This is a genomic window from Pseudomonas sp. Irchel s3b5, assembly GCF_900187435.1.
GTDB lineage: Bacteria > Pseudomonadota > Gammaproteobacteria > Pseudomonadales > Pseudomonadaceae > Aquipseudomonas.
Window position 1 is genome coordinate 55301 of record NZ_FYDY01000020.1, and the last position, 54512, is coordinate 109812.

Consider the following 54512-nt stretch of genomic DNA (forward strand, 5'->3'; position numbering starts at 1 on the left):
GAGGAAGACAATCAGGAAACACAGGATCACCACGCGCCACTGGTAGCGCGAAATGGGTTGGGCATTGATGAAGGACTGCACGTCGAGGCAGTTTCCTACAGCAGACTGAGGCTGGTTCATTATTTTTATTCCACGAATCGCAGGCGAACAGTGTCAGCAGACGCTGACGAAGCCGCGACAGTAATGAGCCAGAGGAAAGAGCGTCAATTCGATAAACGCGACTCTGTGCGTTTATCGAACATCTTAGGCAAACAGCTGAGCGCTGAGATCGCGGCTGGCACTCAACAGGCCGGGCAGAAAACGTTGCTCCAATTCGTTGCGGCTGACTCGGCCGGCATGGGTGCTGACATTGAGCGCGGCGACCACCTGACCGGAAGCGTCGTACACCGGAACGGCGATCGAACGCAGGCCCTGTTCGAGCTCCTGATCGACGATGCACCACCCTTGTTGCCGCACTTCTTGCAGGCATTCGAGCAACGCCTCGGGAGTATGGATAGTGCGGCTGGTCTTGGCTTGCAACTCGGCATGGTCGAGGTACTCACCCAAAGACGTGTCATCCAGCGCGGCCAGCAGGATCCTGCCCATCGACGTGCAATAGGCCGGTAAACGCCCGCCCACCGACAGATCAACCGAAATCAGGCGCTGAGTGGTTGCGGACCGGGCGATGTACAGAATGTCCTCGCCCTCCAGCGTGGCCATGTTGCACGCCTCGTGGAGTTGCTCGCTCATGCGGTCCAGATAAGGCTGGGCAGAAACCGCCAGCGGTGTCGAGGACACATAGGCATGACCGAGGGTCAGCACCTTGGGCAACAACGAATAAGTGCGGCCGTCGGTGGTGGCATAGCCGAGCTTGATCAAGGTGTGCAGGCAACGGCGCACGGCGGCACGGGGAATTTCCGTGCGGTGGCTGATCTGGGCGATGGTCAGGTGCCGTTTGCGCTCCTGAAACGCTTGCACCACGGCCAGGCCACGGGCCAGTGAGGTCATGAAGTCCGGGTCACCGGTCAATGCCTGGATCCGCTTGGCCGGGGACGCGACGATGGGCGGGGCGACGGAAGCGAAAGAATTGCGCAATTGATCGTTCATATAAGGTCCTTTTCCCGCACGGATCAGCGGCTATTACAAGGGGCTGGCGCTTGTCGCACAACCCCGAGCCGTCAACATCGGGCGATTATCGAACGCTCGACCGATAATCGCAATCCGTCGTTTGCCTGCCTGAACGAGCGCGGCCAAGTTTTCATGCCCACCTCGCCAACTTGAATTTACATGGTCTCGGCCCCAGATCTAATGGCCGTTCAAGTTACTGCAACTTGATTGACTTAATGACGTCAGAAACGCATCACCGCACATCGATATCGGCCATTGCGTTTACTTGGCATTAAATTTTCGAGCACAAAGATCACACACCCGGCTTCACTTTTAACTCTTCAGAGATAGTGTTCTTCAAATCGGCCGCTATAATACAATTCAGTAGCGGGCGGGTTTTTATTTGCCGTTCCTGCTACCCGGCAATGTCGAGCTCCATCGTTGCCGACCACAGCAATCGCCTGACTTCCATTGCAAGGATTTCGTCAGTGCGCTCTGTGAGAAAGGAAATTGATGCTACGTCAGCCGTTCAACTCTGGTGCCGTGGCCGCCTGCGACATGGAAGCATTGATCACACTGTTGTCAGCACGATGCCTTTAAAGGCGTTGTCCATTCGACGAGTGCGGTCAGTCGATTTGATGCAGCGCGTTTCACCAGAAATAATCTCAACTCAATCAGGTATCACTGTGACGAAAGACGAACTGCGCGCGGAACTTGAGCGCCAGGAACAACGTTACAAGGAAGTTTACGGCGGAGAAGTCACCACTTACGCCGCTCAACCGGAACCGGAGCGCAAACCCTGGCGTAAACGCGCCACCGTTCAGGATCAGGTTTTTCAGCAAGAAATTCAGAAAATGGAAAAGGAACTCAAAGCCGAAGAGCCATGACCGCTTCGGCCTGATCCTTCAAGGGCCTGCCTCTACACCTGTTAAAAGCGGGATGTATTGATGCTGCCTTCCGCGCCCGCTACGAGCGGGCGGCGGCCATCTCGATCAATGGGCACACCAAAATGCCCATATCTGACCGTCTTCTCAGATATTTCACACAAGCGCTCAAGCCCTTCGCTGTCAGGCGCCAAACCCTTGCGATTCAGGTTTTTTACAGCAATATCAATGACTTAAAAATCACAGTAAAACCCTGGGACTTAGGGTCCTGCTCAAAAAAAAATCGTTGAAGAATGTTACCGATTAGCAGCGAATGCATTGATTGTCAGTCTTTTCTGGCATAATCCCGCCCCCTTATGACCGGGTCAGAAAACCTTCATGATCGATTTATTCAGCGGACTGGATGCTTGGGTGCTTGTGAGCCTCTTGCTCGCCCTGGCCTTTGTCCTCGCCTTCGAGTTCATCAACGGCTTTCATGACACCGCTAACGCGGTGGCTACCGTTATCTATACCAAAGCCATGCCGCCTCACCTGGCAGTGTTCTTTTCCGGTGTGTTCAACTTCCTCGGCGTGTTGCTGGGCGGTGTCGGCGTGGCGTATGCCATCGTCCACCTGCTACCGGTAGAACTGCTGATCAATGTGAACACCGGTCACGGCCTGGCCATGGTGTTCTCGTTGCTCGCCGCCGCCATCACCTGGAACCTGGGCACCTGGTACTTCGGTATCCCCGCCTCCAGTTCCCATACGCTGATCGGTTCGATCCTCGGCGTGGGCCTGGCGAACGCCCTGATCAACGAAATCCCGTTGGCGGATGGCGTGAACTGGCAGAAAGCGATCGATATCGGCATGTCGCTTGTGTTCTCGCCAATGGCAGGCTTCCTGATCGCTGCACTGATCCTGATCGGTCTTAAATGGTGGCGTCCTCTGTCGAAGATGCACAAGACACCGGAAGAGCGCCGCAAGATCGACGACAAGAAGCACCCGCCGTTCTGGAACCGTCTGGTTCTGGTGATTTCAGCCATGGCTGTGAGCTTCGTGCACGGTTCCAACGACGGTCAGAAAGGTATCGGCCTGATCATGCTGGTACTGATCGGTATCGTGCCGGCGCAGTTCGTACTCGACCTGAACAGCACCACCTATCAGATCGAGCGGACCCGCGACGCCACTTTGCACCTGAGTCAGTTCTACCAGCGCAACTCTGAAACCCTGGGTGAGTTCCTGGCCTTGGGCAAAAGTGTTGAAGGCGACCTGCCGGAGAAGTTCCGTTGCAACCCGCAACAGACCGAACCGACGATCACCGCGCTGCTGGGCACCCTCAAGGGCGTAGCCGACTACCATTCGTTGTCGTCGGACAGCCGCATCGAAGTGCGTCGCTACCTGCTTTGCCTGGATGACACCGCGAAGAAAGTCAGCAAATTGCCAAGCCTGGCACCCCGTGAAAAGGCTGACCTGGACAAGCTGCGCAAAGACCTGACCACCACCACCGAATACGCGCCGTTCTGGGTGATTCTGGCGGTCGCACTGGCCCTGGGCCTTGGCACCATGGTGGGCTGGAAGCGTGTGGTACTGACCATCGGTGAGAAGATCGGCAAGCAAGGCATGACCTATTCCCAGGGCATGTCGGCCCAGATCACCACCGCCAGCCTGATCGGCCTGGCCAACATCTTCAGCCTGCCAGTGTCCACCACCCACGTCCTGTCCTCGGGCGTGGCAGGGACCATGGTCGCTAACAAAAGCGGCTTGCAGGGCGGCACCGTCAAAACGATCCTGCTGGCCTGGGTACTGACCCTGCCAGCGACCGTGGCCTTGTCGGCCGGTTTGTTCTGGCTGGCCTCGAAGGCACTGGGCAGCTGATACGCAGCCCAACGAAAAAGGCGCGCTCCGCAAGGACCGCGCCTTTTTTATGCCTCTAATCCAGCAAACACCGCTCCCACAGTGTTCTATTGGCATTTACATTCTTACAGGCAAAAAAAAAGGCAACCGAAGTTGCCTAAAATGCCTTGCGTGCTCATTACATCCGGAAGGAACTACGGTTATTTGCGCTTTTGCGAATCCTTCCAGATAAAAAGTCCGAACCCTGCAAAAAATACAAACATGAGGCTGACAGTCAGCACTCCGGCGATCACCACGTTGTCGAAAAACATGACGCGTCTCCTGTACTTGCCGTGTTGCGATGGAGCTAAGTTAACCAAACGGACAGGAGAAAATATTGACCGGGATCAATGTCGCCCAAGACTGGGCAAGCGGAAGGGAAAAGATTGACCCGCATCAATCAATGCGGGGGAGGTATCAGCGTTTCTTCGGTTTGTTCTTCGACTTTTTCTTGGCTTTGCCCAATGGCATTGCCTGCTCGAATGCCTGGCGCACTTCATTAAGTCGCTTGTCATTGAGGTCATGAACACGCTTGGCGCGTTCTGCATTGAGGTCGATCAGTTTGTCGTCTTGGCTCATGGCGTTCAGTGCATCGCTTGATATGAGGTTTCAGTCGCCGCAAGTTGGGCAGGATTGTGCCAATAATGCGGCCTGACGCCAGCGCTGACCAGTCGTGCGCTCAAATCTCGATATCGACCCACAACCCTTGGCGTGGCTGATCTTCCATCAGCGGTGCAACGGGAACCGTATTGTCGGTATTGAGCTCATCCCCCGGAATGGCCAGATAGGCCTCAGGGGCCTCATCGGCTTCGCGGCGACGGCGCTCCTGCTCCTGTTTACGGCGCTGCTCTTCACGCAGCAGCAATGCGGTCGCTTCCGGGTCGCGGTTCTGCAGGTCGATGGTGCTGTCCTTCGAACTTTCCTGCACCGGCACCACCGGTGGAATCTCCGGACGCTGGCGGATCGGGTCATGTTGCGAAGTGATCGGCACGGCACTCAAGGGGAGCATCGGTGGCAGCATAATTTTCAGTCTCCTGTCAGCAGGCTGTCGGCTGCGGGGATGGCGACTTGAGCCATCGGTCGCAAACTGTGACTCAATTGGCACTTGCAGGCGCTGCCGACGACTACGATCTTTATCGGACAACGTAGAACTCACGCGTTCCCCGAGATCAAAAGATCGCAGCCTTCGGCAGCTCATGTGCCGTAAACCTTTTGGTCTGGAGGTCCGATTCCGTTAAGATAGCCCGCTTTTTCAAGGTGGGAGTCAGGCAGCATGGCGCAGCAGTATCAACCGGGGCAACGCTGGATCAGTGACAGCGAAGCCGAGCTGGGTTTAGGCACCGTTCTGGCACAGGACGGCCGCTTGTTGACCGTGCTCTACCCGGCCACTGGCGACACTCGCCAGTACGCGCTAAGGAATGCGCCCCTCACCCGTGTGCGGTTTTCGCCGGGTGACTCCATCACTCACTTCGAAGGCTGGAAACTGACCGTCCGCGAAGTCGACGACGTCGATGGCCTGTTGGTCTATCACGGCCTCAACGCGCAGAACGAAGTGGTCACCCTGCCGGAAACCCAACTGTCGAACTTCATCCAGTTCCGTTTGGCGAGCGACCGACTGTTCGCCGGCCAGATCGATCCGCTGGCCTGGTTCTCCCTGCGTTACCACACCCTGGAACACACCAGCCGCCAGTTGCAGTCCTCGCTGTGGGGCCTGGGCGGCGTGCGTGCGCAACCGATCGCGCACCAGCTGCACATTGCCCGCGAAGTGGCTGACCGTATCGCGCCACGGGTTCTGCTGGCCGACGAAGTGGGCCTGGGCAAAACCATCGAAGCCGGTCTGGTGATCCATCGCCAACTGCTCTCGGGCCGCGCCAACCGCGTACTGATCCTGGTACCGGAAAACCTCCAGCACCAGTGGCTGGTCGAGATGCGCCGCCGCTTTAACCTGCAAGTCGCGCTGTTCGACGAAGAACGCTTCATCGAAAGCGATGCCTCCAATCCGTTCGAAGACACCCAGCTTGCGCTGGTTGCACTTGAATGGCTGGTGGACGACGAGAAAGCCCAGGACGCCCTGTTCGCGGCGGGTTGGGACTTGCTGGTGGTCGACGAGGCTCACCACTTGGTCTGGCATGAAGATCAGGTCAGCCCTCAATATTCGCTGGTCGAACAACTCGCCGAAACCATTCCCGGCGTACTGCTGTTGACCGCCACCCCGGAACAACTGGGCCAGGACAGCCACTTCGCTCGTCTGCGCCTGCTCGACCCGAACCGTTTCCACGACCTGCAAGCCTTCCGCGCCGAGAGCGAAAACTATCGCCCGGTGGCCGAAGCCGTTCAGGAACTGCTCGACAAGGGACGCCTGTCCCCTGAAGCACACAAGACCATCCACGGCTTCCTCGGCAACGAAGGTGAAGCCCTGCTGACGGCGGTCAACGATGGCGACACCGAAGCCAGCGCCCGCCTCGTGCGCGAACTGCTCGACCGCCATGGCACCGGCCGCGTGCTGTTCCGTAACACCCGCGCCGCCGTGCAGGGTTTCCCGGAACGCAAACTGCACCCGTACCCGCTGCCGTGCCCCGACGAATACCTCGAACTGCCGCTGGGCGATCACGCCGAGCTGTACCCGGAAGTCAGCTTCCAGGCCCAGCCGGACGCCAATGAAGAAGAACGCTGGTGGAAGTTCGACCCGCGTGTCGAATGGCTGATCGACCAGCTGAAAATGCTCAAGCGCACCAAAGTGCTGGTGATCTGCGCCCACGCCGAAACCGCCATGGACCTGGAAGACGCCCTGCGCGTGCGTTCCGGCATCCCGGCCACGGTGTTCCATGAGGGCATGAACATCCTCGAGCGTGACCGTGCCGCTGCCTACTTCGCCGATGAAGAGTTCGGCGCGCAAGTACTGATCTGCTCGGAAATCGGCAGTGAAGGCCGCAACTTCCAGTTCTCCCATCACTTGGTGCTGTTCGACCTGCCGTCCCATCCGGACCTGCTGGAACAACGTATCGGGCGTCTGGACCGGATCGGCCAGAAGCACATCATCGAACTGCACGTGCCGTACCTGGAAACCAGCCCGCAAGAGCGCCTGTTCCAGTGGTACCACGAAGCGCTGAACGCCTTCCTCAACACCTGCCCGACCGGCAACGCCTTGCAGCATCAGTTCGGCCCACGCCTGCTGCCGCTGCTCGAAGAAGCCGACGATGGCGAGTGGCAAGCGTTGATCGACGAAGCCCGCACCGAACGTGAGCGTCTGGAAGCCGAGCTGCACACCGGCCGCGACCGTTTGCTGGAGCTCAACTCCGGTGGTGCTGGCGAAGGTGATGCACTGGTTGAAGACATCCTTGAGCAGGACGATCAGTTCGCCCTGCCGATCTACATGGAAACCCTGTTCGACGCGTTCGGCATCGACAGTGAAGACCATTCGGAAAACGCGCTGATCCTCAAGCCGAGCGAAAAAATGCTCGACGCCAGCTTCCCGCTGGGCGACGACGAAGGCGTGACCATCACCTACGACCGTAACCAGGCGCTGTCCCGCGAGGACATGCAGTTCATCACCTGGGAGCATCCGATGGTTCAGGGCGGCATGGATCTGGTGCTGTCCGGTTCCATGGGCAACACCGCCGTGGCGCTGATCAAGAACAAGGCGCTGAAACCTGGCACCGTGTTGCTGGAACTGCTGTATGTCAGCGAAGTGGTTGCCCCGCGCTCGCTGCAACTGGGCCGTTACCTGCCGCCGGCCGCCCTGCGCTGCCTGCTCGACACCAACGGCAACGACCTGTCGGCCCGCGTGTCGTTCGAGACCTTGAACGACCAGCTGGAAAGCGTACCGCGTGCCAGCGCCAACAAGTTCATCCAGGCTCAGCGCGATCAACTGACGCCACGGATCAATGCCGGCGAAGCGAAAATCTTCCCGCGCCACGCCGAGCGTGTCGCCGAAGCGCAACGTCGCCTGGCCGCCGATACCGACGAAGAACTGGCGCGTCTGACCGCGTTGCAAGCAGTCAACCCGACCGTGCGCGACAGCGAATTGGTTGCCCTGCGCAAACAACGCGAGCAAGGCCTGGCCATGCTCGACAAGGCGGCGCTGCGACTGGAAGCGATCCGGGTGTTGGTAGCGGGTTAAGTCCCCTGCTCCACCCTGCAAAAAAGAAGGCCCGCAGCGATGCGGGCCTTTTTTTATCTGACTTTTGTGGTGATGCCGATGGCCTCATCGCTAGCAGGCTAGCTCCCACAGGGGTCGTATTCACACTGGAGATCCAATGTGGGAGCTAGCCTGCTAGCGATAGCAATTATGCAGTCGCCGCTGCAACCTCTGGCTCAACCACGGCGACCAACCCCTCCTTCATCCGCTTGGCATCGCGCACAAAACACCGCGAAGCCAACACCAGAAACACCATGGTGAAAAACAGCGCCACCGGAATCAGGTACATGGCGTCATGCAGGCCGACAGCCTTGAAAGCCTCGGTCATCTGTTCGGCACCGGCTGCCAGCATCGCCGTGTGGGCAAAGTGATCGGACAAACCGCCCACCACCACCGGCCCCAGACCACCACCCAGCAGGTACAACCCGGCAAAGAACAGCGCCATCGCCGTCGCCCGCAGGCGCGGCTCGACCACGTCCTGAATCGCTGTGTAAACGCAGGTGTAGAAGTTGTAGGCAAACAGCCAACCCAGGCTGAACACGGCTACAAAAACGCCGATCTCGATGCGACCGGCGTGCAGCGCCCAAGCGGTGCAGACGGTGGACACGATCAGACTGAATGCGGCAAACAGCAGCCGACCGTTGGCCACTCGCTGGTGAATCTTGTCTGCGATCCAGCCACCAAGGGTCAAGCCGAACAACCCGGTGACACCGACAATCACACCGGTGGCCACCGCCGCTTCCTGCAACGGCATCAGGAAATAGCGCTGCAGCATCGGCACCAGGAACGAGTTACAGGCATAGGTGGCGAAGTTGAAACACAGGCCGGCCATGACCAGCCACAGGAAGGTCGGTACCGCCAGCACTCGGCGGATCGGCCGGTCTATACGTTCCTGAGAAACCTGCACACTTTCCGCGGCACCGCGCTTGGGCTCCTTGATGAAGAACATGAAAATCGCGAGGATCAGCCCCGGCACCGCCGCGATAAAGAACGGCGCACGCCAGCTGTCGAAGGCCTTGACCATCCAGCCAATGGTGAAGAACGCCAGCAAAAGCCCCAAAGGCAAGCCGAGCATGAAGATGCCCATGGCTCGCGCACGACGGTGAGCAGGGAACAAGTCGCCGATCAGCGAGTTGGCCGCTGGCGCGTAACTGGCTTCACCGATACCGACGCCCATGCGCACGATCAGGAAACTCCAGAAACTGCCGACCATGCCGTTGACCGCCGTCAGACCGCTCCACACTGCCAGGCCCCAGCCCATCAGCTTGCTGCGCGAACCGGTGTCGGCCATGCGCCCCAGAGGCAGGCCGGCGATCGCGTAGACGATGGTGAATGCCGTACCGATGATTCCCAGTTGAAAGTCACTGAGGTGCCATTCCATGCGGATCGGTTCGATGATGATCGCCGGGATGGTGCGGTCGAAAAAGTTGAACAGGTTGGCCAGGAACAACAGGAACAGAATGCGCCAGGCATTCGCCGCTTGGGTCGAGTTCTGCATGGGTCCGTCTCTTTTATTGTTATGGGGGCGTCACTGTCCCCGGAGTCTGCAATCTAGACAGGCCTGCCTGAGCTGTCTGTCATTATTCGCACGGCTGATATCAGGCCATGACGCATGACCTGTGGGAGCGTTCGCGGGACGTGCATTTTCAGCCTGCCGGCACCCTGAAAAAATACCTGTCACACCCCCTTCCCAAGCCGCTGGCGAAGCCTAGAATAGCGGCCTTGTTTGCCCCCCCTGCGTGCCCACTCCTTTTAGATAATCGCCCATGTCCGAAGCCAGTCCGTGTCTGAATTGCGGTGCCTGCTGTTCTCATTTTCGCGTGTCGTTCTTCTGGGGTGAATGCACCTCGGCAGGGGGAACAGTGCCCGATGAGCTTGTCGATCAGATCAGTCCCAGCCGGGTAGCGATGCTCGGCACCGGTTGCAAACCCGTACGCTGCATCAGCCTGGTGGGTGATGTGGGCAGTGAGGTGCAATGCTCGATCTACGACAAACGTTCGAGCACCTGCCGGGAATTTGATTCGTCCTGGGTCGATGGCGTCGCTAACCCTGATTGCGATGCAGCCCGGGCAGCGTTCGGTTTGCCGGCCCTGGAACCTGTGTTCGAGACGCCCGAGAAGAAAATCGCCTGACGCTTAGCACCAATCGCTATTGGGCTAATGCCAAAATTATTAGCACCAATGTGCCACTATCGCTTGCTCTCCACCCACGGACTCTATACTCCTTGGCATTCACCAGCGCTCTCTTGGCGCTGGCAAAGTGACCATGATGGGGCATGCTATGGAGTGGCCGGGTCTGCATTTCATGACCGCGCAGCCAGAAAACGGGCAGGTCATACTTAACGGTGTACATGACCCTTTTCTGGTGTTGCTGGGGTACCTGGTCGCCTGTGTCGGCTGCTTTGCCACGCTGGACATGGCCGAGCGGGTGAACCATTCGGAACAGTCAGCCTCTCAGCGGCGCTGGCGCTGGGTAGGTACAGGCTGCCTGGCCGGCGGGATCTGGGCCATGCATTTCATCGGGATGCTGGCGTTCCGCGCGCCCATCGAGATTCACTACCAACTGCCCGTCACGCTGCTCTCTCTGGTCATCGCATTGATCGCGTCATGGTTGGCGATGCAGACGCTGAGCCTTCCGAAGCTGAGTTTGCAACAATGCTGCACGTCATCGATCGGCATCGGTCTGGGCATCGCCACCATGCATTACGTGGGCATGACGGCTATGCATTCACATGCCACGGGGTATTACCAACCCGTTTTATTCGCCCTTTCCATCCTGATCGCCATTGCCGCTGCCTTGGCGACATTGCTGTTGGCCAGGCACTTGCGCAACGGTGCCGGCATGCTCCACCAACTCTCCAAATACGGCGCCAGCCTGATACTCGGGGCGGGCATCCTCAGCATGCATTTCACGGCGATGGCCGCCTTCAAACTGGTGCTGCCTATCGACAGCCCCCTGACGCCGGCGAGTGACCACAGTCACGTACAACTGGCGCTGACGGTGGCGGTGATGACACTGCTGATCATCGGCAGCAGCATCAGCGCAGCACTCGCCGACAAAAAACTCCAACACAAGGACCATGACCTGCAGCGGGTCAACTCCTTGCTCAGCCAACTCGACCAGGCCCGCATGTCGTTGCAGCAGGTGGCGCACTACGATGCCCTGACCAACCTGCTCAATCGTCGGGGTTTCAATCAGATCTTCGCCGAAAAAGTCATCGAGAAGACCAACGAAGGCGGGATGCTGGCGGTCCTGTTCCTGGACATTGACCATTTCAAGCGGATCAATGACAGCCTCGGTCATGACGCCGGCGACGAACTGCTCAAGGTGCTGGCCAGCCATATCAAGAGTTCGGTCCGCAGTCACGAAGACGTGGTGGCGCGTTTCGGTGGCGACGAGTTCTGCCTGCTCATCGACCTGCGCGATCGTGAAGAGGCGCGGCAGATGGCTCAACGCATCATGTTGAAAATGAAAGAACCGGTCGAGCTGGCCGGACGGCGCATGGTCATGACCACCAGCATCGGCATCAGCCTGTTTCCGGAAGACGGCAAGACTTGCGAGGAGTTGCTGAAAAACGCCGACCTGGCGCTGTATCAATCCAAGGGCAGTGGTCGAAACGGCTTGAATTTCTTCAGCGCCAACCTCAAAGCCCGTGCCACGCTGGAGCTGCAACTGGAAGAAGAATTGCGCCACGCCCTGCGCGAAGACACCGGGCTGATGCTGTACTACCAACCGATCTATGACCTTAAAACCGGTCAGGTCAGCAAGCTTGAAGCGTTGATCCGATGGCAACACCCCGTCCACGGATTTCTCGTGCCCGACCGCTTCATCGCCATCGCCGAGGCGAACGGCCTGATTGCCGAACTGGACAACTGGGTGCTGCGCAAAGCTTGCGAGGATCTGGGCGAGCTGTCACGCCAGGGTTGCGAAGAACTCAAGATCGCCGTGAACTGCTCGCCCCTGAACCTGGCGCGTGAAGAACTGGCCGATGAAATCGAACTTGCACTGCGCACTTCCGGGGTAGAGCCCCATCGACTGGAACTGGAAGTCACCGAAAATGCCTTGATGGGCAATATCGCCAACACGCTGGTGTTGTTGCGTCAGATACGCGCCCTCGGTGTGTCGCTGTCGATCGATGACTTCGGCACTGGCTATTCATCCCTCGCCTACCTCAAACGCCTGCCGCTCAACACCCTGAAAATCGACCGCTCGTTCATTCAGGACATCCCCAAGGCCACCCAGGACATGGAAATTGTCCAGGCCATTATCGTCATGGCCCACACCCTGCACCTGCAGGTGGTCACCGAAGGGGTCGAAACCTTCGAGCAGTACCAGTTCCTCGAAGACCACGGCTGTGACTTCGTTCAAGGTTATCTACTCAGTCGGCCCGTACCGCTGACCGACCTGATTCCAGTGCTGAATGAAATCAACCAGCGCAAACACTCCTACAGCGCTACGACGTTGAGTCTGGTTCACGGTACATCTGCACTAATGTAGAAGGGTCTTTCTCGAGAAAACCCTGGCTCCCGTGCAGTCGCATCAACTGCGCAGCCAGACCGGTAATCGGTGTCGCCGAACCCTGTTCACGAGAAAACTTCACGGCCGTGTCGAGGTCCTTGAGCAAGGTCCGAACGTGCCATTTGACCGGTTCAAAACGGCTTCCGGCCATTTGCGGGGCCAGAATCTGCAACGGTTTCGAATCGGCAAAACCGCCGGCCAGCGCTTCGGCGATCAGGCTGGCATCAACGCCGGAACTTTCCGCCAGCGCCACCACTTCGGCAATCACCAACGCATTACAGGCGACGATCATCTGATTGCATGCCTTGGTCACCTGCCCTGCTCCAACGCCACCCATGTGCGTTACGCGCTGCCCCAGGCTCAACAATACGGACCGGACTCGCTCAAGGTCCCGGGCCTCGCCACCGACCATGATCGCCAGCGTTCCCGCTTCGGCGCCGACCACCCCACCGGACACCGGGGTGTCCAGCCAGCCCATGCCGGACGCGTTCATCAGCTCATTGGCCATTGCCCGCGTGGCACTGGGCTCAAGGCTGGAAAAATCCACCAGCAACTGACCGCTTTTCGCCCCTTCGGCCACACCCGTCGGGCCAAAGACCACTTCGCGCACCACCGCCGTGTCGGCCAGGCACAGCATCACCACGTCAGCGTGCTGGCACAACTCGGCCGCCGTGGCGACCTGTCGTGCGCCAGCCTCCACCAGAGGCTCGCACTTGGCCGGATTGCGATTCCACACCGTCAGCGGATAGCCCGCCGCCAGCAAACGCTGGCACATCGGCAACCCCATCAGGCCGATACCGGCAAACCCAAGCGAAGGTAGCATTGACATCATTTAGCCTCCTTTTGATTAAAGATCGCAGAATATTGGCCGATTCATCATGACTTGGGAAAGGATTCCCCGAGCCCTGCTCAGGTAAAAACCCAGGCTTGGGCTCAATACGCGCTGAAAAAAGACGCGATTCTATTCCGTGAAGGTTTGACGACAGTGAGTCGGCCAACCCACCAGCCCAGGTAGATGGCGAACAATGACTTCCAAAAACAACCCGGCCACTGCGCTATCCGATCTGACCTTGAGCCCCGCGGCCAACAGCCCGTCGTCACTGAAGCCATTGATCCCTGCTCGTCCATTGTCGACCCAGCAGTATCTGTATTTCACCGAAACCAACACCGACCGCATTCTCGATAACCTCGACGGCCTGCGCGACATGGTGTTCCCGCGTCCACCGCACCTGGAAAGCGACAGCGAACACCACAGCGACCAGGAATTCCCGTCGGTGTGCCTGATCGGCCTGGGCCGCTGCGGCTCGAACATTGCGCTGGATGTCGCGGAGCTGGTGTACAACGCGCGCAAGTTCTACCTCAACGAATTCAACAACGAAGATCGCCTGTCGCCGGACAAGCGTTTTGCCGAAAAGGGCTACAGCCCGGCCCAATGGATTCGCAACAACCTGCGCCTGGGGCCGAACAAGGCTACCAAACCGGTGTTTCTGGTCGAGCCGCTGGTGATGCTCGGTGACCTGGACAAGGACATCGCCGGGCGTATCCGCTTCTCGCGCAAGGGCGAAAAAAGCGGCTTCCTGCGCGACTACAGCAAAATGAAAATCATGGACTTGTCGGAAGTCCACGCCGGTGGCGCCGGTAACGCGCCGATCCTCGGTCAGTACCTGGCCAAGATCATCCTGAACAAGGACACCCAGCGTTTCTCCAGCCCGGACTGGAAGATGATTCACTCGTACCTGATCGACAGCTGTGGCATCAAGGCCAACCAGTCGCGCCTGTATTTCTCGATTTTCAGTGCCGGCGGCGGTACGGGTTCGGGCATGGCTTCGGAATTCGGCCTGGCCCAGCAGCATTCGTACATGAACAAGACGTTCGACACCAAGCCGATGGACGAACATGACGGCAAGAGCGGCCATTCGTTCGTGTTCGAGCCGATCTTCACCAGCGGTATCTGCGTGCTGCCGAACATTTCCGACCACCGCAGCGAAATGTCCGAAGCCCTGCACATCAACGCCGGTCGACTGTTGTGCAAATACCTGTCGGAAGAGTGGGACTTCTCATACAACTTCGCCAACGAAGACAGCAGCGAAGCCAGCGTCATGGGCCGTATCCGCCCATGGAACGCAATGATGCTGATCTCCAACGACATCATGCGTTACGCCGAAGAGAACGATGACGGCAACATCCAGAACATTGACGTCAATGCCATGGAAAAGCACGCCAACCAGTACATCTCGCAGCAGATCTTCAACATTCTGACGGCGCAGGCGGTCACGACTGACTACGACCAGAACTACTTCCGTCGCGCCGGCATCGACATCGGCGAAACCATTCGCCTGGACGCCAACGACCTGTTCATGAGCCTGGCCGGTCCGGTGGCAATTGCCTACGCCGAATCCGTGGTGCCGGAAACGCCGCAGCCGAGCAACGACAAGTTCAAAGTCTTCGAGAAAGAACCGCAGCGCCTGAACATCGACGACCTGTTCTTCCGCTCGATCGACCTGCCGCACTTCAATAAAGTCACCCAGGCCATCGAAGGCATCAGCCTGCTGCCGATCGAGTCCAAGCGCTATCGTGCGTCGCTAGAGCAATACAAGAACTCCGGCTACGACGCCGCTGCACTGCATGACCTGCATTTCTTCAAGAATTGCTCGTCGGTGGTGTCGATCGTTTCGTTGCCGAAGGACTACAAGCTGTCCTACATGGACCTGAACCGGTTGAAGACCCACCTCAACAGCCTGTTTCCCAACACCACGCTCAAGCGTTATGCGCTGGTGATCGGTGCCTCGGCCAACCTGTCGCTGACCACCCTGATCGCCAAGAGCCCGTGCCTGTCGGACGACTTCCTGACGCTGATCGTGGCGTTCATCAAGCGTTGCTTCGCGAAGAATCCGTACCGTTTCGATGACACCCTCGACAACTCGATCCTCGACTTCATCATCAACGAAGATTTCGACGAGGACCTGATCGACGATTTGCTCAACGAATTCGAGAACCCGGCGAAGATCCTCGACACCAACTGGTACGCGATCAAGCCGATGTACGAGAAGAAGTACCGCGAGCTGATCAACGACAAGGACAAGTTCGTTTCGATCAACGACATCCGCCTGTCCCGGGATTGTGTGAAGAAGGCGATCAAGTACCTGCGCGAGATCTACCGTCACCGGATTGGCAAGACCAAGGTTATTTCGCTGAATAACCATACGGGCAAGACGTTCTCGGCCTGATCCAGAACCGAGTGGCCCCAATCGCCGGCAAGCCAGCTCCCACAGGTTCGTGGCGTACACATTAATTGTGAACGCTCCGGACATTGTGGGAGCTGGCTTGCCAGCGATGAGGCCCTGAAATTCACTGAAGATTTCAGCCATTCCAACACCCGGAAACAATTAAGCAGCCCTTAGGCCGCTCTCTCAACTGTTCCCGTTACGTTTACGTCACCGTGAGGCTGTGGCCTTTCTCCACGGCAACGTGCCATCACGCTACTCGGCTACACACTTTCAGCTCGACACGAGGCGCACCAAGAGAGTGCATCGACTCAATCCTGCGCCCTTTCCTGAATCATAATCCACGGCGAAACCACGACGGCCCACAGCGGCGGATCACGTTCGAAAAGGTCCAGCGCCCGTGTTTCAGACAGCTTGGCGAGCTGGTCGGCGGCCAGCCAGGCAGCCACTTTCTCGCCATCATCGGTCGCCATGGCTTCGGCAGCGGCGATCAAATCCAGCTCGGGGTCGACCCACAATAGGGCACCCTTGGCGAAGAACGGCTCCAACTCCTTCCAGGTAATAGATGCGGTTTCACCAAGCAGCTTGGCATAGAGGGTGCTAGGTTCTTCAGTCATGGGTCCGGTCCGGAAAAGAAATCGACGCAATGATAACGTCGGTGCTCTGGCAGAAAAACCCTGAAGCAATTTGCATCACTGAATGAAAAGCGCAGGAATGCCAAGGAATGCACGGAATCAGGTTATATGCCCGTCAAACCCCCGCCGCAATTCTGACTTTTTCTTTCAAATAAGCGACACCCGCAGATTTTGTCCCCCGGCGCCAGCTTCCCAGGCTGACAATCGGCGCTCTACACTGTACCGGTACAGTTGCCGAGGGGCTTTTCCGGGGATGTCGTCGATATCTGACCCGGTTCTGCCGCCCCAAGGCGCCAGGACTATAAAAACTACAACAGTAAGAGTGGAGCACTATGACTAAGGCTACTAAGCAGATTTCCAAACTGTTTGCCGCTATGGTTCTGGCCGGGGTTGCCAGCCATTCGTTCGCAGCTGACACCATCAAGATCGGCATCGCCGGCCCTAAAACCGGCCCTGTAGCCCAATACGGCGACATGCAGTTCAGTGGCGCCAAAATGGCCATCGAACAAATCAACGCCAAAGGCGGCGTAGACGGCAAGAAACTCGAAGCCGTTGAATACGATGACGCGTGTGATCCAAAACAAGCGGTCGCGGTCGCGAACAAAGTCGTCAACGACGGCGTCAAGTTCGTGGTGGGTCACCTGTGCTCCAGCTCCACTCAACCGGCTTCTGACATCTACGAAGACGAAGGCGTGATCATGATCACCCCGGCTGCCACCAGCCCGGACATCACCGCCCGTGGTTACAAATTGGTGTTCCGCACCATCGGTCTGGACAGTGCCCAGGGCCCTGCCGCCGGTAACTACATCGCCGACTTCGTGAAACCGAAGATCGTTGCTGTTCTGCACGACAAACAGCAATACGGTGAAGGCATCGCCACTGCCGTGAAGAAAACCCTGGAAGGCAAAGGCGTGAAAGTCGCCGTGTTCGAAGGCGTCAACGCCGGCGACAAAGACTTCTCGTCGATGATCTCCAAGCTCAAGCAAGCCAACGTCGACTTCGTCTACTACGGCGGCTACCACCCGGAGCTGGGCCTGATCCTGCGTCAATCTGCGGAAAAAGGCCTGAAAGCCAAGTTCATGGGTCCGGAAGGCGTGGGTAACGACTCCATTTCGCAGATCGCCAAGGACGCTTCCGAAGGCCTGCTGGTGACCCTGCCGAAATCCTTCGACCAGGATCCGGCCAACGTCGCCCTGGCTGATGCGTTCAAAGCCAAGAAAGAAGATCCAAGCGGTCCGTTCGTGTTCCCGGCCTACTCGGCTGTGACCGTGATCGCCGACGGCATCAAGGCTGCCAAGTCCGAAGACACTGCCAAAGTGGCTGAAGCCATCCACGCCGGCACCTTCAAGACCCCTACCGGCGACCTGAGCTTCGACGAGAAGGGCGACCTGAAAGACTTCAAATTCGTGGTTTACGAGTGGCACTTCGGCAAACCAAAAACTGAAGCCAAACCTCAGTAAGGCATTGCCTGACTGACTGCCAACAAAGCCCACGGCGTGCCGTGGGCTTTGTTTTACGAACGTATTTGGGCCGCGCTGGCGTGATCCGCCAGTCTCCCCACCTGAAAATCTCAAAACCGTCATCAGCGGTTCGCTGGCAAACCCCGAATTCGAAGTGGATGCAGATCCACGGGGCTCGGGCGGGAAAATGACTCCACCAGTGAAATGCGTATCGGGTTTTTAGGAGCGCTGTAATGCCTGACATCTATCACTTCTTCCAACAGCTGGTTAATGGCCTGACCATTGGCAGCACGTATGCCCTGATCGCCATCGGCTATACGATGGTTTACGGCATCATTGGAATGATCAACTTCGCCCACGGCGAGGTGTACATGATCGGTTCCTACGTGGCGTTCATCGCCATCGCCGGGCTGGCCATGCTGGGACTCGACAGTGTTCCGCTGTTGATGACCGCCGCTTTCCTCGCCACCATCGTTGTAACCAGTGCCTACGGCTACAGCATCGAACGGATCGCCTACCGCCCCTTGCGCGGCAGCAACCGTCTGATCCCGCTGATCTCCGCCATCGGCATGTCGATCTTCCTGCAGAACACCGTTCTGCTGGCGCAAGACTCCAAGGACAAATCCATCCCCAACCTGATTCCGGGCAACTTTGCCTTTGGGCCAGGTGGCGCACATGAAGTGCTGATTTCCTACATGCAAATCGTGGTGTTCGTGGTGACCCTGATCGCCATGCTCGGCCTGACCCTGTTCATCTCCCGCTCTCGCCTGGGCCGCGCCTGCCGCGCCTGCGCCGAAGACATCAAGATGGCCAACCTGCTGGGTATCAACACCAACAACATCATCGCCCTGACCTTCGTCATCGGTGCTGCGCTGGCGGCCATCGCGGCCGTGCTGCTGAGCATGCAATACGGCGTGATCAACCCGAACGCCGGTTTCCTCGTCGGCCTCAAGGCCTTCACCGCCGCAGTACTGGGCGGCATCGGCAGCATTCCGGGCGCCATGCTCGGCGGGCTGGTACTGGGTGTGGCGGAAGCCTTTGGTGCCGATATCTTCGGCGACCAATACAAGGACGTCGTGGCCTTCGGTCTTCTGGTTCTGGTGTTGTTGTTCCGGCCAACCGGCCTGTTGGGCCGTCCGGAGGTTGAGAAGGTATGACTAGGAATCTTAAACAGGCACTGTTCAGTGCCTTGCTGGTGTGGGCCGTGGCCTACCCGGTACTCGGTCTGAAGCTGACCATCGTCGGCATCAACCTCGAAGTTCATGGCACCAGCAACGCCACCCTGATCACCATCGCGGTGTGCTCGGTGTTGATGTTCCTGCGTGTGCTGTTCGATCAACGGATCAGCTCGGCCTGGCGCTCGTCGCCAGGCATGCCGCTGATTCCGGCCAAGGCCAGCAACTTCCTGACCTTGCCGACCACCCAGCGCTGGATCATCATCGCGTTGATCGCCGGTGCCCTGGTCTGGCCGTTCTTCGGCTCCCGCGGTGCGGTGGATATCGCCACGCTGGTGTTGATCTACGTGATGCTCGGCCTCGGCCTGAACATCGTGGTCGGTCTGGCCGGTCTGCTTGACCTCGGTTACGTCGGCTTCTATGCCGTCGGCGCCTACAGCTACGCGCTGCTGTCGCACTACTTCGGCTTGAGCTTCTGGATCTGCCTGCCTATCGCGGGCCTGATGGCGGCCACCTTCGGCTTCCTGCTCGGTTTCCCGGTGCTGCGTCTGCGTGGCGACTACCTGGCGATCGTGACCCTGGGCTTCGGTGAAATCATCCGTCTGTTCCTGCGTAACCTGACAGACATCACCGGCGGTCCGAACGGCATCAGCAACATCGAGAAGCCAACGTTCTTCGGCCTGACCTTCGAACGTAAAGCCGCGGAAGGCATGCAAACCTTCCACGAGTACTTCGGCCTGCAATACAACTCGATCAACAAGGTGATCTTCCTTTACCTCGTTGCGCTGTTCCTGGCACTGGCTGCACTGTTCGTCATCAACCGTTTGCTGCGCATGCCTCTGGGCCGTGCGTGGGAAGCGTTGCGTGAAGACGAAATCGCCTGCCGCGCGCTGGGCCTGAACCCGACCCTCATCAAATTGTCTGCCTTCACCCTGGGTGCAAGCTTCGCCGGTTTCGCCGGTAGCTTCTTCGCCGCCCGTCAGGGTCTGGTGACACCGGAGTCCTTCACCTTCATCGAGTCGGCGATCATTCTCGCCATCGTGGTGCTGGGTGGCATGGGCTCGCAGCTGGGCGTGATCCTCGCTGCCGTGGTGATGATCCTGCTGCCGGAAATGATGCGTGAGTTCAGTGAGTACCGCATGTTGATGTTCGGTGCCTTGATGGTACTGATGATGATCTGGCGCCCTCAGGGTCTGCTGCCCATGCAACGTCCTCACATGGAGCTGCGCAAATGAGCCGCGAAATCCTTAAAGTAGAAAACCTGAGCATGCGCTTCGGCGGCTTGCTGGCGGTCAACGGCGTAGCCTTGAGCGTGAAAGAGAAACAAGTGGTTGCTCTGATCGGCCCCAACGGCGCCGGCAAGACCACCGTGTTCAACTGCCTGACCGGTTTCTACAAACCGAGCGGCGGCAGCATCCTGCTCGACGGCGAGCCGATCGAAGGCCTGCCGGGCCACAAGATCGCCCTCAAAGGCGTGGTGCGCACCTTCCAGAACGTGCGGTTGTTCAAGGACATGACCGCGGTCGAGAACCTCTTGATCGCTCAGCACCGTCACCTGAACACCAACTTCCTGTCCGGCCTGTTCAAGACCCCGGCGTTTCGCAAAAGCGAACGCGAGGCCATGGATTTCGCCGAGTTCTGGCTGGACAAGGTCAACCTGCGCGAATTCGCCAACCGCCCGGCCGGTACTTTGGCTTACGGTCAGCAACGTCGCCTGGAAATTGCCCGCTGCATGATGACCCGTCCGCGGATCCTCATGCTCGACGAACCGGCCGCCGGCCTGAACCCGAAGGAAACCGAAGACCTCAAGGCGCTGATCAGCATGTTGCGTGAAGAGCACAACGTGACGGTGCTGCTGATCGAACACGACATGAAACTGGTCATGAGCATTTCCGACCACATCGTCGTGATCAACCAGGGCACCCCCCTGGCCGATGGCACGCCGGAACAGATCCGCGACAATCCTGAAGTGATCAAAGCCTACCTGGGGGAAGCGTAAATGCTGCAGTTCGAAAACGTTTCCACCTTCTACGGCAAGATCCAGGCCCTGCACAGCGTCAACGTCGAAGTCCGCCAGGGCGAGATCGTGACCCTGATCGGCGCCAACGGTGCCGGCAAGTCCACGCTGCTGATGACGCTTTGCGGTTCGCCGCGGGCCCACAGCGGCAGCATCCGCTACATGGGTGAGGAACTGGTCGGCCAGGACTCTTCGCATATCATGCGCAAGAGCATTGCGGTGGTGCCGGAAGGTCGTCGGGTGTTTTCCCGCCTGACCGTGGAGGAGAACCTGTCCATGGGCGGTTTCTTCACCGCCAAGGGCGACTATCAGGAACAGATGGACAAGGTCCTCGGACTTTTCCCACGCCTGAAAGAACGCTTCAGCCAACGCGGCGGCACCATGTCCGGCGGCGAACAGCAAATGCTCGCCATCGGCCGTGCGCTGATGAGCAAGCCCAAGCTGTTGCTGCTCGACGAGCCATCGTTGGGCCTGGCACCGATCATCATCCAGCAGATCTTCGACATCATCGAACAGCTGCGCAAGGACGGTGTGACGGTGTTCCTGGTCGAGCAGAACGCCAACCAGGCGCTGAAAATCGCTGACCGCGCCTACGTTCTGGAGAACGGCCGGGTGGTGATGCAAGGCACCGGTGAAGCCCTGCTGACCGACCCGAAAGTGCGCGAAGCGTACCTCGGCGGTTAAGCCTTTGCGGTAAACAAAAAAACGGCCTTCGGGCCGTTTTTTTGTACCCACACACAATTCCGAAAACAATGAGTAACCCCTGCAGGAGCCGGCTTGCTGGCGATTGCGGTGTATCAGTCACCTTCTCTTTTGAATGTTACAACGCCATCGCCAGCAAGCCGGCTCCTACAAGGGCCTATAGCTTGTCCAGCGCCTCACCACTGCGCTTGAACCACCCAATCAAGTAATCCGCCAGCACCTGCGTACGCTTGGGCAACCCACCTTGATACGCATGCACCAGGTACATCGGCATGCTCCGGGTCTGATAATCGCGCAGGAGCCAGCGCAAACGTCCGTCAGCCAATTCCGCCGACAAACAATAAGACGGCAGGCGCGCAATCCCGGCGCCGGCCAGTGCGGCTTTTTTCAGCAAGTTGTAATGGTTGCTGGCGAACGGTCCCGACACCCGCACCTTCAGCAATTCATGCTGCTGGTGATACAGCCATTCTTCACGACCGCTGTAGTGACTGTTGAGCAAACAACGATGCTCGGCCAGCGCCTGGGGCGTTTGCGGTTCGCCGTACTGCTCCAGATAGGCCGGGCTGGCGCAGGTCATTTCGTGCCACGCCAACAACGGACGCGCCACCAGTCGCTGGTCTATCGCTACGTCCGAGCGGATCGCCAGGTCGAAACCGTCGCGGGACAAGTCACGGTAGCTGTTGTTGAGATCCAGCTCGATCTGCACCTCGGGATACTGGGCGGAAAACTCCAGCAACAGGCCATCGAAGAAGGTTTCTCCCAGCGAAACCGGAACCGTCATACGAATCGGACCCGCCATGTCGTCCTTCAATCGCGCCAATGCCTGACGCGCACGTTCAACCTGCACGACCAATGCCTGGGCTTGGGGCAGCAACGCCGCGCCCGCCGCCGTCAGGCTCAAGCGCCGCGTGGTGCGCTGCAGCAGAATCACGGAAAACTGTGCTTCCAGCTGACTGATGCGCTTGGACAATTGGCCCTTGCTGCACCCCAATTGCTGCGCCGCCAGGGTAAAACTCCCCGCTTCGATCAACACCGCGAACGCCGCCAGATCATCCATTTCGCTCATGGATTGTTTCCAATTGAAAACCAAAGGTTGCCTATTAGCGCGCTTATCAGCAGAAAAAACCACTCTAAACTGAGGCCTCGTTCACACCCACTTGAGGATCAGCCCCCATGAAAATTCTTTTGATCGGCGCAGGCGGCACCATTGGTTCGGCTGTCGACAAGGAATTGTCCCAACGCCACGAAATCATCCGCATCGGCCGCACCAGCGGTGATTTCCAGGTAGATATCAGTGACAGTGCTTCGATTCGCAAACTGTTCGAGCAGACCGGCAAGTTCGATGCGTTGATCTGCGCCGCCGGCAACGTGACCTTCGCGCCGCTGAATGAAATGACCGAAGACAGTTTTGCCCTCGGTCTGAAAGACAAGCTCATGGGCCAGGTCAACCTGCTGTTGATCGGCCGCGAATTCGCCAATGACGGGGCATCGTTCACCTTCACCACCGGCGTACTGAGCCACGATCCGATCTATAGCGGCGCATCGGCGGCGCTGGTCAACGGTGCACTGGACAGCTTTGTCCGCGCCGCCGCCATCGAGTTGCCTCGCGGCCTGCGGGTGAACTCGATCAGCCCGAACGTCCTGGTGGAAGCCATGGGCAAATACGCGCCGTACTTCCGTGGGTTCAAACCGGTTCCTGCGGCGGATGTGGCGTTGGCCTACGCCAAAAGTGTGGAAGGCTTACAGACGGGTCAGACTTTTCAAGTGGGTTAATTCACCCAGAAAACCGTAGGAGCCGGCTTGCTGGCGATGGCGCCTTCCGATCGCTATCGCCAGCAAGCCGGCTCCTTCCGGTTGATCGACAACAATTGATGGGGTTGTGATGAACGGTCATGCTGAGTAACGTGGCGGCACTTGTCTGGAGAGCCAAAGATGCGTGTTGCCCGTTCCTTAGCCGTCGTTGCCCTGCTTCCTCTGTTCGCCGCCTGCCAATTGTTCGACAGCCCGCGTGAAAACGCCGCGAATGTCGGTCAAACCCGCCTGCAAGGGCAGTTGACGGCGGCGGATGGAAAACTGCTGTTCCAGCCGTGCAATCAGCCAAATCGTTACGTGGTCAACGACACGGGCGGTACCAGCATCCTGCAACAGGCTGCATCCCTGGCCGATGGCAAGGGCAAACTGTTTGCCGATGTGCGTGGCAAGGTTGTCTCCGGTAACGGTGCCGACGGCCAACTTGACCTGGAAACGCTGTACCGCATCGAGCGCTCGGGCACGGCATGTGACGATCCAAACTTCAAACTGTCGATTTTGCGTGCAGCGGGCCACAACCCGGAATGGACGATGAAAGTCAGCGGCAAAGGCCTGATCCTCGAGCGTGCCGGCCAGCCACCATTGGCCGTGCCCTACGTCGAAGAGCAACTGGGCGATGGCCGTTTCAACCTCAGCACCGATGCCAATAACCAGCACATCGAACTGTGGGTTGCACCACAACGCTGCGTCGACAGCAGCACCGGCAGCATCCAGCACATGAGCGCGGAACTTCGAGTCGACGGAAAAGTGCAGCGCGGTTGCGCATCCTTCGGCGGTGCACGGGACGACTGATTCGACGAGAGGCCGTTTTTGCCTCACTGGACGGTGCCATTGGGGCTTATAATCGCCGGCTTCAAACGCCCTGGCGCAGTTGTGCGCCCCGCGAACCGGATCCCGCCATGTTACGAATCACCGAACTCAAGTTGCCGATCGACCATCCCGAAGAAGACCTGCGCCCTGCCATCGTGCAGCGCCTAGGCATCGCCAGTGATGACCTGCTCGACTTCACCTTGTTCAAGCGCAGCTACGATGCGCGAAAAAAGTCCTCCGAACTGTGCTTCATCTACACCATCGACCTCAACGTTCGCGATGAGGCGGCGGTGCTGCACACGTTCGCCGATGACCGTAACGTCAACGTGGCGCCGGATGTCAGCTACAAAGAAGTCGGCCAGGCGCCGGCCGACCTGAGTGCACGCCCGATCGTTGTCGGTTTCGGCCCGTGCGGGATTTTCGCCGGATTGTTGCTCGCACAAATGGGCTTCAAACCGATCATCCTCGAACGCGGCACCGAAGTACGCCAGCGCACCAAGGACACCTGGGGCCTGTGGCGCAAAAGCGTGCTCAACCCGGAATCCAACGTGCAGTTCGGCGAAGGCGGCGCAGGGACGTTCTCTGACGGCAAGCTCTACAGCCAGATCAAGGACCCGAAATTCCTCGGCCGCAAAGTGCTGCACGAATTCGTCAAGGCCGGTGCCCCGGAAGAAATCCTCTACGTCAGCAAGCCGCATATCGGTACATTCCGTCTGACCGGCGTGGTGGAAAACATGCGTGAGCAGATTCGCGCCATGGGCGGCGAAGTGCGCTTCCAGCAGCGTGTCACCGATGTGTTGATCGAAGACGGCCAACTGGTCGGCGTCGAACTCAACGGCGGCGAGCAGATCCATTCCAAACACGTGATCCTGGCCCTCGGTCACAGCGCCCGCGACACGTTCCGCATGCTTCACGGCCGTGGCGTGTTCATGGAAGCCAAGCCGTTCTCGGTGGGTTTCCGTATCGAGCACCCGCAGTCGCTGATCGACCGCGCGCGCCTGGGCAAGTACGCGGGCCACCCGAAACTGGGCGCCGCCGACTACAAACTGGTGCACCACGCCAAGAATGGCCGTTCGGTCTACAGCTTCTGCATGTGCCCGGGCGGCACCGTGGTGGCGGCGACCTCCGAGCCAAATCGCGTGGTCACCAACGGCATGAGCCAGTACTCGCGTAACGAGCGCAATGCCAACTCCGGGATCGTTGTCGGCATCACCCCGGAAGTCGATTTTCCGGGCGGCCCGCTGGCCGGTATCGAGTTGCAGGAGCGTCTTGAGTCCCACGCCTTTGTGCTGGGTGGCAGCAACTACGAAGCACCGGCGCAGTTGGTCGGCGATTTCATCGCGGGCAAACCGTCCACCGAACTGGGCAGTGTCGAGCCTTCCTACAAACCGGGCGTCGCTCTGGGCGATCTGGCCCTGGCCTTGCCGGACTTCGCCATCGAAGCGATTCGCGAAGCCTTGCCGGCGTTCGAGAAGCAGATTCGTGGTTACTCGTTGCACGACGCGGTGCTGACCGGCATCGAAACCCGCACATCGTCGCCGCTGCGCATTACCCGCAACGAATCGATGCAGAGCCTGAACGTGAAAGGCTTGTTCCCGGCCGGTGAAGGCGCGGGTTATGCGGGCGGGATTCTGTCGGCAGGTGTTGACGGGATTCGCATTGCAGAAGCCGTTGCCCGCGACATCCTCGGTCTCGAGGCCTGACCGGAACCCTGTAGGAGCTGGCTTGCCAGCGATAGCGGTGGATCAGCCGACATTCATGCTGAATCCGAACCCGTCTCGCCGGCAAGCCAGCTCCTACAGGTAATGGGTGTCAGATATTGGCGCGCAGCACGCTCGCCGGCAACGGCTCGCCCCGCTCCACCGTCGCAGCCACCGTGGCAATCAATCCACTCAGTTCATACCCCTGAGCCTTGAGCCAGGCCTGATCGTAATAGGTCGTGGCATAGCGCTCGCCGCTGTCACACAGAATCGCCACCATCGACCCCGCCTCCCCGGCCGCCTTCATGTGCTGAGCCGCCATCAATGCGCCGATCAGGTTGGTCCCGCTCGACCCGCCCACATGCCGTCCCAAGCGCTCCGCCAGGTAATGCATGGCCGCCAGTGACAACGCGTCAGGCACCTTGACCATCGCATCGATCACCTTGGGCAGGAACGAGGCTTCCACCCGCGGCCGTCCAATGCCCTCGATCCGCGAACCGTGATCAAGGCGCAGGCTGGCATCGCCGGTCTGGTAGTAATCGAAGAACACCGAGCGCTCGGCATCGGCACACAGCACACGGGTGTCGTGCTGGCGATAACGTACGTATCGGCCCAGTGTGGCCGTGGTGCCGCCGGTACCGGGGCTGGAAATCAGCCAGCTCGGCTCGGGATGCTGCTCGAATCGCATCTGATGGAAGATGGACTCGGCGATATTGTTGTTGGCCCGCCAGTCGGTGGCGCGCTCGGCATAGGTGAACTGGTCGATGAAATGCCCGTCGTGCTCACGCGCCAGGCGCTCGGATTCGGCGTAGATCTGGGTCGGGTCGTCGACCAAATGGCTTTGGCCACCGTAGAACGCGATCTGCGCGATCTTCTCTTTGGAGGTGGTGGCAGGCATCACCGCAATGAACGGCAAACCCAGCATGCGTGCAAAGTAAGCCTCGGAAATGGCGGTCGAGCCACTCGACGCTTCGATGACCGGCGCACCGGGTTTGAGCCAGCCGTTACACAGCGCATACAGGAACAGCGAGCGCGCGAGGCGATGCTTCAGGCTGCCCGTGGGGTGGCTGGACTCATCCTTGAAGTACAACTCGATGCCCGGAAAACCCGGCAGCGGCAAGGGGATCAGGTGGGTGTCGGCGCTGCGCTGGAAATCGGCTTCGATAATCCGGATCGCCTCGCGGGACCACTGTCGGTTGTCGCTCATGATGGGGTTCTCGTTGAATCAGGCAAAAATCGGCGTTGTTAAAGGGCTCAATCAACAAGCTTAGGAAAAATCCTGCAGCCGGCACAGATACAGCTGAGGTCCAATACGCCAGACAACTGCTAGGCTCATGCCCGAGCCATCTGGACGTTCTGTAACGGCATATAACAAAAAAGAATATAACTTTTGTTTTAACAACTAACAGTACTTGTTAGGGTGTAACACCTTTTGAATTCACGGATGGAGAGCGACCTTGCCTCTGCGTAGCACTTTCACGCGTTTCTTTCAGTTGGAAGCTGCCAGCGGTCTCTTATTGATCGCGGCTGCCGTTCTGGCTCTAGTCATCAACAATTCGCCACTGTCGTGGCTCTACACCGGGCTGCTGGACACCCCCGTCGTGGCCCAGATCGGCGCCCTGAAAATCGCCAAGCCGGCGCTACTGTGGATCAACGACGGCCTGATGGCGTTGTTCTTCCTGCTGATCGGCCTGGAAGTGAAACGCGAAGTCCTCGATGGCCAACTGTCCAAACCGTCGCAGATCGTATTGCCCGGTACCGCGGCCATTGGCGGCATGGTGGTGCCCGCGCTGATCTATTGGTTCCTCAACCGCGATAATCCAACCGCCCTGAGTGGCTGGGCAATTCCGACCGCTACCGATATCGCCTTTGCCCTCGGCGTTCTCGCGCTGTTGGGTAAACGTGTTCCGGTCTCGCTGAAACTGTTCCTGATGACCCTGGCGATCATTGACGACCTTGGCGCAATCATCATCATCGCGATCTTCTATTCCGGCTCGCTGTCGACCCTGTCCCTGACGTTGGCCGCAGCCTGTATCGCGACATTGATCGCGATGAACCGACTCGGCGTGGTGAAGCTCGGCCCCTACATGCTGGTTGGCTTGATCCTCTGGGTTTGCGTACTCAAGAGCGGTGTCCATGCCACGCTGGCTGGCGTCACTTTGGCGTTCTGCATTCCTTTGCGCACGAAAAACGCTGAGCCGTCCCCTCTGCTCAACCTTGAACATGCGCTGCACCCCTGGGTGGCCTACGGCATTCTGCCGCTGTTTGCGTTCGCCAACGCCGGCCTGTCCCTGAGTGGCGTGACCGTCGAAAGCTTCACCCACGACGTACCGATGGGCATTGCGGTTGGTCTGCTCCTCGGCAAAACCGTCGGCGTGTTTGCGCTGACGTGGTTCGCCGTCAAAATCGGTATTGCCACCCTCCCTCAAGGCGCCAATTGGGGCCAGATCCTGGGCGTGGCGATCCTCTGTGGCATCGGCTTTACCATGAGTCTGTTTGTCGGCTCCCTGGCCTTCGAACCAGGCGTCAGCGACTACGCCGGCATGGACCGCATGGGGATTTTGACCGGTTCGATTCTGGCAGCGTTGATCGGTTATGCCGTGACGGCGATGGCGAGCCGCAAAAGCACCGTCGTGGCTGCCCGATAAACAGCGACAGTTCCTAGCGTCATCCCGGACGCGTCCTACAGTCACGATCAAGCACCTTGGTTAACGTCGTGCAGCCCCTTCGCGGGGCTGCCGATGGACGTAACCAAGGATGATCAGTGGCTGGCAACAAGAACATTCCCCTCATCAGAAACCCGCCTCAGGGCGATGGGCATCACGTCACCTATCGCCCGATGACGGCCCGCGAACTCGCAGCACGGGACGCCCGGCAAAACGCCTACGAAACAATGCTCGCCCGGCAGCAGGCGTTCGAAGACAGCCTCACGGTAGCTGCAAAAAAGGAAGAACCGACGCACGCAGGCTGCGTGTTCGCCAAGTCCTGCAACCTGCCTGACGCCATCATCGACTACACCAACCCTTCAGGAATGGTGCCGACCGACAGTCTCAAGGATTACGGCGACATCGCCTGGCTCGGCGGGCGTAATGTCGACGACGACGGCCTGCTGAATCTGGAAACCATCAGCGGCAGCACTGTCGCGCTTGGCGTCGGGCGTCTGGCCCTGAGTGCCCCGAGTCTCGCCGCGCCGGTCATGGGTGCCATTGGAGCTACGGCGAGCGCTACCTTGACCGGGTTGGTCGCCCTGTTCTGGGCCCCGAGCCTGGGCGACAGCGCCCTCTACACCGAAGACCAACTGCGCAACCTCAAACAAGCCCGCACCCGCGTGCGCCTTCAGATCGAGCAACAAGCAGACGGCAGCCTCAAGGGTTACGGCTTCTACACCGGCAGGAACCTCGACTGGGAAATGGTCGATGTCGTGCAGATCACCGCCCGGGGCAGCCAATTCATCGCCGACCTCGGCGAAGGCATCGAACTGATCTGGACCCCGGCCGAAGACGGCACCAACACACTCGGCATCCCCGCCCTGCAAGCCGCCCCACAAGCGCCGCACATCTGGGTCTTCCCACCGACCAAAGCGGCGGACGACATCATCGTCAACCCGGTGTATCCGCCTGACTACAAGGATTTCATTCTTGTGTTTCCGGTGGGGGCGGGGGTTCGGCCGGTTTATGTTGTGGTGAGTGTTTCTGGCAGAAAACTCCCTAATCCAGAACATGGATATCACCCAGCTCCGGAAACAGAAGAAATTACAGGTTTTTCAAGTCTGAAAAAGGTGAAAAACAAAACTCCCAAGCAAGGAGGTGCGGGTCTCCGAGAGCGCTGGACTGATGCCAAAGGTCGAAAAATCTACGAGTGGGACTCACAACATGGAGAACTGGAAGCCTATCGTGCGAGTGATGGAAGTCACCTAGGCTCTTTCGATCACTTAACAGGTAAACAAATCGATCCACCCAAGAAAGAACGCAACATCAAAAAGTATTTGTGAGGCAGCAATGGGACTGAAAGTCAGATTGGATTGGTATAACAGGGACACAGAAATAGCAGAAGGGCAGGAATACTCTGCGGACCTTGGCGACGATTTTTCAATTATCCAAACTTTAGGTCTGCTGGATGAAAAGGAAATCTATGATGGCGGATTTGATGTTTCGGCGGGTTGGGTGGTGGCACTTCAGTGTCTATTCAAGCATCGAATCGATATTTCCACCCATGACTACCAAGTAGCATTTCGTTATCGAAAACCATGGTAGCCGGGAGATTAAAATGCATTCTATAAACTCGCCCCAGACTCAAAAAGCGGCGCTGTTGAGCTTTACGACAATCAGGTATTCACCTAGGTGAGATCAATCACATAACCGGTGAGCAAACTAAAAAAGCGAAGCCCGGCAGAACGACACCAAAGTGACCACAGAAAGAGATCAAAAATGCGCTACCTATCCATCACTGGCTTTTACCCGGATGAGAAACAGGATGACTCATTGCAATTCGAGCTAACTATAAAAAACTACGAATTAAATCAAGCTCTGGCACAACTCACGGAATCGAAGACACTTGAGGAAATAGAGCCCGGAGAGTTAGAAATGACAAAAGTTCAGGTCAGGCAAGCTGCCAAGCTGCTCAATGTCGATTTTCCAGAAGACTTGGAATACTTCATAGGCGCCCGGAACGCCTCCAAATAACTCAAGATAAAAACCCCGACCAGTTACCTGATCGGGGTTTTGTTTTTCACCCTACCTTCCGCTTAGTGCGAAACGCGGCTGGTCCCGTCAACAGTGGAGATGCGTACGCGCTCGCCAACGCGGAACACTTCGTTTTCCTGAACCTGTTGCACGTAGGCGCGCATGCTGCCGTCGTCTTCGCGCACGGTGATTTCCACGCCCTGGGTACGGGTCAGGCCTTCTTCTGCGGCCGAGCCGATCAGGCCACCGGCGACTGCGCCGATGACCGCGGCGACGATGCTGCCACTGCCGCCGCCAATGGTGCTGCCACCAACGCCGCCCACCACTGCGCCTGCTGCACCGCCAATCGGGGTCTTGGTGCCTTCGATTTTGACAGGACGCAGGGCTTCGATGGTCCCCATGCGAATGGTCTGCACGCGACGTGCTTCGTCACGGGAATAGGAGTCACCGGTCAGGCTTGATTGGCAACCGGTGAGCAACATCGCCATCGTGGAAAAGACAGCAACCAGCAGAACAGACTTACGCATAGCATCAACTCCAAAGGACAGGTATTCATTAAACTCCGCAGCTTGACGCCTGTCACGGCACGGCCCGGATAAAGTTGTTTTGATTCAGGCTGTGTTAAGTCGCCTTCACGAACTCACCGCACAGTGCGGCAAAATCGAAAAACTGCGCCACTGGCCCAAGGATTCATATGGACTACTTTATCATTGTCGCCACAACCGTCGCCGGTCTGTACTTCCATTGGTGGTTGTACGTGCGGATCAAACGCTGGATGGACCGCGATCTGGCCCTGTCGTTGGCGGGTACAGACGAGCAGAAAAAAGTCTTCATGCTCGAACAGCTGGCAAACGCTCAGGCGCAGAAGATCAATCGTCGAGACCTGTCGAAGTGGCTTGAGGCCGCTGCGGCAGGTTATCCCGATCGGTAGACTGCTTAGGGTGCCAGACGTTCAAGAATCCAGTTGGAGTCTTGTAGACGGTAGTTGAGGCGGTCGTGCAAGCGGCTCGGGCGCCCCTGCCAGAACTCGATGCGCTCGGGTAACAGGCGGTAGCCGCCCCAGTGTTCCGGGCAATGGGGCTGGGCATCGCTGAAGCGTTGCTCGGTGTCCTTGAGCAATGCTTCCAGCTCGGCACGATCAGCGATGACACGACTTTGCGGTGAAGCCCAGGCGCCCAGACGGCTGCCCAGCGGGCGAACCTGATAATACGCGTCGGACTCCTGCGGCGTGACCTTCACCACCCGTCCTTCGATGCGCACCTGGCGTTCCAGGGCCGGCCAGAAAAAGGTCATGGCCGCGAACGGGTTCGCAAACAGGTGCTTGCCCTTGGCGCTGTCGTAATTGGTAAAGAAGGTGAAGCCCTGCTCGTCCAGGCCTTTGAGCAGCAGAATGCGACAGTGCGGTCGACCGTCGGGGTCAACCGTGGCCAGGGTCATGGCGTTGGCTTCCACCGGTGCCTGTTCGGTTTTCACCGCGTCGGCGAACCACTGGTGGAACAGCGCAAACGGCTCGGCCGGGGCTTGCGCCTCGGTCAGGCCATCACGGGTGTAGTCACGACGCATATCAGCCAGGCCCTGGGTCATGGCGCATTCCTTTTGGTTAACGAATCACTTCTTTGCAGTATCGGTGGTGGCGACTTTCTTGTCAGCCGCGGAGGCCTTGGCCGGGCTGGTCTTTTTCGCCGGGGTAGCAGTTTTGGCAGGGGTTTTCTTGGCCGGTGCCTTTTGTGCCGGGGCTTTTTTCGCCGCTGGGACGCTGGCTTTTTTAGCGGCAGGTGCCGGTGTCACAGGCTTGGCGACGGGTTTGATGTCCTGCGCAGCGACCAGCGTGACGGGGCTCGGTGCTGGCATGTTGTACTTGCTCAGCAACGCAACCATGGTGTTTTGCGGCGTCACCAACAGTTCCACACGGCGGTTCAGCGCACGCCCTTCCGCGCTGTCGTTGGCGGCGCGCGGCGCATCGCTGCCCATGCCACGCAACATCAGACGGTCACGTTGCAGGCCACTGAGACGGAAAATCGCGGCGATAGACCGGGCACGGTCCTGGCTGAGCTTGATGTTGGCCGGCGCTGAACCGGACGTGTCGCTGTGACCGAGGATCAACACCGCAGTTTTCGGATCGACTTCGAGGATTTTGGCGACGCGGGTGAACGGGCCGAGGGTGACCGGCAGCAACATGGCCGGGCGATCCGGATTGAATGAGCCTTCGACCGGCGCCGTCACGACCAGCACGTTTTCGCGGCGTTCGAGTTGCAGGTTGCTGCCCTTGATCGCTTCGCGCAGACGCGGTTCGTAGTCGTCCAACCAGGCCTGGGTAACTTTCGGATCAGGCATCGGCACGGCTTTAGCGGTGCTTTGCTCGCTACCACCGAACGGCCACCACCACTGGCTGCCGGTATCGGCTCCGGTCTTGGCCACGGTGACGGGCTTGGCTTCAGGTTTCACTTCGGCTTTGGTTGCCGGCTGGTCGGAACCGAACGGCCAGTACCACGGGCTGCTGGTGTCAGCCTTGGCCACCGGTGCGGTTGCCGCTGGTTTCAATGGCGCCGGGGCCGATTCTTTTGCTGCGACCTTGTCGGAGGAGCCGAACGACCACCAGCTACCGCCATCGGAATCTTTTTGTGGAGTCTGTGCGCAGCCGGTAATAGCGAAGCACAGGGCCAAGGCGAGGGTTTTATTGGATGACATTGGATATCCACAAAAATGAAGTCAAAAAACATCAGGCCACAGCGGCCCGCTAAACGGAGGTTTGAAACTGAAAAGACGTTCGGGTTCCAATCCTGGAACCCTTGAGCGATTCTTACAGACAGGTGGCCAGAACCCGCACCAGCTTTTGCGCACGCGGGTCCATCAAGACGTACGGTCCCAGGGTATTTGTCACAAAACCGAAGGCCACATCGTGCTCGGGGTCGGCAAAACCGATGGAGCCACCGGCACCCGGGTGACCAAAGGCCCGAGGACCCAGACCGAACGTTGCATTAGGCACGTCAGGTTGATCGAGCATGCAACCCAGGCCGAAACGGGTCCGGGTCAGTAAAGTCTTGTCTTCGCCGAGGCTGTGTTCGCGGGTCAGCTCGTCGAGCATCTCGCTTTCCAGCAGGCTGCCGTCGAGCAGTCCGGCGTAGAAGCTGGCAAGGCTACGGGCATTGCCATGACCATTGGCGGCCGGCTGCTGCATGCGTCGCCATTCCGGTTTGTTGGTGCTGGTCATGATCGACGGCGGATTGGTGAAAGCTCGGGTGGTCATGGCCGTCGGCTCACGCATGGTCACTTGCAGCAGGCGCTGGGCCGCCGCATCGCCGACGTTGCCTTTGCCGCGAGCGATGTGTGCCACGCGATGGAACTCCTCGTCAGCCAGACCAACGTGAAAATCCAGACCCAACGGTTTGGCAACCCGGGCCACAATGGACTCACCCGGCCCACGACCATCAGCACGTCGCAACAACTCGCCGATCAACCAGCCGTAAGTGATGGCCGCGTAGCCGTGGCCTTCACCCGGCGTCCACCACGGTGCTTCGGCGGCCAGCGCATCGACCATGGTTTGCCAATCGTAAAGCGCTTCAGGGGCCAGCAACTCGCGCAGCGCGGGCAATCCGGCCTGGTGGCAAAGCAGTTGGCGCAGGGTGACGGATTCTTTGCCGGCAGCGGCGAATTCCGGCCAGTAGCGCGCAACCGGCGCATCCAGTTGCAGCTTGCCTTCAGCCACCAGTTGCAACGCGGTAACGGCGGTAAAGGTTTTGGTGCAGGAGAACAGGTTGGCGATGGTATCGCTGTGCCAGGCTTCGGCACCGTCCTTGTCAGCGGTGCCGGACCAGAGGTCGAGGACGGTTTCGCCGCCGACCTGGATGCACAACGCCGCGCCACGCTCCTGAGGATCGTCGAACAGCGCCGCGAACGCCTCACGCACCGGCTCGAACTTAAGCTCGTAATGACCCTGAATCTGCACCCGTAACTCCCCGGATTAACGCTCTACAAAGTGGCGGGCATTGTTCCAGCCCTTGAGGGTTTTGGGAACAGGGTTGGGCTGGATGGTCAATTGAGGGCCAAGATCGAAAGATCGCAGCTTGCGGCAGCTCCTCCAGGTGCTGCCGCAGGCTGCAAACGGGATCAATGGCCTTTGCCGGAATGTCCACCCGCGCCCTTCCCCGGTCCTTTGCCGGCATCGGCTTTACGCCCGCCCTCGGCATCGTGGCTGGCTTTGTCGGCCTCGGTCGCCGCTTTCTCGGCTTCTTTACCCATTTTATCGACCGTCGCCAGATTGCTTTTGCGCACACTGTCGACGAAGCCCTGGAACGGCAGGTCGGTGATCCCCACCAGACCGAAGTGGCCGTTTTCCCCATCAAGCAGGCGACCGGTCACCGGTTGGTCGAGGTACTGGAACCAATGCACGCCGACAATCGACGGCTCGCTCATCGCTTGCTTTAGGAAGTTCGCATAGGCCGGGCCACGGTCCTCTTCTTTCGCCAATTGCGTGACACCACCCCAGAACGGACCACGATCAGCCGAACCGAAATTGAACTCGGTAATCAGCACCGGTTTGTCGAGGCTGCGCAATTTGGCGAAGTCATAACCATCCTGGGGTTGCAGCGTGTACATGTTGAAACTCAACACATCGCAATACTGGGCGCAGGATTCGACTGCTTCCGGCGTGGTGATGGCGAAACGGCCGCCGAGCAATAACTGGTTCGGCGCGTGCCACTTGAGCGAATCGGAAATGGTCTTGAAGTAAGCGTCGGCGAAGACCTTCTGGAAGTATTTGAAGTCGGCTTCGATTTCCGGATATTCGGCGCTTGGCATCGGTGGCACGAAACCCGGGTCTTCCATCAATTCCCACGCGGGCAAATCGATGCCCCACGCTTTCGACAGGCCGGCCTGGTTGCGGTACTTATCGCGCAATTGCTTGAGGAACGCACGCTTGGCCGGGACGTCGGTGGTCATTTTCAAGGTGCCGTAGGCCAAGGCATAACGGTCTTTCGGATCATCGCCAGGACCGGCCCAGGCCAGTTCATTGTCGGCGTAATAACCGATCAGCCATGGGTCGTCGCGGTGATCGCGAGCGGCAATGGCCACGGCGCGTTCCGTGGCCATGGCGAAGCGCGGGTCGAACGGATCAGGCATGCCACCCCACCAATCGCTGCCAGTGCTGATGCTGGCGTAATCACCGACGATCGATAACGGCAAGGTGTACGGCACGCGATCGGCATTACCCAGCGCCGGCGCACTCCAGTTTCCGATCGTGTTGAAGCCCCAGGCTTGCAGGCGATCGAGTGTGTGGCGGGCCCAGCGCTGCTCGTCAAAAACCGCCTTGCAAGGCTCGACAGCAATTGGCGCTGGCGCTTTCGCTTCAGTTTGGGCAGCTTCAGCGACACCGGCTTCAGGGCTCGGCGGCACAACCGCTGGTTCAACGGCTTTCTCTGCCGTGGCCTCAACTGCATCAGCCTTGGCCGCAGCAGCGACGCCCGCCTTGGTGTCACTGCCCAGTGCGCAAGGGTCGCCATACAAACGCTGCAAGTTGGCCCCGTAAAAATCGTACCAGCGCCCGGCGTTGTAGCCGCGTCCCAAGTCAGCACCGTTGCCGCCCCGGTTGTCGCCTTCGCCAAAGTGGCTGGCCAGGTTTTCGTCAGCCTTGGGCAGGGATTCGAACATCCACTCGCGACCGGCCACGTAGGTCTGGTTGACGTCCGGGGTGACGGTGTTGACGCCCAGCGAATAGAACGGATGGCCCTCCGGCGTCACCAGATACCAGCGACCGTCGCGCTTCTCGGTGCGGAAAAAGCCGCTAGCCTTGAACGATTGACCTTTGTTCAAGCCGCCAAATTTGTCCAGGGACGACTTTTCGCGCTCGGCCAGCCAGGTTTTCAGTTGTTGCTGTTCCTTGGCGGCGGCGCTTTTCAGCTGCTCGTCAGTGCTGATTTTTTCCGGCCACTTGGCCCGCGTCGATTGACCGTAAGCATCGACCAATCCGCCATACACGGTTTGGGTCACCGACTCGCCGTCCTGCACGCCAAAGCGTTCCAGCAAAATACTTTGCGCGACGTTCGGCTGATCCATCGACACACTCACCGACACCACTTGGCCACGGTCCAGCGCGCCAGCACTGCTGGCCAACAACACACGCTGGCCGTCGATCGTCATCGGCATTGGCGGGCCGGCCTTCATGCCCAGGCTCAACGGTGAAGTCGGTTGCAATGGCACCAACAGCGTTTGCGCGGGGCCGGCCGGCAGGTCGACGCGGCTGACCAGCGTCTTGCCGTCATTGCTCTGGATCGTCACGTACAGGGTCAGGGCCCAGTCCATCGCACTCTGGACCCGCAAGCTCATGAAACCCGATTGCGACCAGTCCCAGGCACCGCTCTGCGGACTCAGGCGCAAGGTCGGCCGCGCGACCGGGTTGAACGTTACCCGCCGCAGCACTTCGCCCTCGGGGGTTTGCTCGGCGTTGGATTGCGGCAGGCTGGCGTCCTGAGTCGCCACCTGAACCACGTCGGCGGGGCGCACAAAGTTGAACAGCGTTTGCTGACCGGCGGGAGCGGCCAGCAAAGGTGTTGCGAACAACAGGGCAAAAACAGCGGGCAACGAACGGCGAATCATGAGAACGAAATTCTCCCTAACGACCTTCAATGGGCCTGTGGAAAAGCGATGGCTGAAAGATAGACAACGCAGTGGGCGAAACCGCCCACCGGAGTCTCAGGAAATTTCGCGGCGGAAAGGAGGCAATGCATTGAGGATCGCCTTGCCATAACGCTGGGTGACCAGGCGTCGATCGAGCAAGGTGATGGTGCCGCGGTCTTCTTCGGTACGCAGCAAGCGTCCGCAGGCTTGAACCAGTTTCAGCGAGGCGTCCGGTACGGAGATTTCCATGAACGGATTACCACCACGGGCTTCGATCCATTCGGCCAGCGCGGCTTCGACCGGGTCATCCGGTACCGAGAACGGAATCTTGGCGATGACCACGTGCTCGCAATAGGCGCCGGGCAAGTCGACCCCTTCGGCGAAACTCGCCAGGCCGAACAGCACGCTCGAATCCCCGCCATCGACCCGCGCTTTGTGCTTGTTCAGGGTTTCCTGTTTCGACAGGTTGCCTTGAATGAACACTTGCTTGCGCCAGTCGCGGTCGAGTCCGTCGAACACGTCCTGCATCTGTTTGCGCGAGGAGAACAGCACCAACGTGCCCCGCGAGCCTTCGACCAGTTCCGGCAAGTCACGAATGATCGCGGCGGTGTGCGCGGCGGCGTCACGGGGGTCGGCGTTCAGGTTCGGCACCCGCAGCACGCCGGCATCGGCATGGTGGAACGGGCTCGGGACCACGGCGGTCACGGCTTTTTTCGGCAGCCCGGCGCGCATGCGGAAGCGGTCGAAAGTGCCGAGTGCAGTCAGGGTCGCCGACGTGACGAGACAGCCATAGGCCACGTTCCACAAATTGCGCCGGAGCATTTCCGCCGCGAGGATCGGGCTGGCGTTGACCTCAATGTCGAACAGCGAACCGCTTTCGGCCAGGGTCAGCCAACGGGCCATGGGCGGGTTGTCCTCCGGGTCTTCAACGGTGAAGGCGGTCCACAATTCCCAGTTGCCCGAAGAGCGGGACAACAGGCTGCCGAACAGTGGATACCATTCTTCGGCCTGATTGCTGGCGATGCCGATGTTGACCTCGCCGTCCATGCCTTCCTTGAGCAATTCGGTGAGGCGCGTGAACAGGTCGGTCAGGCGCGCGAAGCCTTTCTTCAGCTCGATGCCCATTTCACGCATGTGATCGGGAATCACCCCGCCGACAAACCGGTGACGTGGCCGCTCGCGACCTTCGACGTCTTCGCCGGGTTTGAAATCGGCGATCTGCTCGCAGGCCGTGAACATGAATTGCTGCTGGGTCTTGATCTCTCGCGCCAGCTCCGGCACCTGCTCGAGCAACTTGCCCAAGTCGCCCGGCAAGGGATGCTGGGCCAGCAACTTGGTGAGGTTCTTCGCGGTGGTTTCCAGCCAGTCGGCCGTGGAGCGCAGGCGGGTGTAATGGGCGAAATGGCCGATGGCCTTGTCCGGCAGGTGATGACCTTCGTCGAATACATAAATGGTGTCGCGCGGATCCGGCAGCACCGCGCCGCCGCCCAGGGCCAGGTCGGCCAGGACCATGTCGTGGTTGGTGACGATCACGTCGACCTTGCCCATGCCTTCGCGGGCCTTGTAAAAGGCGCACTGGCCGAAATTCGGGCAATGACGGTTGGTGCACTGGCTGTGGTCGGTGGTCAGGCGCGCCCAATCGGCGTCTTCCAGCGCGGTGGACCAACTGTCGCGGTCGCCGTCCCACTTATTGCCGGCGAGCTTCTCGATCATGCTGGTGAACAGCTTCTGACTGGCTTCGTCGACTTCGATCTTGAAGCCTTCTTCTTCGAACAACTGAGCGGTGGCGGTTTGCGCGTGACCTTCCTGGAGCAACATGTCGAGCTTGGACAGGCACATGTAGCGCCCACGCCCCTTCGCCAGGGCGAAGCTGAAATTCAGCCCGCTGTTGCGCATCAAGTCAGGCAGGTCCTTGTAGACGATCTGCTCCTGCAACGCGACGGTCGCAGTGGCGATCACCAGGCGCTTGCCGGCGGCCTTCGCCGTCGGAATCGCCGCCAGGCTGTAGGCCACGGTCTTGCCGGTACCGGTGCCGGCTTCCACCGCGACAATCGCGGGGTCGCCACTGCGCCGGCCTTCGTCGTCGGTGTCGATATCACCGAGGACTTTGGCGACTTCGGCGATCATCAGGCGTTGGCCGTAGCGCGGCTTGAGGCTCTTGGCTTCGAGAAAACGCGAGTAGGCGCCCTGGATCGTGGTTTTGAGTTCAGTGCTGATCATGGATTGTCGGGCGCAAAAAACGCTGGATAAATTTTCAGTGGTTCGGTTCGGCGGCTATCATACCCCGCTAATGAATCCCGCGCAGAACGGAGTACCTCAATGACACCTTTTAGCCTCATTTATAGCCTGCATGTCGTTGCCTCACTGGTGTGGGTCGGCGGCATGTTTTTCGCCTGGATGGTCCTGCGCCCCGCAGCGGTGACGGCACTGGAAGGCCCTGCCCGGCTAAAGCTGTGGGTAGAAGTGTTTCAAGGTTTTTTCCGTTGGGTCTGGGTGGCGGTCGTGCTGTTGCCGGTCAGCGGCGTGGGCATGCTGCACATGCACTTCGGTGGCTTTGAGACTGCGCCACGTTATGTGCAGGTGATGATGGGTTTGTATGTGGTGATGACGGCGTTGTTTATCCGGATTCAGGCGCTGATGCTGCCGGAACTGCGCACGGCCGTGGCCGAGCAGGATTGGCCCGCGGGTGCAGCGGTGCTGGGGCGGATCCGCAAGCTGGTGGGGATCAATCTGCTGGTGGGGTTGGTCGTGGTGGCGATTGGTGCGGCACGGCCGATGTTTTGAATCTATCGAGCGTTTGTGGCGAGGGAGCTTGCTCCCGCTCGGCTGCGAAGCAGCCGTAAACCGGTGAACGCGCTCATCCTGAAAAAAATACATTATCCGGATTCGGGGCTGCTTCGCGCCCCAGCGGGAGCAAGCTCCCTCGCCACAGAGTCCTGGCTGGATTTACAACCGCTGCACAGTCACCGAGCCCGCCGCGCCTTCCGGTCCTGGCTGACCATCCGCTCCAGGTTTGCCGCCCTTGCCGCCGTCGGCCTCGTAAACGAGGCAACCCTTGGCTTTGCCACCCGCCCCCGGTTTGCCGCCAGGGCCGGCCAGGCCACCAGCACCACCGGCCACCTGAACCTTGATCCGATCGGCCGGGTAGTCGCGCGGCAATGTCAGTTTGACCAGTGCCCCCGGCGCGCCGGCCTGACCATTACTGCCGTCGCTGCCATCGGCACCACGACCGGCCTGGCCCCAAGTGCAGCCCGGATCCTGACCGTTGGCCCCGTCGAGGCCCACAAACCCCGGAGCTCCTGCGCCACCGCGAGCGTCCACCTGAAGTTGCGATGCATTCAGGGTCTTGATCTGTAAATCCAGGTTTCGTCCGGAACGGGCAGCCTTCTGATACGTCCCCGGCGCACCGCGCGCCGTGATCTGGCTACCCTCGGACAAATCAGCCCGATGGACCTTCAACGCCAACGTCTGTTCGCCGGGCACAATCGCAATGCGTGCGTCACGCCCCAAACGCAGTTCGCCCACGGAGACTTCGGTCACGTTCGAGGGGATCAGCAAAGTGCCGTAATCGGCGACGTCCAGGCGTTCGAGTTGCAGGGTGCTGGCGGTGTTGGGCAACCGCATCAGCGAGTTGGTTTCGACGCTCACCACCTGTGCGCAGGCCAATGGACTGATGAATACGGCGAGCAGACAGAGTTTACGCATGGGAAGCCTTCGGTGCGGTGGGGGCAGGAATGGTTTGCAGATGGAAAACGCCGAAAATGACAATCTTCAGGCGATCGCGCCAAGGGTGGGCGCGTCCTTTGAGGCTGCGATTGCACAGCAGCACTTCAAGCAGATGAAAGAATGCCAGGAGGCCACCGGCCAGATTGACCAGATGGTGCAGCGGAAATACAAACGGCATGAGCAGATTGAACAGCACCACCAGCCAGAACATCAGGGTCAGTAACTTCCCCAGCCCCCATAACGCCTTCATACGCCCCCCCGATGAGAATTATTATTTGCACGCACAGTAACGGCTTCCACGCAGGATAAGCCAGAGGGCAATAGAAAATTCTTCATGAAGGCCGCCAAATGGCCGTCGCGACGCTCAAAAATATCGTCCGACGGCTCTATTTCAAGGCTCAGCGGTTGACGTGAAGTTCTACGCGACGGTTCTTCGCGCGCCCCTCCTCGGTTTCGTTATCGGCAATCGGCTCGCTCTCACCTTTGCCTTCGCTGGTAACTTTGTTCGGCGCCACACCCTGGCTCAACAGGTATTCCGCCACGCTGGTGGCACGTCGCTCCGACAAGGCCTGGTTATAGGCATCCGCACCCACGCTGTCGGTGTGGCCAACCACTTTCACGCTCACCACGCTGGCGTCCTCCAGCTTGCCCATGATCGCATCCAGCTGGCTCTTTGCCGTAGGGGTCAGATCGGCCTGGTTGAACGCAAACAACACTTCGCCGGCATCGCTCAGGGTGATGACTTCAGATTGCGCAGGAGTGGGGGCGGGAGTCTCGCTAACTGCGTTCTGCGGCAACGGACAACCGCGATGATCGACCGTGGTATTGGCAGGAGTATCGGCACAGCGGTCACGTCGATCGAAAACGCCATCGCTGTCTTCGTCGCCATCCTGTGCATAGCAGATCAAGCCACCGGCCAAGATGCCCAGCGCAGCTCCACCACCGGCCCAGCCGGCACTTTCGATTGCACCAAGGCCTCCACCGACCAGCCCGCCAATAAGACTGCAGATCGGCCAGGTTCGTTGATTGAGGGGGGCAGTGCCATCACTGTGAGTGGCGCAGCCCGTCAACAGGCTGCCAAGTAGCAGAACCGGCAATACGGTCCTTGTGAGAAAGATCATGTTGAAAGCTCCTGTGTCACCGGCCAATACCGGTTACACAGGAGTAAAGACCCGCATCCGCGACTGCACAAGGCGCGGATGCGAAGGGATTAACGCTGGATTTTGATTTCCGTGCGACGGTTCTGTGCACGACCGTCATCGGTTGAGTTGTCCGCTACCGGCTGGCTTTCACCGGCACCGACAACCGACACGAAGTTGCTGCGAGGTACGCCTTGCTCGATGAGGTATTCAACCACCGAGTGAGCGCGTTTATCCGACAGTTTCTCGTTGTAGGTGTCGCTGCCCACGCTGTCCGTATGGCCGGTGACAGTCAATTGAGCAGTCGGAGCTTCGGCTTTCAGGCGAGTGGCTATCTTGTCGAGTACCGCTTTGTCAGACTCGGTCAGTGTGGCCTTATCAAACTGGAAGTGAACATCGCGAATGACGATGGTTTCTTCCTTGACTACAACCACTTCTTCAACCACTGGTGCAGGTGGGCAACCGTCAGCGTCGACCTGTACGCCTTTAGGCGTGCCCGGGCACTTGTCGCGGCTATCCGGCACACCGTCGCCGTCTTCGTCGCCATCACCGTGAACCCAGCAATAAGCCGCTGCCGTACCGCCGACAAGCAGAGCACCATACCCTGCCCATGCCGAACTTTCGGTCGCACCGAGACCGGCGCCCACGACACCACCAACTGCCGCACAGGTCGGCCAGTCGGTTTTCTGCAAACCTGCGCAACCAGTCAACAGACTGGTTAGCAGGACCAAGGGTAATGCTGTCCGAACTATGCTCATCGAGTTTTCTCCTGAAGGATCGGCTTAGAACCGATTCAGCTAGTAAAGACCCGAGTTTTAAACTCCGCCAGCAATGGACCACGCTGTTTATTCTTGTATTAACGAGAGGTTGGCGCATTTGTCGTCAAGCCGCTCTAGGCCCGAACGTTCGAGCAGGCTAGTCTTGACGGATCTGATTGAGGAACTTCGATGATTGCAGGTATTTCTTCACGCACGCCCCAGCAGGCACTGGCCGCTCTACTTGACCGATATGCCCCCGCGCGCCTGTTGCTGATCGGCGCCAGCGAGTTCCCGGCGCTGGCAGCGTTCAAAGCGGCCCACCCGGACAGCTGCGTCGCGTTCGCCGCACCGGGGCCATTGCCTGCCGAGCTGGCGGCACGGCGTTTTGACCTGGCCCTGGTGGTCGATTGCCTGGAGCATCTGCCCAAGCGCGAGGGTCTGAACCTGTTGGGCGGCATCCGCAACCTCAACGCCAGTCGCATAGCGGTATTGGCGGACCTGACGGCCTGCGGCTGGCAGGAAACGGACTTTTTCTCCCTGGCGCTGCAAGCCAGCGAGCGCTTTGCCCGTGACGAACAGGTATTGACCCTGTTCACCTACGATCTGCTTGAATACAAACAAGTGCCCGACTGGCTCAATTCACGCTTTTGGGCCAATCCGGAAAACTTCGGGAAATACTGGTGGTAATGCAATGAGTACATCCATTTGTCCCTGCGGCAGCGGCACCCTGCTCGACGCCTGTTGCGGTCATTATCATACCGGTCACCCTGCCCCCGGCGCCGAAGCCTTGATGCGTTCGCGTTACAGCGCCTATGTGCTGGGCTTGATCGATTATCTGGTGGCCACGACCTTGCCGGCGCAACAGGCAGGCCTTGATCGTCAGGCAATCAGTGACTGGAGCGCCCAAAGCACCTGGCTGGGGCTTGAAGTGGAAAGTTCGGAAGTCCTGGGCGGCCAGCCCGAACATGCCTTCGTGACGTTCACCGCGCGCTGGCATGACAGTCATGGCGAGCACAGCCACCGCGAGCGCTCCTCGTTCGTGCAGAACACCGGGCGCTGGTATTTCATCGACCCCACTGTGCCGCTCAAAACCGGGCGCAATGATGCCTGTCCATGTGACAGCGGACAGAAGTTCAAGAAGTGCTGTGCAGGTTACTTCGGCGCATGAGATGAAGGGACTAGACTGGCCTTAAGGGAGAACCTCGACATGACCAGTCACAGACGTTTCTTGCAGACCTTCACGCTGTTTTTGTTCCTCGGGCTCGGGGGCTGTGCGTCCTGGTTCAGCAGCGACGAGCCGGATCCCGAGGTCCACCTGGTAAAAGTCGAAGTCGTGCGGGCCAGGCTGCTTGATCAGAAATTCATCCTGCACTTTCGCGTCGACAACCCCAACGACAGCGACCTGACGGTGCGCGGCCTGGAATATCGCATTCACCTGGCGGACATCTTGCTGGCCGAAGGCGAGCATGAACAGTGGTTTACGGTCCGCCCCAAACACAGCGTCTACTTCAAGGTGCCAATCCGCACCAACCTGTGGCCCAGGGTCAAGGATCTGGTCAAACAACTCAAAAACCCCAAGCAAGGCATCCCCTATCGTCTGGAAGGTGAAATGGAAACCGGTTTATTCATCGCCCACTACGTGCACCTGACGCGTAATGGCGTGATAATCCCCGCCGATTTAATTCCGGAGTAACCCCGATGACCCAGCAACCCCACGTCCATGGCCCTGACTGCAACCACGATCATGACCATCACCAGCATGATCATGATCACGACCATGGCCATGTCCACGGTCCGAACTGCGGCCATGCCCACCAGGAGCCGGTGCGCAACGCCCTGAAAGACGTCGGCCGCAACGACCCTTGCCCATGCGGCAACGGCAAGAAATTCAAGAAGTGCCACGGCGCTTGATGCCGTCCCTGTAGGAGCGAGCTTGCTCGCTCCTACAAGTGCTTAGTCGGCTGACAGGATCTGCGCGCTGCTTGCAACCGTTGCGTATTCGCCATGCAGATTGCCAAGCGACATCGCATGCACCTCCTCGGCTGAATGGGCATGGCCATAGAAGTCAGCCTTGTCGAAGGTAAAGCACGCATCCTCCACCACCCACGCATCAAACCCCAGATTTCCAGCCGAGCGCGCCGTGGACTCCACCGAGTTGTGCGTCGCGACGCCGACGATCACCAATTGCCCGATCCCCGCTTCGCGCAACCCTGACGCCAGCTCAGTTGAACAAAACGCATCCGGCACCTGTTTCTGGATCAATCGCTCACCTGCACCCGGCTGAAAACGCTCCTGAAACTCCACTCCCGATTGCTGCGGCCAGAACACCGAATCCTCTGACCGGGACAGGTGTTGCACATGGATCACCGGCCGACCGGTGCGTCGCCAATGGCTCAGCAACTCCAGCATGCGCTCTTCAGCCTGGGGATTATTCCTGCGACCGAGTCTGGGGTGAAGGATGCCTTTCTGTTGATCGATGATGATCAGTGCTGCGTTTGTCTTGAGCTCCATGCCGACTGTTCTCCAGGATATTGTGCCTGCTGCACTTCAGCATCACCGGTTACAGGCTGGCAAGTCACTTGAGAATCAAAAGATCGCAGCCTTCGGCAGCGCCTACGCGAGATCGGCGTATCACTGCCGAAGGCTGCGATCTTTGACAAATCCAGAAATAACCTCTTGCCCCGCTTGCGCGGCCATCGCCTGCTCACTAACGTAGCGGCTTTATTGCGCCACCACCCCCGCAGGAGCTTTGCCATGGCCTCGCCAGCCCTTACTCATTTTCTACCCCAGTTCGGCGTTGCCGCAGCAGTGGCCGGCGTTTTGAGCCTGACCGGTTGTCAGACTTTCAACGCCCAGGACACCCTCCCGCCGACCTCTGGCATGCAGCCGCTCAAGGGTCTGGCGCAAAACGTTTCCGTGCGACGCAATGCCATGGGCATGCCGCTGATCGAAAGCAACAGTTTCCACGACGCACTGTTCGCCCTCGGTTATGTGCACGCCAGCGACCGCATCACGCAAATGGCCACCCTGCGCCTGCTTGCTCAGGGCCGCCTCTCCGAAATGCACGGCGCGGAACTGCTGGATGCCGACCGCTACATGCGCGCCGTCAACCTGAAGAAAAATGCCGGTGAGTTGTACAAAGCGTCTTCGCCGCGGCTCAAGCGCTTCTTTGAAGTCTATGCGCGCGGGGTCAATGCTTACCTGTTCCGCTACCGCGACAAGTTGCCGGCAGACCTTGCCGCCACCGGTTACAAGCCTGAATACTGGCAGCCGGAAGACTCGGCGCTGATTTTCTGCCTGCTGAACTTCAGTCAGTCGGCCAACTTGCCGGAAGAAATCTCCTCGTTGGTGCTGGCGCAAACGGTGACCACCGACAAACTCGCGTGGCTGTCGCCGTCCGCGCCCGACGAAAAACTGCCTGCGGCCGAAAGCGAAAAGCTGCAAGGCCTCAAGCTCAACGGACAAATCCCGGGGCTGGCGCAAATCAGCAAGGCCACCGCACAACTGTCTGACCTGAACCTGCTGGGCGCCACTTCGTCGAACAACTGGGCCATCGCCCCACAACGCAGCCGCAGCGGTAAAAGCCTGCTGGCCAGCGACAGCCACGGCCCGCTGGGCGTCCCGTCATTGTTCAGTTACGTGCAGATCCGCGCGCCGAAGTATCAGGCATCCGGTGTGACCATCGCCGGCTTGCCGATGGTACTGGGTGGTTTCAACGGCAAAGTGGCGTGGAGCATGACGTCCGTCATGGGTGACAACCAGGATCTGTTCCTGGAGAAAATCAAACGCCAGGGCAACGCCATCACCTACGAAAACGCCGGCAAGTGGCAGCCAGTGATCGTGCGCAACGAGACCTATTTCGTCAAAGGCCAGCGACCGATTCGCGAAGCGGTCTACGAAACCCGCCATGGTCCGCTGCTCAACAGCGCCCAAGGCACCACGCTGGCCAATGGTTTTGGCCTGGCCTTGCAGACGCCAAGCTTCACCGATGACAAAACCCTGGATGCGTTCTTCGACCTGACCCGCGCCCAGAGCGTCGAGAAAGCCTCGGACGCCAGTCGCGAAATCCGCGCCATCGCGTTGAATCTGGTGTTTGCCGATGCCAGCAACATTGGCTGGCAAGTCACCGGCCGCTACCCGAACCGGCGCGAAGGCGAAGGCCTGCTGCCCTCGCCGGGTTGGGAAGGTCGTTACGACTGGGACGGTTATGCCGACCCGATGCTGCACCCCTACGACCAGGACCCGGCCCAAGGCTGGCTCGGCACCGCCAACCAGCGGGTTATCCCCCATGGTTACGGCATGCAACTGTCCAACTCATGGTCGGCACCGGAACGTGGCGAGCGCTTGGCTGAACTGGCCGGCGCAGGCAAACACGACAGCCGCAGCATGATCGCCATGCAGTACGACCAGACCACCACCTTCGCCGCCAAACTGAAGAAAATGTTCGAGGCGCCGGGCATGTCCCAGCCACTCAAGCAAGCCATCGACGCGCTGCCGGTGGCCGATCGCGCCAAGGCACACGAAGCCTTCAGCCGCTTGATGGCCTTCGACGGCAAACTGGGCCCGGCGTCCACCGACGCGGCGATCTACCAGCTGTTCCTGCAAGAAAGCACCCGGCAGATTTTCCTCGATGAACTGGGCCCGGAAAGCAGCCCGGCGTGGAAAGCCTTTGTCGCAGATGGCAAGTTGTCCTACGCGGCGCAAGCGGATCACCTGCTGGGCCGCGAAGACAGCCCGTTCTGGGATGACGCACGCACCGCGCAGAAAGAAGACAAACCGGCGATCCTCGCGCGCAGCCTTGCGGCAGCGATCAGCGCGGGCGACAGCCAGTTGGGCGGTAATCACAAGGCCTGGCAGTGGGGCAAACTGCATCGCTATGAATGGAAGAACGCCGGCGGCCAGACCGTGCGTGGCCCTGCTCCGGCGGGCGGCGATCACACCACCCTCAACACCGCCGCGTTCGCCTGGGGCCAGGACTTCAATACCACGCTGGCACCGGCCATGCGCCTGATCGTCGACTTCGGCCAGTCCGAACCACTGATGGCCCAGAACGGCACCGGCCAGTCTGGCAATCCGGTCAGCCCGAACTACCTCAACAGCGTCGATCCGTGGCTCAAGGGCCAGTACATGAGCCTGCCGATGCAGCCGCAAAACTTCGACAATGCCTATGGCAAGTCGCGGTTGACCCTTACCCCCGGGAAATAACCTCCGCCCTTAGTGGGAGCGAGCCTGCTCGCTCCTACAGGGGACGGTGATGGGTCCCGAAGATGTGTACTGCCCCATCGGGGATTTCTACATCGACCCGCGGCGACCGGTCGAACGCTCGGTGATCACCCGGTTTCACCGCTGGTAGAGGGTTACAGCGGGTTCGACCTGCAGGATCTGCTCGGATAAGCCTTTGGCCCACTTCGGATTCGATTCTTTTCGTGCCAATCCGGTGCGGCCATTTCCTTGCGCCCGTTTTCGTGCATAAATCGTGCTCCGGCCGTTCGTCGCGCACCTTTTAAAACGCTCGTTCGCCACTCTGGTTCGGAAATTGCTACTTTCTTAAGGTCTTACGCGTTCCAGTAACAATAATTCTGCGCCACAAGCGCTCATATTGGTTTTAGGGATTGAATAATGAAAAAAGCATTGCTGACCCTTTCTGCACTGGCGTTGTGCGTGGCTGGTGGCTCCGCCATGGCGAAGGAGTACAAAGAATTGCGTTTCGGCGTTGACCCTTCCTACGCACCGTTCGAGTCGAAAGCGGCCGACGGCAACCTGGTGGGCTTCGACATCGATCTGGGGAACGCAATCTGCGCCGAGCTGAAGGTCAAGTGCAAATGGGTCGAAAGCGATTTCGACGGCATGATTCCAGGCCTCAAAGCCAATAAATTCGACGGCGTTATCTCGTCGATGACCGTGACCCCGGCCCGCGAAAAAGTCATCGACTTCTCCAGCGAGCTGTTCTCCGGTCCAACCGCTTACGTGTCCAAGAAAGGCTCCGGCATCACCGCCGACGTCGCGTCGCTCAAGGGTAAAACCGTAGGCTACGAACAAGGCACCATCCAGGAAGCCTACGCCAAAGCCGTGCTCGACAAGGCGGGCGTGAAAACCCAGGCCTATCAGAACCAGGACCAGGTGTATTCCGACCTGACTTCCGGCCGTCTCGACGCCGGGATCCAGGACATGCTGCAAGCTGAACTGGGCTTCCTGAAGTCGCCAAATGGCGCCGGTTACGATATCAGCGAGCCTGTCGACAGCGAACTGCTGCCAGCCAAAACTGCGATCGGTATTAAGAAAGGTAACACCGAGCTGAAAGCACTTTTGGATAAAGGTATCAAAGCGTTACATGATGACGGCACCTACGCCACCATTCAGAAGAAACACTTTGGCGATCTGAATCTGTACAGCGGCAAGTAATGCCCGGCGCCCATCTCGCGATGGGCGCTTTTTTTATCCGATCAGGTTGCTGATTTATGTTCGAAAACCTCTTACAAAATCTGGGGCTCTCCGCCTTCAGCCTCAAGGGCTTCGGTCCGCTGTTGCTGGAAGGCACCTGGATGACGATCAAATTATCGGCGATGTCGCTGCTGGTGGCCGTGTTGCTCGGCCTGCTCGGCGCCAGTGCCAAACTGTCAAAAGTCAAACTGCTGCGCCTGGTTGCCCAGTGCTACACCACGTTGATTCGCGGCGTGCCCGATCTGGTGCTGATGCTGCTGATCTTCTACAGCCTGCAAACCTGGCTGACGTCGTTCACTGACTACATGGAATGGGAATACATCGAAATCAACCCGTTCAGTGCCGGGGTCATCACCCTGGGCTTTATCTACGGCGCCTACTTCACCGAAACGTTCCGCGGTGCGATCCTCGCCGTCCCGCGGGGCCAGGTCGAAGCTGCCACGGCCTATGGCCTCAAGCGCGGTCAGCGTTTCTGGATCGTGGTGTTTCCGCAAATGATGCGTTTCGCCCTGCCGGGCATCGGCAATAACTGGATGGTGATGCTCAAGGCCACGGCGCTGGTCTCGATCATCGGCCTGGCCGATCTGGTCAAAGCCGCCCAGGACGCCGGTAAAAGCACTTACCAGCTGTTTTATTTCCTGGTGCTTGCCGCAGTGATCTATCTGCTGATCACCAGCGCCTCGAACTTCATCCTGCGCTGGCTCGAACGTCGCTACTCCGCCGGAACCCGGGAGGCCGTACGATGATCGAGCTTCTTCAGGAATACTGGCGCCCCTTTCTTTACAGCGACGGCAACAACATCACCGGCCTTGCCATGACGATGTGGCTGCTGAGTGCTTCGATTTTCATTGGCTTTCTGGTGTCGATCCCGCTGTCTATCGCACGAGTGTCGCCGCACCGCTACATCCGCTGGCCGGTGCAGTTCTACACTTACCTGTTCCGTGGTACGCCGCTGTATATCCAGCTGTTGATCTGCTACACGGGGATCTACAGCCTGGCCGCCATTCGCGCCCAACCGGTACTCGATGCATTTTTTCGCGATGCGATGAATTGCACGATCCTGGCCTTCGCCCTGAATACCTGCGCCTACACCACGGAGATTTTCGCCGGGGCGATTCGCAGCATGAACCATGGCGAAGTCGAAGCCGCCAAGGCGTATGGTCTGACCGGCTGGAAGCTGTATGCCTACGTGATCATGCCGTCAGCCCTGCGTCGTTCGTTGCCCTACTACAGCAACGAAGTGATTCTGATGCTGCACTCGACCACCGTGGCTTTCACCGCGACCATCCCTGACGTGCTCAAAGTCGCTCGGGACGCCAACTCGGCGACATTCCTGACCTTCCAGTCGTTCGGTATCGCCGCGCTGATCTACCTGACCGTCACCTTTGCGCTGGTCGGCCTGTTCCGTCTCGCCGAACGCCGCTGGCTGGCCTTTCTCGGGCCGACCCACTAGGACAACTTGCAAATGCGCCACCAGATTCACGATCTGCTGGCCCCGCTGCCGGGGACCGCACGACAGATCCACAGCTTTCACTTCGGCCCACAGCCGAGCCACCGCAAGATCTACATCCAGGCCTCCCTTCACGCCGACGAGATGCCCGGCATGCTGGTCGCCTGGCACCTCAAGCAACGCCTGACAGAACTGGAGGCCGCCGGTCGCCTGCACAGCGAAATCGTGCTGGTGCCCATCGCCAACCCGGTCGGGCTGGAACAGATGTTGATGGATGTGCCGCTCGGCCGTTACGAGTTGGAAAGCGGCCAGAACTTCAACCGCTGGTTTGTCGACCTCAGTGAAGAAGTCGGTAACGAGATCGAGGGCAAGCTCGGCGACGATCCGCAGCACAACCTGCAACTGATTCGCAGCTGCCTGCGCGATGCGCTGGCCCGACAGAGCGCCGACACCCAACTGCAATCCCAGCGCCTGATCCTGCAACGACTGGCCTGCGATGCGGATATGGTGCTGGACCTGCATTGCGATTTCGAAGCGGTCGCGCACCTGTACACCACGCCTGAAGCCTGGCCGCAGGTTGAGCCGCTGGCCCGGTACATCGGGGCCGAGGCCAGCCTGTTGGCCACCGATTCCGGCGGCCAGTCGTTCGACGAATGCTTCACCCTGCTCTGGTGGCAGTTGAAGGAACGCTTCGGCGAGCACTTCGACATTCCGCCGGGCAGTTTTTCGGTAACCGTCGAACTGCGCGGCCAGGGCGACGTCAATCACCCGCTGGCCAGCATCGATTGCCAGGCGCTGATCGATTATTTGATCCATTACGGCGCGATTGCCGGTGAACCTGCGCCCCTGCCCGACCTGCCTTACCCGGCGACGCCGCTGGCCGGTGTCGAGCCGGTGACCACTCCCGTGGGCGGACTGCTGGTGTTCGCCGCGCTGCCGGGGGAATACCTGGAAGCCGGGCAATTGATCGCCGAAATCATTGACCCGATCATCGATCGCGTCACCCCTGTTCATTGCTCCGCCGCCGGGCTGATGTACGCCCGCTCGCTGCGCCGCATGGCCACCGCCGGCATGGTGATCGCCCATGTCGCGGGCGCCGAAGCCTATCGCAGCGGCTACCTACTTTCGCCTTGAGGATGCATGCCCCATGTACAAATTGACCATCGAAGGCCTGCATAAAAGCTACGGCGATCATGAAGTCCTCAAAGGTGTTTCGCTAAAGGCCAAGACCGGCGACGTCATCAGCCTGATCGGCGCCAGCGGCTCGGGTAAAAGTACCTTTTTGCGCTGCATCAACTTTCTCGAACAGCCCAATGACGGTGCCATGAGCCTGGACGGCCAGAACATCCGCATGATCAAGGATCGTCAAGGCATGCACGTGGCTGACGCCGATGAACTGCAACGGATCCGCACCCGGCTGGCCATGGTGTTTCAGCATTTCAACCTGTGGAGCCACATGACGGTGCTGGAAAACATCACCATGGCCCCGCGCCGGGTGCTGGGCTGCGACAAAAAAGAAGCCGAAGACCGCGCCCGACGCTATCTCGACAAGGTGGGCCTGGCGTCCCGGGTGGCGGACCAGTACCCGGCATTCCTGTCCGGTGGTCAGCAACAGCGGGTAGCGATTGCGCGCGCACTGGCCATGGAGCCGGAGGTCATGCTGTTTGACGAACCGACCTCGGCACTGGACCCGGAGTTGGTGGGTGAAGTGCTCAAGGTGATCCAGGGCCTGGCCGAGGAAGGCCGGACCATGATCATGGTGACCCACGAAATGAGCTTCGCCCGCAAAGTATCGAGCCAGGTGCTGTTTCTGCATCAGGGGCTGGTGGAGGAAGAAGGCGCGCCGGAAGACGTGCTGGGCAATCCAAAGAGCGAACGGTTGAAGCAGTTCCTCAGCGGCAACCTGAAGTAAAACAGCCGGTGACGTCCTGCAGGAGCTACGAGGCAGCGATCTTTTGATCTTCAATGGTTAAAAAAACATCAAGATCAAAAGATCGCAGCCTGCGGCAGCTCCTACAGGTTCGGATTCACTTCAGACAGCCTCAGGCCACAGGCGCAGGCGGCGGCTCATCCGGCAGCGTTGGCTCGCCCGGTTCGTTTGGCTGTTCGTTCGGGGTATCGGGATCAGGCTGGCCCGGAATGCCACCGGCCATGCTGATGGGCGGGTGTGCCAACAATGACCAGGCCAGCACGCCAACCTGATTGGGCTCAAGCCTTGCCAGTTCGGCACTGATTCGCGGGTCGATCTTCATAACGCACTCCTGAGCGATGGCCCGGTCCGCCTTGCGCGGATCGGAGCAGTACACCCCATAGAGTGTACGCTCGCTCAAGAATTCCCACGGTTTGTCAGACGGCTGACTCAGGTCCGCGGCAGGGTCACGCCACGTTGGCCCTGGTACTTGCCGCCACGGTCCTTGTAGGACACTTCACATTCTTCGTCAGACTCGAGGAACAGCATCTGCGCCACGCCTTCGTTGGCGTAGATCTTCGCCGGCAGGTTGGTGGTGTTGGAGAATTCCAGGGTTACGTGACCTTCCCACTCAGGTTCAAGCGGCGTGACGTTGACGATGATGCCGCAGCGCGCGTAAGTGCTTTTACCCAGGCAAATGGTCAATACATTGCGCGGAATACGGAAGTATTCGACGGTGCTGGCCAGGGCGAAGGAGTTCGGCGGAATGATGCACACGTCGCTATGGATGTCGACGAAGCTGCCGGCATCGAAGTTTTTCGGATCGACGATGGCCGAATTGATGTTGGTGAACACCTTGAAATGATTGGTGCAACGCACATCGTAGCCATAGCTCGACACGCCGTAGGAGATCACACGGCTATCGTCGCTGCCGCGCACCTGGCGCTCGACGAAAGGTTCGATCATGCCGTGCTCTTGCGCCATGCGGCGAATCCACTTGTCCGATTTGATGCTCATGGCGGTGTCCTGAATAGCGAGGTGGAGAAAATCTGTCCGGCATCTTACCGGGGCGCGCCGCCGGGTTCAAAGCGCCGCTCGCAATTCTCGACGATCCGGCCGGATTTAGGGCCCTTCGCAGCAAAACACTGCACCGTCAGTCACTAAAACAGAGAAACCTTCGCAAGAAGCATTGGCACGTTCCGGAAAAAGGGTTAAGGTGGCGCCACTGTGCTGCTTGTGTCACTGAGAATCTCTACACGATATGTTGAATTTCGATCCAACCATCTACAAGAATTTTTCCTGCTCTTTGCACTCAGTCTCGGCCAGGGTTCTTCCTGAGTCGCAGTTATCTTTGTTCAAGGAGTTACACCATGTCTAATCGCCAAACCGGTACCGTTAAGTGGTTCAACGATGAAAAAGGCTTCGGCTTCATCACTCCACAATCCGGTGACGACCTGTTCGTTCACTTCAAAGCTATCCAATCCGACGGCTTCAAAAGCCTGAAAGAAGGCCAACAGGTTTCTTTCATCGCTACCCGCGGTCAGAAAGGCATGCAAGCTGAAGAAGTTCAAGTTATCTAACTTGTACTTGCTTTAGTAAAAAGCCCCGCCCTTAAAAGCGGGGCTTTTTTGTGGGCGATGTCCCGTCCTGAATAAGGTTTACACCTTCTGACCTATTTTCAGGAGGGAGCAATGGATTCGGGGAAAAGGCGCAGTCAGCGCGATTACACGCTGGCTTTTAAATTGTCGGTGGTCGATCAGGTCGA

The 54512-nt window shown here is 59.1% G+C and carries 55 protein-coding genes (1 of these 55 cut by a window edge); 32 read left to right on the plus strand and 23 right to left on the minus strand.

What is annotated here, in order from left to right; translation table 11 throughout:
- Both CKW15_RS19540 and pcaR read right to left on the minus strand, forming a co-directional pair.
- Nucleotides 1-120: the beginning of an MFS transporter gene (locus CKW15_RS19540; RefSeq protein WP_095058723.1), read on the minus strand. Its footprint begins 1227 nt before the window's first position; 120 of the gene's 1347 nt are visible here — the first part of the coding sequence; it begins with the start codon at nt 118-120; its stop codon lies off the left edge, out of view.
- Between the two features lie 123 nt (nt 121-243).
- Complete coding sequence (gene pcaR, locus CKW15_RS19545; RefSeq protein ID WP_095058724.1) at nt 244-1086, minus strand: pca regulon transcriptional regulator PcaR; 843 nt, start codon at nt 1084-1086, stop codon at nt 244-246.
- Nucleotides 1087-1772: 686 nt separating this feature from the next.
- Between pcaR and CKW15_RS19550 the strand changes: the two genes are divergently transcribed.
- The gene (locus CKW15_RS19550; RefSeq protein WP_008054177.1) at nt 1773-1973 is read left to right on the plus strand and encodes a hypothetical protein; all 201 of its coding nucleotides are present in this window, start codon (nt 1773-1775) and stop codon (nt 1971-1973) included.
- 375 nt (nt 1974-2348) lie between these two features.
- Nucleotides 2349-3824 (plus strand): inorganic phosphate transporter, encoded by a 1476-nt coding sequence (locus CKW15_RS19555; protein ID WP_095058725.1) that lies wholly within the window; start codon nt 2349-2351, stop codon nt 3822-3824.
- Nucleotides 3825-4003: 179 nt separating this feature from the next.
- Here the strand turns inward: CKW15_RS19555 and ccoM are convergent, their stop codons facing one another.
- From ccoM to CKW15_RS19565, 3 genes are all read right to left on the minus strand, one after another.
- Nucleotides 4004-4114, minus strand: coding sequence for a cytochrome c oxidase subunit CcoM (gene ccoM / locus CKW15_RS28950; RefSeq protein ID WP_007998356.1), 111 nt, complete (start codon nt 4112-4114; stop codon nt 4004-4006).
- Between the two features lie 145 nt (nt 4115-4259).
- Nucleotides 4260-4421 carry a hypothetical protein gene (locus CKW15_RS28510; protein ID WP_095058726.1) on the minus strand — a complete coding sequence of 54 codons (162 nt, stop codon included), beginning with the start codon at nt 4419-4421 and terminating at the stop codon, nt 4260-4262.
- A 100-nt stretch (nt 4422-4521) separates the two neighbouring features.
- Complete coding sequence (locus tag CKW15_RS19565) at nt 4522-4863, minus strand: aspartate-semialdehyde dehydrogenase (protein WP_095058727.1); 342 nt, start codon at nt 4861-4863, stop codon at nt 4522-4524.
- Between the two features lie 252 nt (nt 4864-5115).
- Between CKW15_RS19565 and rapA the strand changes: the two genes are divergently transcribed.
- Nucleotides 5116-7962 carry an RNA polymerase-associated protein RapA gene (rapA, locus tag CKW15_RS19570; RefSeq protein ID WP_095058728.1) on the plus strand — a complete coding sequence of 949 codons (2847 nt, stop codon included), beginning with the start codon at nt 5116-5118 and terminating at the stop codon, nt 7960-7962.
- A gap of 166 nt (nt 7963-8128) precedes the next feature.
- On the opposite strand, the gene CKW15_RS19575 is transcribed toward rapA, so the two are convergent.
- Complete coding sequence (locus CKW15_RS19575; protein ID WP_095058729.1) at nt 8129-9478, minus strand: MFS transporter; 1350 nt, start codon at nt 9476-9478, stop codon at nt 8129-8131.
- 268 nt (nt 9479-9746) lie between these two features.
- Between CKW15_RS19575 and CKW15_RS19580 the strand changes: the two genes are divergently transcribed.
- Nucleotides 9747-10112: a YkgJ family cysteine cluster protein gene (locus CKW15_RS19580; RefSeq protein ID WP_095058730.1), complete on the plus strand. Its 366-nt coding sequence runs from the start codon at nt 9747-9749 to the stop codon at nt 10110-10112.
- Between the two features lie 148 nt (nt 10113-10260).
- Nucleotides 10261-12477: a bifunctional diguanylate cyclase/phosphodiesterase gene (locus CKW15_RS19585; protein ID WP_305883147.1), complete on the plus strand. Its 2217-nt coding sequence runs from the start codon at nt 10261-10263 to the stop codon at nt 12475-12477.
- Here the strand turns inward: CKW15_RS19585 and CKW15_RS19590 are convergent.
- Nucleotides 12434-13330 carry an NAD(P)-dependent oxidoreductase gene (locus tag CKW15_RS19590; protein WP_095058731.1) on the minus strand — a complete coding sequence of 299 codons (897 nt, stop codon included), beginning with the start codon at nt 13328-13330 and terminating at the stop codon, nt 12434-12436. The two genes, CKW15_RS19585 and CKW15_RS19590, sit on opposite strands and share 44 nt — an antisense overlap.
- 193 nt (nt 13331-13523) lie before the next feature.
- Here CKW15_RS19590 and CKW15_RS19595 point away from each other — a divergent pair, with 193 nt between their 5' ends.
- On the plus strand, nt 13524-15725 hold the full coding sequence (locus tag CKW15_RS19595; protein ID WP_095058732.1) for a hypothetical protein: 2202 nt from the start codon (nt 13524-13526) through the stop codon (nt 15723-15725).
- A 308-nt stretch (nt 15726-16033) separates the two neighbouring features.
- Here the strand turns inward: CKW15_RS19595 and CKW15_RS19600 are convergent, their stop codons facing one another.
- A complete protein-coding gene (locus tag CKW15_RS19600) occupies nt 16034-16339 on the minus strand; it encodes a DUF2288 domain-containing protein (protein WP_095058733.1) in 306 nt (101 codons plus the stop codon).
- Nucleotides 16340-16689: 350 nt separating this feature from the next.
- On the opposite strand from CKW15_RS19600, the gene CKW15_RS19605 reads away from it, so the two are divergent.
- The 5 genes from CKW15_RS19605 to CKW15_RS19625 all read left to right on the plus strand — a co-directional run bounded on the left by CKW15_RS19605 (nt 16690) and on the right by CKW15_RS19625 (nt 21693).
- The gene (locus CKW15_RS19605; RefSeq protein ID WP_095058734.1) at nt 16690-17817 is read left to right on the plus strand and encodes a branched-chain amino acid ABC transporter substrate-binding protein; all 1128 of its coding nucleotides are present in this window, start codon (nt 16690-16692) and stop codon (nt 17815-17817) included.
- A 233-nt stretch (nt 17818-18050) separates the two neighbouring features.
- A complete protein-coding gene (livH, locus tag CKW15_RS19610; RefSeq protein ID WP_095058735.1) occupies nt 18051-18974 on the plus strand; it encodes a high-affinity branched-chain amino acid ABC transporter permease LivH in 924 nt (307 codons plus the stop codon).
- Nucleotides 18971-20227: a high-affinity branched-chain amino acid ABC transporter permease LivM gene (locus tag CKW15_RS19615; RefSeq protein WP_053155567.1), complete on the plus strand. Its 1257-nt coding sequence runs from the start codon at nt 18971-18973 to the stop codon at nt 20225-20227. Before livH ends, CKW15_RS19615 begins: the two co-directional genes overlap by 4 nt.
- Entirely contained in the window at nt 20224-20991 is a 768-nt protein-coding gene (gene livG, locus CKW15_RS19620) for a high-affinity branched-chain amino acid ABC transporter ATP-binding protein LivG (RefSeq protein WP_095058736.1), read from the plus strand. Before CKW15_RS19615 ends, livG begins: the two co-directional genes overlap by 4 nt.
- Nucleotides 20992-21693, plus strand: a complete 702-nt coding sequence (locus CKW15_RS19625) for an ABC transporter ATP-binding protein (protein WP_095058737.1) — start codon at nt 20992-20994, stop codon at nt 21691-21693. It abuts the gene before it with no gap.
- Between the two features lie 175 nt (nt 21694-21868).
- Here the strand turns inward: CKW15_RS19625 and CKW15_RS19630 are convergent, their stop codons facing one another.
- Nucleotides 21869-22777 (minus strand): LysR family transcriptional regulator, encoded by a 909-nt coding sequence (locus CKW15_RS19630; RefSeq protein ID WP_095058738.1) that lies wholly within the window; start codon nt 22775-22777, stop codon nt 21869-21871.
- A 107-nt stretch (nt 22778-22884) separates the two neighbouring features.
- Here CKW15_RS19630 and CKW15_RS19635 point away from each other — a divergent pair, with 107 nt between their 5' ends.
- The 3 genes from CKW15_RS19635 (at nt 22885) to CKW15_RS19645 (ending at nt 26033) form a co-directional block, all read left to right on the plus strand.
- Nucleotides 22885-23484, plus strand: a complete 600-nt coding sequence (locus tag CKW15_RS19635) for a short chain dehydrogenase (protein WP_095058739.1) — start codon at nt 22885-22887, stop codon at nt 23482-23484.
- Between the two features lie 159 nt (nt 23485-23643).
- A complete protein-coding gene (locus CKW15_RS19640) occupies nt 23644-24312 on the plus strand; it encodes a COG3650 family protein (RefSeq protein WP_095058740.1) in 669 nt (222 codons plus the stop codon).
- Between the two features lie 107 nt (nt 24313-24419).
- Nucleotides 24420-26033, plus strand: coding sequence for an NAD(P)/FAD-dependent oxidoreductase (locus CKW15_RS19645; RefSeq protein WP_095152605.1), 1614 nt, complete (start codon nt 24420-24422; stop codon nt 26031-26033).
- Nucleotides 26034-26142: 109 nt separating this feature from the next.
- On the opposite strand, the gene CKW15_RS19650 is transcribed toward CKW15_RS19645, so the two are convergent.
- Nucleotides 26143-27240 carry a PLP-dependent cysteine synthase family protein gene (locus CKW15_RS19650; RefSeq protein WP_177408820.1) on the minus strand — a complete coding sequence of 366 codons (1098 nt, stop codon included), beginning with the start codon at nt 27238-27240 and terminating at the stop codon, nt 26143-26145.
- 247 nt (nt 27241-27487) lie between these two features.
- On the opposite strand from CKW15_RS19650, the gene nhaA reads away from it, so the two are divergent.
- The 5 genes from nhaA (at nt 27488) to CKW15_RS19675 (ending at nt 30712) form a co-directional block, all read left to right on the plus strand.
- Nucleotides 27488-28678, plus strand: a complete 1191-nt coding sequence (gene nhaA / locus CKW15_RS19655) for a Na+/H+ antiporter NhaA (protein WP_095058743.1) — start codon at nt 27488-27490, stop codon at nt 28676-28678.
- Between the two features lie 116 nt (nt 28679-28794).
- Nucleotides 28795-30021, plus strand: coding sequence for a colicin E3/pyocin S6 family cytotoxin (locus CKW15_RS19660; RefSeq protein ID WP_095152606.1), 1227 nt, complete (start codon nt 28795-28797; stop codon nt 30019-30021).
- Nucleotides 30022-30028: 7 nt separating this feature from the next.
- Nucleotides 30029-30283, plus strand: a complete 255-nt coding sequence (locus CKW15_RS19665) for a colicin E3-like toxin immunity protein (RefSeq protein WP_095058745.1) — start codon at nt 30029-30031, stop codon at nt 30281-30283.
- Between the two features lie 101 nt (nt 30284-30384).
- Nucleotides 30385-30438: a hypothetical protein gene (locus CKW15_RS28850; protein ID WP_256580346.1), complete on the plus strand. Its 54-nt coding sequence runs from the start codon at nt 30385-30387 to the stop codon at nt 30436-30438.
- A 19-nt stretch (nt 30439-30457) separates the two neighbouring features.
- A complete protein-coding gene (locus CKW15_RS19675; RefSeq protein ID WP_095058746.1) occupies nt 30458-30712 on the plus strand; it encodes a pyocin S6 family toxin immunity protein in 255 nt (84 codons plus the stop codon).
- 62 nt (nt 30713-30774) lie between these two features.
- Here the strand turns inward: CKW15_RS19675 and CKW15_RS19680 are convergent, their stop codons facing one another.
- Nucleotides 30775-31239 carry a glycine zipper 2TM domain-containing protein gene (locus CKW15_RS19680; RefSeq protein WP_095058747.1) on the minus strand — a complete coding sequence of 155 codons (465 nt, stop codon included), beginning with the start codon at nt 31237-31239 and terminating at the stop codon, nt 30775-30777.
- Between the two features lie 167 nt (nt 31240-31406).
- Between CKW15_RS19680 and CKW15_RS19685 the strand changes: the two genes are divergently transcribed.
- Nucleotides 31407-31643, plus strand: coding sequence for a hypothetical protein (locus tag CKW15_RS19685; protein WP_095058748.1), 237 nt, complete (start codon nt 31407-31409; stop codon nt 31641-31643).
- 5 nt (nt 31644-31648) lie between these two features.
- Here the strand turns inward: CKW15_RS19685 and pdxH are convergent, their stop codons facing one another.
- The 5 genes from pdxH to dinG all read right to left on the minus strand — a co-directional run bounded on the left by pdxH (nt 31649) and on the right by dinG (nt 39544).
- Nucleotides 31649-32296 (minus strand): pyridoxamine 5'-phosphate oxidase, encoded by a 648-nt coding sequence (pdxH, locus tag CKW15_RS19690; protein WP_095058749.1) that lies wholly within the window; start codon nt 32294-32296, stop codon nt 31649-31651.
- 24 nt (nt 32297-32320) lie between these two features.
- Complete coding sequence (locus tag CKW15_RS19695; RefSeq protein ID WP_095058750.1) at nt 32321-33400, minus strand: OmpA family protein; 1080 nt, start codon at nt 33398-33400, stop codon at nt 32321-32323.
- A 112-nt stretch (nt 33401-33512) separates the two neighbouring features.
- Nucleotides 33513-34658 carry a serine hydrolase domain-containing protein gene (locus tag CKW15_RS19700; protein ID WP_095058751.1) on the minus strand — a complete coding sequence of 382 codons (1146 nt, stop codon included), beginning with the start codon at nt 34656-34658 and terminating at the stop codon, nt 33513-33515.
- Nucleotides 34659-34819: 161 nt separating this feature from the next.
- Nucleotides 34820-37303, minus strand: a complete 2484-nt coding sequence (locus CKW15_RS19705; RefSeq protein WP_095058752.1) for a beta-galactosidase — start codon at nt 37301-37303, stop codon at nt 34820-34822.
- Nucleotides 37304-37399: 96 nt separating this feature from the next.
- Nucleotides 37400-39544, minus strand: a complete 2145-nt coding sequence (gene dinG / locus CKW15_RS19710; protein ID WP_095058753.1) for an ATP-dependent DNA helicase DinG — start codon at nt 39542-39544, stop codon at nt 37400-37402.
- Nucleotides 39545-39643: 99 nt separating this feature from the next.
- Between dinG and CKW15_RS19715 the strand changes: the two genes are divergently transcribed.
- Nucleotides 39644-40108: a CopD family protein gene (locus CKW15_RS19715; RefSeq protein ID WP_095058754.1), complete on the plus strand. Its 465-nt coding sequence runs from the start codon at nt 39644-39646 to the stop codon at nt 40106-40108.
- Nucleotides 40109-40270: 162 nt separating this feature from the next.
- Here CKW15_RS19715 and CKW15_RS19720 read toward each other — a convergent pair whose 3' ends face one another.
- From CKW15_RS19720 to CKW15_RS19735, 4 genes are all read right to left on the minus strand, one after another.
- A complete protein-coding gene (locus CKW15_RS19720; RefSeq protein ID WP_095058755.1) occupies nt 40271-41029 on the minus strand; it encodes a hypothetical protein in 759 nt (252 codons plus the stop codon).
- Nucleotides 41022-41300 carry a DUF1145 domain-containing protein gene (locus CKW15_RS19725; protein WP_095058756.1) on the minus strand — a complete coding sequence of 93 codons (279 nt, stop codon included), beginning with the start codon at nt 41298-41300 and terminating at the stop codon, nt 41022-41024. The genes CKW15_RS19720 and CKW15_RS19725 overlap by 8 nt, the downstream gene beginning before the upstream one ends.
- Nucleotides 41301-41448: 148 nt before the next feature.
- Nucleotides 41449-42171, minus strand: a complete 723-nt coding sequence (locus CKW15_RS19730) for an OmpA family protein (RefSeq protein ID WP_095058757.1) — start codon at nt 42169-42171, stop codon at nt 41449-41451.
- An 89-nt stretch (nt 42172-42260) separates the two neighbouring features.
- A complete protein-coding gene (locus CKW15_RS19735) occupies nt 42261-42947 on the minus strand; it encodes an OmpA family protein (RefSeq protein WP_095058758.1) in 687 nt (228 codons plus the stop codon).
- Between the two features lie 189 nt (nt 42948-43136).
- On the opposite strand from CKW15_RS19735, the gene CKW15_RS19740 reads away from it, so the two are divergent.
- Genes CKW15_RS19740 through CKW15_RS19755 form a run of 4 tightly spaced genes read left to right on the plus strand, consistent with a single transcriptional unit; the run spans nt 43137 to nt 44858 of the window.
- Complete coding sequence (locus tag CKW15_RS19740; RefSeq protein WP_095058759.1) at nt 43137-43634, plus strand: DUF6231 family protein; 498 nt, start codon at nt 43137-43139, stop codon at nt 43632-43634.
- Nucleotides 43635-43638: 4 nt separating this feature from the next.
- Nucleotides 43639-44115: a YchJ family protein gene (locus CKW15_RS19745; protein WP_095058760.1), complete on the plus strand. Its 477-nt coding sequence runs from the start codon at nt 43639-43641 to the stop codon at nt 44113-44115.
- Between the two features lie 39 nt (nt 44116-44154).
- Nucleotides 44155-44640, plus strand: coding sequence for an LEA type 2 family protein (locus tag CKW15_RS19750; RefSeq protein WP_095058761.1), 486 nt, complete (start codon nt 44155-44157; stop codon nt 44638-44640).
- A 5-nt stretch (nt 44641-44645) separates the two neighbouring features.
- Nucleotides 44646-44858 (plus strand): SEC-C metal-binding domain-containing protein, encoded by a 213-nt coding sequence (locus CKW15_RS19755; protein WP_053155520.1) that lies wholly within the window; start codon nt 44646-44648, stop codon nt 44856-44858.
- A gap of 42 nt (nt 44859-44900) precedes the next feature.
- Here CKW15_RS19755 and CKW15_RS19760 read toward each other — a convergent pair whose 3' ends face one another.
- On the minus strand, nt 44901-45458 hold the full coding sequence (locus CKW15_RS19760) for a cysteine hydrolase family protein (protein ID WP_095152607.1): 558 nt from the start codon (nt 45456-45458) through the stop codon (nt 44901-44903).
- Between the two features lie 243 nt (nt 45459-45701).
- On the opposite strand from CKW15_RS19760, the gene CKW15_RS19765 reads away from it, so the two are divergent.
- The 6 genes from CKW15_RS19765 (at nt 45702) to CKW15_RS19790 (ending at nt 52750) form a co-directional block, all read left to right on the plus strand.
- A complete protein-coding gene (locus CKW15_RS19765; RefSeq protein WP_095058763.1) occupies nt 45702-48152 on the plus strand; it encodes a penicillin acylase family protein in 2451 nt (816 codons plus the stop codon).
- A 414-nt stretch (nt 48153-48566) separates the two neighbouring features.
- The gene (locus CKW15_RS19770; protein WP_095058764.1) at nt 48567-49349 is read left to right on the plus strand and encodes a transporter substrate-binding domain-containing protein; all 783 of its coding nucleotides are present in this window, start codon (nt 48567-48569) and stop codon (nt 49347-49349) included.
- 56 nt (nt 49350-49405) lie between these two features.
- A complete protein-coding gene (locus CKW15_RS19775; RefSeq protein ID WP_095058765.1) occupies nt 49406-50134 on the plus strand; it encodes an ABC transporter permease in 729 nt (242 codons plus the stop codon).
- Nucleotides 50131-50841: an ABC transporter permease gene (locus CKW15_RS19780; protein ID WP_095058766.1), complete on the plus strand. Its 711-nt coding sequence runs from the start codon at nt 50131-50133 to the stop codon at nt 50839-50841. Before CKW15_RS19775 ends, CKW15_RS19780 begins: the two co-directional genes overlap by 4 nt.
- 12 nt (nt 50842-50853) lie before the next feature.
- On the plus strand, nt 50854-51972 hold the full coding sequence (locus CKW15_RS19785; protein ID WP_095058767.1) for a succinylglutamate desuccinylase/aspartoacylase family protein: 1119 nt from the start codon (nt 50854-50856) through the stop codon (nt 51970-51972).
- Nucleotides 51973-51985: 13 nt separating this feature from the next.
- Nucleotides 51986-52750, plus strand: coding sequence for an ABC transporter ATP-binding protein (locus tag CKW15_RS19790; protein ID WP_095058768.1), 765 nt, complete (start codon nt 51986-51988; stop codon nt 52748-52750).
- Nucleotides 52751-52880: 130 nt separating this feature from the next.
- Here CKW15_RS19790 and CKW15_RS19795 read toward each other — a convergent pair whose 3' ends face one another.
- Nucleotides 52881-53090 (minus strand): hypothetical protein, encoded by a 210-nt coding sequence (locus CKW15_RS19795; RefSeq protein WP_095058769.1) that lies wholly within the window; start codon nt 53088-53090, stop codon nt 52881-52883.
- 107 nt (nt 53091-53197) lie between these two features.
- A complete protein-coding gene (dcd, locus tag CKW15_RS19800; RefSeq protein ID WP_007904652.1) occupies nt 53198-53764 on the minus strand; it encodes a dCTP deaminase in 567 nt (188 codons plus the stop codon).
- A gap of 353 nt (nt 53765-54117) precedes the next feature.
- Between dcd and CKW15_RS19805 the strand changes: the two genes are divergently transcribed.
- On the plus strand, nt 54118-54327 hold the full coding sequence (locus CKW15_RS19805) for a cold-shock protein (protein WP_002554837.1): 210 nt from the start codon (nt 54118-54120) through the stop codon (nt 54325-54327).
- The last annotated feature ends 185 nt before the right edge of the window (nt 54328-54512 follow it).

Coding starts and splice junctions, on each gene's coding strand:
- dinG (WP_095058753.1), bottom strand. CDS start 39,544: ATGATCAGCACTGAACTCAAAACCACGATCCAGGGCGCCTACTCGCGT.
- CKW15_RS19605 (WP_095058734.1), top strand. CDS start 16,690: ATGACTAAGGCTACTAAGCAGATTTCCAAACTGTTTGCCGCTATGGTT.
- CKW15_RS19805 (WP_002554837.1), top strand. CDS start 54,118: ATGTCTAATCGCCAAACCGGTACCGTTAAGTGGTTCAACGATGAAAAA.
- CKW15_RS19785 (WP_095058767.1), top strand. CDS start 50,854: ATGCGCCACCAGATTCACGATCTGCTGGCCCCGCTGCCGGGGACCGCA.
- CKW15_RS19765 (WP_095058763.1), top strand. CDS start 45,702: ATGGCCTCGCCAGCCCTTACTCATTTTCTACCCCAGTTCGGCGTTGCC.
- CKW15_RS19735 (WP_095058758.1), bottom strand. CDS start 42,947: ATGAGCATAGTTCGGACAGCATTACCCTTGGTCCTGCTAACCAGTCTG.
- CKW15_RS19740 (WP_095058759.1), top strand. CDS start 43,137: ATGATTGCAGGTATTTCTTCACGCACGCCCCAGCAGGCACTGGCCGCT.
- CKW15_RS19625 (WP_095058737.1), top strand. CDS start 20,992: ATGCTGCAGTTCGAAAACGTTTCCACCTTCTACGGCAAGATCCAGGCC.
- pdxH (WP_095058749.1), bottom strand. CDS start 32,296: ATGACCCAGGGCCTGGCTGATATGCGTCGTGACTACACCCGTGATGGC.
- ccoM (WP_007998356.1), bottom strand. CDS start 4,114: ATGTTTTTCGACAACGTGGTGATCGCCGGAGTGCTGACTGTCAGCCTC.
- CKW15_RS19645 (WP_095152605.1), top strand. CDS start 24,420: ATGTTACGAATCACCGAACTCAAGTTGCCGATCGACCATCCCGAAGAA.
- livH (WP_095058735.1), top strand. CDS start 18,051: ATGCCTGACATCTATCACTTCTTCCAACAGCTGGTTAATGGCCTGACC.
- CKW15_RS19565 (WP_095058727.1), bottom strand. CDS start 4,863: ATGCTGCCACCGATGCTCCCCTTGAGTGCCGTGCCGATCACTTCGCAA.
- CKW15_RS19715 (WP_095058754.1), top strand. CDS start 39,644: ATGACACCTTTTAGCCTCATTTATAGCCTGCATGTCGTTGCCTCACTG.
- CKW15_RS19780 (WP_095058766.1), top strand. CDS start 50,131: ATGATCGAGCTTCTTCAGGAATACTGGCGCCCCTTTCTTTACAGCGAC.
- CKW15_RS19615 (WP_053155567.1), top strand. CDS start 18,971: ATGACTAGGAATCTTAAACAGGCACTGTTCAGTGCCTTGCTGGTGTGG.
- CKW15_RS19795 (WP_095058769.1), bottom strand. CDS start 53,090: ATGAAGATCGACCCGCGAATCAGTGCCGAACTGGCAAGGCTTGAGCCC.
- CKW15_RS19750 (WP_095058761.1), top strand. CDS start 44,155: ATGACCAGTCACAGACGTTTCTTGCAGACCTTCACGCTGTTTTTGTTC.
- CKW15_RS19630 (WP_095058738.1), bottom strand. CDS start 22,777: ATGAGCGAAATGGATGATCTGGCGGCGTTCGCGGTGTTGATCGAAGCG.
- CKW15_RS19600 (WP_095058733.1), bottom strand. CDS start 16,339: ATGACTGAAGAACCTAGCACCCTCTATGCCAAGCTGCTTGGTGAAACC.
- CKW15_RS19555 (WP_095058725.1), top strand. CDS start 2,349: ATGATCGATTTATTCAGCGGACTGGATGCTTGGGTGCTTGTGAGCCTC.
- CKW15_RS19665 (WP_095058745.1), top strand. CDS start 30,029: ATGGGACTGAAAGTCAGATTGGATTGGTATAACAGGGACACAGAAATA.
- CKW15_RS19640 (WP_095058740.1), top strand. CDS start 23,644: ATGCGTGTTGCCCGTTCCTTAGCCGTCGTTGCCCTGCTTCCTCTGTTC.
- CKW15_RS19580 (WP_095058730.1), top strand. CDS start 9,747: ATGTCCGAAGCCAGTCCGTGTCTGAATTGCGGTGCCTGCTGTTCTCAT.
- CKW15_RS19695 (WP_095058750.1), bottom strand. CDS start 33,400: ATGTCATCCAATAAAACCCTCGCCTTGGCCCTGTGCTTCGCTATTACC.
- CKW15_RS19775 (WP_095058765.1), top strand. CDS start 49,406: ATGTTCGAAAACCTCTTACAAAATCTGGGGCTCTCCGCCTTCAGCCTC.
- CKW15_RS19760 (WP_095152607.1), bottom strand. CDS start 45,458: ATGGAGCTCAAGACAAACGCAGCACTGATCATCATCGATCAACAGAAA.
- CKW15_RS19585 (WP_305883147.1), top strand. CDS start 10,261: ATGGAGTGGCCGGGTCTGCATTTCATGACCGCGCAGCCAGAAAACGGG.
- rapA (WP_095058728.1), top strand. CDS start 5,116: ATGGCGCAGCAGTATCAACCGGGGCAACGCTGGATCAGTGACAGCGAA.
- CKW15_RS19745 (WP_095058760.1), top strand. CDS start 43,639: ATGAGTACATCCATTTGTCCCTGCGGCAGCGGCACCCTGCTCGACGCC.
- CKW15_RS19770 (WP_095058764.1), top strand. CDS start 48,567: ATGAAAAAAGCATTGCTGACCCTTTCTGCACTGGCGTTGTGCGTGGCT.
- CKW15_RS19675 (WP_095058746.1), top strand. CDS start 30,458: ATGCGCTACCTATCCATCACTGGCTTTTACCCGGATGAGAAACAGGAT.
- CKW15_RS19575 (WP_095058729.1), bottom strand. CDS start 9,478: ATGCAGAACTCGACCCAAGCGGCGAATGCCTGGCGCATTCTGTTCCTG.
- CKW15_RS19595 (WP_095058732.1), top strand. CDS start 13,524: ATGACTTCCAAAAACAACCCGGCCACTGCGCTATCCGATCTGACCTTG.
- CKW15_RS19635 (WP_095058739.1), top strand. CDS start 22,885: ATGAAAATTCTTTTGATCGGCGCAGGCGGCACCATTGGTTCGGCTGTC.
- pcaR (WP_095058724.1), bottom strand. CDS start 1,086: ATGAACGATCAATTGCGCAATTCTTTCGCTTCCGTCGCCCCGCCCATC.
- CKW15_RS19680 (WP_095058747.1), bottom strand. CDS start 31,239: ATGCGTAAGTCTGTTCTGCTGGTTGCTGTCTTTTCCACGATGGCGATG.
- CKW15_RS28510 (WP_095058726.1), bottom strand. CDS start 4,421: ATGAGCCAAGACGACAAACTGATCGACCTCAATGCAGAACGCGCCAAG.
- CKW15_RS19725 (WP_095058756.1), bottom strand. CDS start 41,300: ATGAAGGCGTTATGGGGGCTGGGGAAGTTACTGACCCTGATGTTCTGG.
- livG (WP_095058736.1), top strand. CDS start 20,224: ATGAGCCGCGAAATCCTTAAAGTAGAAAACCTGAGCATGCGCTTCGGC.
- CKW15_RS19705 (WP_095058752.1), bottom strand. CDS start 37,303: ATGATTCGCCGTTCGTTGCCCGCTGTTTTTGCCCTGTTGTTCGCAACA.
- dcd (WP_007904652.1), bottom strand. CDS start 53,764: ATGAGCATCAAATCGGACAAGTGGATTCGCCGCATGGCGCAAGAGCAC.
- CKW15_RS19730 (WP_095058757.1), bottom strand. CDS start 42,171: ATGATCTTTCTCACAAGGACCGTATTGCCGGTTCTGCTACTTGGCAGC.
- CKW15_RS19590 (WP_095058731.1), bottom strand. CDS start 13,330: ATGATGTCAATGCTACCTTCGCTTGGGTTTGCCGGTATCGGCCTGATG.
- CKW15_RS19720 (WP_095058755.1), bottom strand. CDS start 41,029: ATGCGTAAACTCTGTCTGCTCGCCGTATTCATCAGTCCATTGGCCTGC.
- CKW15_RS19685 (WP_095058748.1), top strand. CDS start 31,407: ATGGACTACTTTATCATTGTCGCCACAACCGTCGCCGGTCTGTACTTC.
- CKW15_RS19755 (WP_053155520.1), top strand. CDS start 44,646: ATGACCCAGCAACCCCACGTCCATGGCCCTGACTGCAACCACGATCAT.
- CKW15_RS19790 (WP_095058768.1), top strand. CDS start 51,986: ATGTACAAATTGACCATCGAAGGCCTGCATAAAAGCTACGGCGATCAT.